The organism is Bradyrhizobium sp. B120 (genome assembly GCF_049075665.1).
Classification (GTDB): domain Bacteria; phylum Pseudomonadota; class Alphaproteobacteria; order Rhizobiales; family Xanthobacteraceae; genus Bradyrhizobium.
The window spans coordinates 6,279,679-6,337,349 of the sequence record NZ_CP185242.1; the positions used below are offsets into that span (position 1 = coordinate 6,279,679).

Sequence of the window (57,671 nt, forward strand, 5' to 3'; positions counted from 1 at the left end):
CCGCTCGTGCAGTGTGGACGGCGACCGAGCCCCGACAGACAACGGTGGCGCGATTTCCGAGGTTGGCCACATACTCCAATCAAAAGTTGGACGACATATGCGGCGACCACGTGGCAGGTTCCTGCCGTCCACGATGCCAAGGATTGCGCGACAACATGTAGAGATAGTTTGTGGCTGCCAATCCCGGGGGCTCTCGCATGTACTGAAAAGCGAGAGTATCGCAATGTCCTTCTGCCAAACGGCGACGTGACACTCTGCTGTATGGATTTCGAGAGGCGCCACGTTCTGGGGAACCTGCTGCACGACGAATACGAGGATCTGATCAAGGGGCCAGGTTTTCGCCAGGTCGCCGACCGCATGAACGGAGCGAGTGGCTCTCTGCTTTGCAGGATGTGTGAACGGGTCACGCCGAAATCGTAGGATCACTGATCATGACAACGGCGAGCGCCTATAGCTCGGCCTCGCGGAAGATATCCCCGTCCGGTTTTGCATGACGGCGGCTTGGTGAAGCAACGACTGACGCTCAGCGTCTAACTAGGAACAGAGCTACAAATCACGAAAGGCTTCGGCACAGCTCGAAATCACGCCGCGAACAGCAGTTGACGAGGGCTGTGGCTGCAAAGTGGTAGTATCCAGAAATCTTTCGTGCATTCGATCAGGCGACAGCTCCGGTTTGTATGATCTGTAGTTGCACGAGGGTTTCATGTTCATGTAGCATTTCGTCGACCACGTCGTTCCGGCGACGTTACGGAGACGAGGCCGCCGCCGTGAACAGAACCTTTCGGGCAAGCGCTCAATAATCCGCCGATACTAATGGGCGGAGCACACATGGCTCTTGTTGCTATTTACCCTCGGGCCCCGCTTATTCTGGGCCGACAGAAGATTGAACGGCATCTGCGTCATCCGAAATTTCCTGCCTCAGCTTGGGCCCATGGCTTAGTCGCCGGCCCAACGCGGCGACGAAATTATCATAACGCGCTCCGGCCTGTGCTCTTGCGGCCTTGGCGACCGGTTCGGGGGGTGGCGGTGTTGTCGTGAGCCAGAAGCGGATGAAGAGCGCGATGGTCTCGATGGAGATCCCGATATCTCGCTCAAGCCGCGCGATCCGGCGATCGACTTGATCAAGTCGCTTCGCAATGGCGGCCTCCCGCCGTTCGTCTGCGTCCGGCGACAGGAAGGAAGCGATCGCGGCTTCGGCGATGAGCGACATCGGCTGCTCGCGTCGAGCGGCATAAGCCGACAGCGTCTTCATGACGTCCGGATCCAGATAGACCGACATCTGGGCTTTCTTCTTCGGCGCGGTCATGCCTGCCTCACAATCCGAGATCGTCGCCGGGATCGAGCGATGCCTGGCGCGCGACGCCCTGCATCATGTCGTTCATGCGCCTGATCCGCGGGGCATCTTCCTCGAGCTCGTCGGCAAAGTCTGGCGCGAACTCGTTGTCCAGGGGTTCCTTTTTCTCCACAGTGTCGCGGTCCAGTTCCGGCTGCTGCCGGCGGTCGGCGGTCTTCGGATCTGCATCGTTCGCGTCGTCGGTCGACGTCGACGGTGCCGTGGGGCGCGGCGGGAGTGGCCGTAAACTCCAATCGTCCGGCCGGTTGTCACTGGGTTTGGTTAGCACTGGCGGAGCCAGGATGCGCTCCTGGAAACGTCTGTCCTCATAATAGCGCGCCTTCTTGGCGCGGATCGGATGGAGCCCGGACATCATGACGATCTCATCTGATGGCGGGAGCTGCATCATTTCGCCGGGGGTGAGCAGTGGGCGGGCGGTCTCCGACCGTGACACCATCAGGTGGCCGAGCCAAGGTGCCAACCGGCTGCCGGCATAGTTCTTCATCGCCTTCATCTCTGTCGCCATGCCCAAGGCGTCGGACACCCGCTTCGCCGTCCTTTCGTCGTTGGTCGCGAAGCTGACCCGGACGTGACAGTTGTCGAGGATCGAGTTGTTTGGCCCATAGGCCTTCTCGATCTGGTTCAGGGACTGGGCGATCAGGAAGCTCTTGATCCCGTAACCCGCCATGAAGGCCAGTGCGGACTCAAAGAAGTCGAGCCGGCCGAGCGCGGGGAATTCGTCGAGCATCAGGAGGAGCCTGCGCCGTCCGGCCTTGGCCTGAAGATCCTCGGTCAAGCGGCGGCCGATCTGGTTGAGGACCAGACGGATCAGCGGCTTGGTGCGGTTGATGTCTGACGGCGGCACCACGAGGTACAGCGTAGTCGGCTCGTCCCAGCCGACGATGTCGGTGATCCGCCAGTCGCAGCGCCGTGTGACCTCCGCAACCACGGGATCTCGGTAGAGGCCCAGGAACGACATGGCGGTACTCAAGACGCCGGAGCGTTCGTTGCCCGATTTGTTCAGCAGCTCACGCGCAGCGGAAGCAACCACGGGATGGACGCCGGCCTCGCCGAGATGCGCCGTGCGCATCATCGCGGCAAGCGTCGACTCGATCGGCCGCTTCGGATCGGACAGGAAGGCTGCGACGCCGGCGAGCGTCTTGTGCTCCTCGGCATAGAGGACGTGAAGGATCGCGCCGACCAGGAGCGCATGACTGGTTTTCTCCCAGTGGTTCCGCTTCTCGAGGCTACCCTCCGGGTCGACCAGGATGTCGGCGATGTTCTGGACGTCGCGCACCTCCCACTCGCCACGGCGGACCTCCAACAGCGGATTGTACGCCGACGACTTCGCGTTGGTCGGATCGAACAGAAGGACGCGGCCGTGCCGACCGCGGAAGCCGGCGGTGAGCTGCCAGTTCTCCCCCTTGATGTCGTGGACGATCGCCGAGCCCGGCCAAGTCAGCAGCGAAGGGATGACGAGGCCGACGCCCTTGCCACTCCGGGTCGGCGCAAAGCACAGGACATGCTCCGGCCCATCATGGCGAAGATAGGCGCGCTCGAACCGGCCGAGCACGACGCCGTCGGGCCCGAGTAATCCGGCCTGCTCGATCTCCCTTGCCTCAGCCCACCGCGCCGAGCCGTAGGTCTCGGCATTCTTTGCTTCGCGGGCGCGCCAGACCGACATGCCAATCGCGACCGCCGCGGCGATGATGCCCCCGGATGCGGCGATGTAGCCGCCCTCAATGAAGATTGAGGGCGCATAGGCGTCGTAGGCATACCACCACCAGAAGAGGGCTGGCGGGGGATAGAACGGAAAATGCAGCAGCTCGAACCAGGGTTGCCCGAGCTGCGGCTGGAAGCCGAGCCGCCAGGCCGTCCATTCCGTCGCGGTCCAGATCGTCAGCAGGACGATCGCGAAGACCGTGATGATCTGCCCCCAGAGAATCTTGGTAGCGGACATGGCCGCCGCCCTTTCCTGACGTCGGTGATTGGAGGGATCGCTCACAGGCCGAGCCCCCGGTTGCGTCCGAAACCCCAATCGATGCTACCGTCTTCGCGGGCGACGCCGGAGACATGCCGGCCGAGCTGCTTTTCCAGTGAGGGCGTCCAGGGCACGAGTTGGAAGCCGAGCCCGTCGTCGATCATGGCGAAGCGGCCGGAGGCGAGCGCGAAGCGCTGCCGATAGGTGCCGGCGACATATTCACCGGCAGCCGAGGGGTTGAACGGCTGGCCGGTCTCGGCGGCGAGCTGGTTGCCATGATCCTCTAACTCCCGGCGGCGCAGCGTGCCGATGAGGTTCTTCGCGAATACCAGCCCACGGCTCTGGCGTTCTGCGAGGCCCTGCTCGATGAGCTGCTCAGTCCGCCGTTCCATGGCGTCGCGGACCTCGGCGCCGAAGCCGGCCTGACCGAGCGCCACAGGGTCGCGTGCGACGGCCTGGCGGTCGAGCCAGGTCGCGCCGCTCGCCATCACCTGCGCTTCGATCGAGAGATCGGAACGGACGGCAAGCGCCACGCGGCGCTGTCCTCTCGCGTCATCGAATTTGCGTAGCTCGACGATCGAGCCCGGTGCGCTGTCGCCGGCAGCGTCGAGGTCCGGCAGCCTGATGTGGTGGGTGCGGCCGTCTACGCCGTCGACCACGGCATAGGCGGTCCCCTTGAGTTCGTCGTCGAGACCGCGATCGGCGAGGCGCCCGATGATGGGGGCGTCGAGGCTTTCGCCTGATAGCACGTAGCTCGCGGTCCCGCGCTCGATACCGCGTTCGGTCAGGCTGCGGTGGATGCGTTTGATGATGTCGCCGCGTTCGCCGAGCTCGCGCAACGTTGTCTCGGCAGCCTCGTCCATGACCCATTGACCTGGCCCGAGTTGATGCGCGAGGCCGAGGCTCTCCAAGTGTCGCAGCCGTCCGACCTTCAACGCATGGAACTGATCAGGCTGCTGTGTCGGATTGGGCGCAAGATCGATGACCCCATGCCGGCCTGCGTCGCGAACAAGCTGCCGGTCAAGCTGTGTCCAGCGTTCGGCTTCGATCTGGCGCTCGAGCGATTGGCGGATGTCGAGATCGGAGCGCAGTCCGAGGCCCTCGGTGACCAGATCCTGGGCGCGAGCGCGCATTCCTTCCTTGATGTAGTCGCGGGAGATAACGAGGTCCTGGCCGTCCTCTGCGACGCCGCGCACGATGATGTGGACGTGCGGGTGCTGGGTGTTCCAGTGATCGACGCCGACCCAGTCGAGCTTGGTGCCAAGATCCTTCTCCATCTGGCCGACCAGTTCGCGAGCGAAACCTTTGAGGTCGGCCATATCGGCTGCGTCTTCGGGCGAGACGATGAAACGGAAATGGTGGCGATCATCCTGACAGCGCTCCGCAAAGGCCTTGGGATCGGCATCCTCGGTATCCGGGCCGAACAGGTGGGCCTTCTCCCCGTCCCGGGTGACGCCCTCGCGCCGCAGATAACCCAGATGCGCGGCGAGCGGGGCCGATCTCGCCGTATGCCGGACAACGCGGGTCTTGATCGTCACCAGACGCGAGCGGCCGGTGAGCAGACGGTTTGCCCGCACGCTGGCGACCCGACCACGGCCGAAGCGCGAATGACGGTGGCTCACGAGGTGGCCGGCTCGCGAAATGCCGCCGCCAGCACGCTGAGCGGCGGCAAGCGCCTGGGCGATGAAGGGCTTTGCCCGCTGGCTTCGCGAGGAGCGTATGCGGCCGGGCCGGGGCTGAAACTCCTTCTCTTCAGCCATGGCCAACCTCGGCAATGTGCGAAACGCCGAATGCCCACAATGAGTTGATGGTGAGGCGCACATTGCACTCCGAAGCCGCACATTGCGGGATCAAGGAAAAATGGAAGCACAAACAACCGACCGACCGAGCCGCACATTGCGGCCTTTTATCTCGCCATCGTTCGGTCGCTGCCTGCTCATATCCCTCACCCACGCTTACTCCTTCGCAGGAATGCGCTAAGCCATGCTTGAGCACGAAACTGCAACTGATGATGATGACCGGCGGCCATCGCTCGACGGATGTCCAGATGTCCGCAGCATGCGTGCTGGCAGGCGTGCGCCGATCAGCATCATCATGTTGTTGACGCCGCGCAGTCATTGCGATCGTCCCGTTGTCGAGAGCGCAACGAACAGCCCTTCCGACTGCGGCGCGATAGCCGAAAGACCGTGCACCGGAGCGGCAACCGGCTTGTCGTGCGCCGGTCGGTCGGGTGTCGCACGCACGGCAGCCGACACCTCGTCAACGTGGCCGAAAAAGAGCGACGCCTGCGTCCAGGCTGAACGAGAGGGGGCCGCGACGAGGAGAGGCCCTGGCGTCCTCTCCGCATCGACAAAAGGGACAACGGCTGCGACATAGGCTGTCGTCTCGGCGGGAAGTGGACGATGTCTATCGCGAAAATCCTCGTAGCGGCCGGGACCTGCATTGTAGGCCGCGAGGAAGCCCGGCGAGCCGTAGCGGTCGTGGAGTTCACGAAGGAAGGCGGCGCCAGCGAGAATGTTGTCATGCGGATCGAAAGGATCGCGTCCGAGACCATAGCGAGCGCGCATGTCCGCCCAGGTCTTGGGCATAAGTTGCATCAGACCGAGTGCGCCTTTAGGTGAGACGGCACGCCGATCGCCGTTGCTCTCGATGCGCATGACGGCGCGAATCCATGCAGTCGGAATGCCAAAGCGCAGCGCGGCTTCTGCCACATAAGTGACATAGCGGTCGCTCGCAGGTTGACCGCGCGCCGGCGCTCTTTCTGCGGACACTGCCGGCATCGTGCCGCCAATCATCAGCAGAACGGCTATCAGGAGCATGGCAAAGCTCGCCGCGTCTCCGCCATGACGCGAGCAAACCGTCATGCTCTCGTCCGTCAGGGGTATGCGCGGCGGGCCGCCCCGCCCTCGACCGCTGGTCTGCGCGGAGGCCGACTGACGTTCGAGCGGGACGAAGGGGTGAGATGGCTTTCCTCCGAACAAAGGGGTGGACCGTTGATGCGCCTGGTTGCCGGCACGCGCGACAGGATCCTGCATGCGATCAGTCCCGTTCGGCGCGCTGGGGCAGACGATTCCAGTTCAGCGTCCAGGCCGATTTGTCGTCACCCGACTGGAAGAGATTGGCGCGGATCGGCCGCGGAAGCGTCGGGTCGTCGATGATGAGCGAAACGTAGTCGCCGGCTTTTTCGCTAGTGCGTTTCCAGCCCGCGCCGATTTCCGGACCGTCGGTATCCCCGAGGCGGATGCGGTAATCCGGCGCATTCTCGGCATCCGAGGATTCGACTGGGGTGAGGGTGAGAATCCGCTCGAAAAAGAGCGTTTGAATGCGGCCGGTGAAGCCGGACTTATCGCGGGTGAACTGACCGATTTGCGTCATGGGAATCCTCCTTGGTTGCTGGGTGAGAAGCGGGTCAATGGGTGGCGGCGCGCCAGACGAAGCGGCCGTCGCCGGCCTCGTCGGTCCAAAGCGGGACCGCGCGCGCGACGATCGAAGTGACGGGGAGCGGGCCGAAATAGCGTCCGTCCAGGCTGTCCGGGACGGTGGGGTTCATGAGGAAGACCTCGCCCGGCTCAAGAGTGTGGCAACCGCTCCAGCGCGGCAGCGGACGGCCGAGACGGTCGCTATCGTGTGCGGCGCCGACATCGACAGCATCCACCGTGATGACGTCGTCGGACCGGCACACGGTCTGCCCGGGCAGCGCCATCACGTGCTTCAGCAGCGGCACACCGTTCGGGAGAAAGCCGCGATCAGCGAGGAAGCTCGCGATCGGCGCCGGTAGCCGCACCACGACCAGCTCCAGGGCGTGCAGCTCTCCAACCGGATGCAGCGCGTAAAACCCTGTCGGCGTGCTCGCGGTGGCGTTCCAGATCAGCCGCGGCGCGGGATGAAAGAACGCCAGGCCGCCGACGGCCAGCATCGCAATGTACGTCACCATGACGTAGCCGAAGGGGGTCATGGCGCGACGCTCCGGCGCTTGAGCCAGGCCGTATGCTGCTCGCGCGTGTAGGCGCGCGGCTCGTGGCCCGCGGTGAGGCGGTTGTGGAGATGTCGCCAGTATTCCGGCGCGACGTCGGCCGGATCGATGTTGAGCGCCTCGATGGCGTCGACCGCCTGTAGCACACGCTCGACTTTCGGCCAGCTGTCGACACGTAGCAGGATCTCGCCGCCGGGCCGCACGAAGGGCAGCGTCTGATATGGCTTGCCGACCTCCATGGCGCGCACGATATCCATACGCGAGATGACAGTGCCGTAGTCGTTCGACGCCCAGCGCACGAAACCGAAGATGCTGCCGGGTGCAAAACTTGATATGCTGCGGCGGCGGTCGAGGATCCTCTCTTCAGTGCGCCGGCCGAAGCGCAGCCAATGCTCGATCCTCTTCTCGATCCAGGTTAGTTCGACTTGAGTGAGCGCAACGCCGCGCCGATGCGAGGGAGGCACAGCACGCGGCGGCAAGGCCTCATTGTCGTTCATGACGGCTCTCCGGCATCAGTGGGGAATTCGCGCGCCAGCAATTCGCGCAGCATGTCGGCGACGGTCATGCGACGCTTGAACGCGACGATCTTGATGCGGCCGCGCAGCGTCGGCGTGACATCGATTGTCAGCCTCGCGGTGAAGGCCGCGGCATCATCCATGCGACGCTGCGGCGTATCGCTGGCCTTGATCCAGCGCTCCACGTCGCCAGGTTGCGACGCAAAACCGCGCTTGGTGGAGCGCTCTCTCATGGTGCGATCCTCGCGACTTCAGCGGCGAACGCGGCGATCTCGCTGGCGGCAGCGCTCCCTTCGGCAAGCTCGAAGACGAGTCGGCCGGACTGCGCGGCATCCGCGAAGACGACGCGTTGGCCAATGGTGCTGACGAGCACCGGCGGATCATGATCGGCAAGCGCCTCGGTTGTTTCGCGGGCAATGACCGTGCGCGCGTCGCAGCGGTTGAGCACAAAGCGCGCGGCAAGCTGTGGGCGATAGATGCGGGCCTCGCGCAGCAGAGACAACATCTCTGCTGAGGCCCAGCCGTCGAGCGGCGACGGCTGCACGGGGATCACCACCAGGTCAGCCGCCAGCAGCGCCGAACGCGTCAAACCGGCAACGCGCGGCGGGCCGTCAATGACGACGTGATCGGCGGTGCGTGCGATCTCCGGCGCCTCGCGGTGGAGCGTATCGCGCGTGAGGCCAACGACGCCGAATAACCGCGCGACGTTTTCCCGCGCCCGCTGCTTCGACCAGTCCAATGCCGAGCTCTGCGGATCGGCATCGATCAGGGTCACCCGCTTGCCGCGCAGCGCCCATTTACCGGCGAGGTGAAGAGCGAGCGTCGTCCTGCCGACACCGCCTTTCTGGTTAAGGAGCGCGACGATCATCTCCTGCCTCCCGCCTTGTCGTCGAGAAGGGGCAGAGATGGTTGACTTGGGAGCTTGCTCGACGGCGGGTCAGCGAACGACGACGCGTCGGCGTTATCCGCAAGACGCACGGGCCCACTACAACAGTTAGAGTCTAGGTTAGACTCTAAGTTAGACTCTGAATAAGAGTCATGCGTGCGAAGTCCCGACAGGCCTGCGTGCGGAATACCGATACCGTTTGCGTGCGGAGTCCCGAGTGCTTCCACAGCACTGTCCACAGGGGATGTGGATAATTTTGATGGCACTATGCGGAGCAGTTCGCGGTGCGCCTCGCGTTCGATGTGCAACTGGTAGCCGGGAAGCGGCTGGCGTACCGCGATGCGCCGGATCTGCAGGGCGAAATCAGAGACACGCACCAGGCTGCCGGATTTCGCGTGGAGGTGTGCGATCTCGAAGATCCAGCCTTTCGGCTGTCGGCCGGCATGCTTGCGAGCGACGCGGTAAAGCCAACGCTCGATCCCGCCAGTCAGGCTGAAGTAAGCGGGATCGATCGTGAGAACGAGTGAGCGATCTACGACGCCGCGATAGAACCAGTCAGGAAGAACAAATTCCATCCCTTGCACGCGGCCATCGCGCCGCGCACATTCTTCCCATTCGTTGATCCAGGAGAATTGGTGACGCCGCCAATGCTCGTCCTGCCGAATGCTGGTGCGGATAACGGTCGCCTGCAGGCGGGCCAGCGCGCCCTTCAGGAGCTTGTAGTCGCGGGCCCCGGTCTGCCGGCCTACTGCGGTCATTAGCTGGTAGGGCGTGAAGCGCAGGAAACGCGAGGTCTTCAGACCAAGGTTCTCGGCCTCGACAATCTGGCTTGCCGCCCAAATCAGCACGTCGGCATCCCAAATGGTCGCCATACCGTGCTCTGGGACTGCATAGACCTCGACGCGCACGTCGCCGGCCTGGTAGACGATCGGCGCCGTCCGCTTGGCCTTGGCAAGCGAGAAGAATGGCCGCTCCATCAGGTCTCGCTGGTCGCGCGGGCTGGCGTCGCCGGTGGCGACAACGAACGGGTCGAGCTTGCTTCGCTCGCTGGGAGTAATGAGGCGACGCGACGACATGGCGAGCCTTGCCTTAGCGATGCGCGTGGCTAGCGGCGCGGGCCTCCACGTAGCGCGGATCCGACGTTGAGCTGCAGGCGGCCCGATCGGCCCAGGCTTCGAGATCGCCGACGGCGTAGACAACGCGACCGCCGAGCTTGCGAAAGGTCGGGCCATTGCCATGGCAACGATATTTCTCCAGCGTGCGTGGCGAGATTCCGAGAAGGCGCGCGGCCTCGGGGGTGCGCACGTAGCGCGTGGAAAGCTGCGCGGGCCTGTCGAGCATGGGAGATCTCCGTCTTGCCTGAAAGCGCCGCAGCCAAGGCGCGGCGTGTCGGGGCCAAAATGGCGGAGAGTTCGGGCGTTGGGGGTGGACGAAAGTTTTGAACATGCGTGTCCCCCGTTCGCGACCAGCCGAACCCGGGCGCTACCAGCGGGGCGCAGGCTAACGTCGTCACGGCGGATAGCTTGGAGGGATCGAAGGGCCGGTCAGAGGCCGCGCAGGAGTTTCAGATAGCCCCGTTCGACCAGGGCGATCGAATCATGAATGAGCCGGTTGGCCTTGCGACGGGCATGCGAGTCCTTCCATTCGACCGAACGACGCTGGGCGTGGTCGGAGGCGAGCACCTTCGCTGCCACGTCTCGCGGACCGCCGCCCAGGTCGTGAACGTCGAAGGCGTGAAGGAGCTGAATCAATCGCCGTCTCTGAAAGGACGTCAGTTGCAGGGCCGCTGGTAGAAGGCCGATACTCTGGCCGCCAAGCCGGCGGACGAAGTGTAACGCGACGTCGAGCCGCAGCTCCGCCATGCTGTCGATAGGCAGAAGCACGGCGGGACGTCGTACGCCCTGCTCGTCACGCATCCGGACGTGAAGCTCACCCGATCCGTCCGCAATCACCAGTTCGCGACCGTCGGGATCCGTCCACTCGAGGAGCGATTGCCCAAAAGCATTGCGGTCGATGGAACGAAGAGCATCGAAGCCCGGCGGCGCGGGCTCCAGGAGCAAAGTTCCAGGTGATGCTTCGGGCAGCCAGATGGTTGGTTCTTGACCAACAGGAGCGGCGGGGTCATGGGCGAAACCGCAACCTCCATCGCCGTGCGAAAGTCGCACGAAGGGTCTCGGCATCACCGCCGTCACGCGCAATCTGGCGCTGCGTGTGGGCGAAGTCGCGGCGGTAGTCAGCATTGCGGCGGAGGAATTCGAGGGCGAAGCCGGGGCGCTCAAGGCGATTCAGGCGTTCGATGGTCTCCGGCGAGCGCCAGTACTGGGTGGGCATGGGTGTTTCCTCTCGTTTCTTGTTTGTCGCCCCGAACGAGGGACGCGCCAAGATCCGGAAAGACCCTCCAGCAAACTAGACCCAAAGGTTGCATCGCGCATGATCGCAATTTGCGTAATACAGAGCACGAGGGCCTGCTCACTGCATTCGCGGTTCCAACAGATACCGATAACCTGCCTCCGTCATCCATCTGGCGCGAGCGAGGTGGCTGTCATGGACAGTTCTTGCACGATCGGGTTCTCGAGCAGGGTCGAGACTGAAGATCACCTGGACGACCTCACGCCAGTCGGCACCCTCTTCTTCAGCAATTAACAACCGAAGATAAATTGCAAGATGTTGCTCGTCATAGGCGTTGACGCGGTCGGTCAACGGCGGCTGATCCTGGAATGCAATCCCGTCCATTGCGATCATCCCCTCTCCGGCCGAAGCAACGTTGCACACAGTTCCATGTACTGCGAAACTTTCGCACAAGGCGAAATAATCAGGAGACGTTTTGTCGCGGCGCGATGCATGGGGCGCATCACGGCGCTCCCCGAAGGCGGTAAACCAGGCTCAACCCCAGAAGAAATGAATAACATGGCGTCGCACGAATCGGAACGATCGTTCCTGGAACGATCGTGCCGGTGTGAGTTCCCATGTCGCCATGGATCTCAAGGAGATCATGGCGATCAATTTGCGTCGGATACGCCATGTGAAGAAGATGACGCAGGAAGAGTTGGCCGATAGCGCCGGACTGAGTGTCCGTTACATCGGAGCGATTGAACGCGCCGATGTATCGGCCAGCGTGACCGTACTCGGCCGAATCGCGGAGGCGCTAGGCATCGAAGCAACCGATCTGATTAAACGAACGGCGGTTCATCCTCACCGGCCTCGATGACAGAGTGTATTTGTGCTGCATCGTCGCACTGAAACGTTGAGAACCAACTCCGCGTTGCGTCACGCACAAGTGGATGGGCGGCTCCGGGCAAATCTGCTCTGCTTGCAAAGGCACCTGCTAGCCAAAGGAACTAGAGGGCATTGGACGGATGGAGAGCCACCATGACCTTATACGAGCACTTTCCAGCCGACATCCGCGACGTCGTGGACGTCTACGTCGTGGACCTCAGGCCCCAACCTTGGCGAATTCGCTTCCTCTTGCTGATTGATCTCCTTCAAGAGAAATTGGAGACCGGGGCCACCGTTGCGCAGTGGCGTCTGCTTCAACAATGGACCGGCATAGTGAGCGCAATCCTGGAACACTTGCCGCCTGACAGTTCGGTCGTCGAATGCCTGGGGCTGATGAGCATCAGCTTCAACGACCAATGGCGCGCTCAAGCGCTCGGCCAGATCGAGCGGGATCCCACGGTGCTGGATCGTTTGGTTGCAGTTTGTCCTGACTGGGAAGACATCGTCGAAACCGTTTTGGAAGCTTATCAAGAACGGCCGATCAAGGCGGGACAGGTCCGCGGTCGCTGATCAGGATTTGCTCCGCCGTCCACACCTGCTCCGTCGCCGCGGGCGGCAGCTCTGCGCGGCCAGCTCTTGAGCTGAGCGATGCCCCGCCCGGGCCAGCCGGGCGAGGCATCGTGCGTCGGGTCAGTCGCTGTTGCGACGGCTGGGGCGGGACCAGATCAGGCTGAAGCCCTCACCGTTCTCGTCGTCGAAGAGGTTGGCGAAGATCGGAGCGGTGAAGCTCGGATCGTCGAGCTTGAGACCCAGATAGTCGCGGCCCTCGTTGGAACGCTTGGACCAGGCGGCGCCGACCTCAACCCGGCCGATATAGACCCGGTGGCTGGGGGCGTTGTCGCCCGAGCGGCTGGTTTCGGGGACGATGCGGACGTTCCTGGCCTGGACTGAGAGAGTGACGATTTCGCCGGTGAACTCGTTGTCGCCGGTCTTCTTGAAGGTGCCGATGGTCGCCATGGTAGTTCTCCTTGATCTCTGTTTTCCGAGCCCGCACCGTGCGGCCTCGATGGTGATCGACAGGCCGGAGGCGATCGACGGCGCACCCCGCAGGGGCTCGACAGCAAAGGAGGAACTTTCTTGTCTTGCGCGAGGAATGACGGCGCAGCCGGCAGGGGAAGAAAGTTGTGACGCCGCTGTTGCGCCATAGGCGGTCGAGGCTTCAGCCGGCCTTCGGCCAGATCCATCCATCGAAGAGGCCGTTCGGTGCGCTCGATCCGAAACAGAGCTGACATCAAGGAGAACGGGGCGATAGCGAGTCCCGCCGAGAAGCCGGCCCAACGAATTCAGTGGTGATCGGCTCTCGGTCCTGACAGGCGCAAATTTCCGCTTCCGCGATCACCGCCTCGGCCACATGCTCCGCTCACGAGGGTCGTCGGCCGTGTCTGTGAGCCGCCGCCGTTTGGTCGATGCCCTCACAATGACCGCCACGAACCTGCCTCTCTGCGATGATCGGTCGAGCCTCGACGCTTAGGCCACCCTCGGTCCAGCTTCAAAGACGAAGACCGCGAGCACTCTGGGTGCCTGATCCAGTCCAGGCCCTTCCGGTGTGACGCTAGCAGCTCCCGGCAAGATCTGCCCTGTTGGCTCGGGTGCGGTCATGCCCGTGAAGCGGATGAACGCCGTGGTGCTGACGGCAATCGTGGGGACGGCAGCAGATATTGTGTACGAGGTCGGCGAAGGCATCGCCATCTGGACGATTCGTACATGACGCCGTACCGGCTTCGGTGGCGGGCCCGACGTACCTCACGAATTCCCTTTGTGACACGGATATCTTATACCGGAGAAGGGTGAACGCGCGGATGGAACAGTGTGTGATCGCGATTGATTGGCGCGACATTCAAAAGCGACGGCCGCGAAGTCATATTTTCTTCAAGAACCAAATGCAATCTGTCGGCTGATCGTCGCGGCCGGATGTACGCCGTGGCATCACGGGGCCCCGGCTTTCAAGCCGGGGTTTTTCGTTTTCAGGGAGTTCGAAAGTCCGCCACTGCAAGACATTTTGGGTTGGCCGTTGAGATCGAACTCGCCGATGCCAAGCGCGCGCTACAAAAGAGCCTCGCTAATTATGACGAGCTCGCTCCGGCCATCACCAAGAAGAATGCAGCCAATCGCGGTCTTGACGTGGCTGCGATGCGCGCTCCTCTATGCTGAGAGCGCCGAGGCTGCGCGCAGCCGATTGCAACCGACATCCCCCGAGGAACGCCACACCATGACCACTGCCGCTGAAATCGCCGACGAGATCGCCAAGGCGTACAATCTGCCAAAGGCGCAAGCCAAGGCCATCGTGGACGGTGTCTTTAAGTCTATCGCCGATGCAGCAGCGGGCGACGGTGAAACCAATGTGCCGGGCTTCGGCACCGACGTCATAGGCTGGTGGCACAGGCCCTGCAATCCAAGCTGTACTGGGAATTTCAGTGTCCCGGTTCGGGAAGAAAACGCCGCCGGGCGTGTATTTTTGAGACCGGCGGCGTATTTTCTTGGATCAGCCCTTTCCGATCAGATCCATGCGGTTGCTCGCCCAGTCGGGCAATTCCGGAAGCGGCTTATCGAGCAAGCCGGCGACCAGAACGCCGAGGGCCACACCTTCAACGCAGCCTTCGGTGAACTCAACGTTGGTGCCGTCCCATTCGAAGTGGAGCACCGCCGAGGCTACCGCCCGCATTCCTTCGATAGTCGTGGGAGGCATCGTGATCAGGCGCGCGAAGATCGCTCGCAGTGGTCCATGGCATCCTCAAACGCGTCTTCCGCCTCGGCGTTGTCAGCACCGATCTCGTAAAGCCGGAGAGTCTCCTCGCTGGCCGCATCGCGGAGCCGCGATATTTCGACAAACTGGCGCCCTAGCCCAATCAGTTCGGCATCGGGATTAGCCAACGCGGGAGTTGTGGCCGAAGCGGGAGCCGCTGCAGCAGCACCGGCGATGATCTGCAGGCCATGCCTTCGGGTGACGTATTTCATGCCATACCCCCGCCAATCCAACCGCCAACCTGCTCGAGCAAGCCATCCTGGTCCCCTATGCCGTTGTCGTCGTCCTGCTCGCGGTCGTCGGACCCGGACCACGCCCAGCCCTCCTGGCTCCCATCGTGGTCTCGGTATTGACGGCCGCCCATGAGGTCGAGGCCCGGGTATGGCAAGGTGACGTGGGTCTCGGTAGCCGCCAAGCTCGGCTCGCGATCGGCGTGGTCGAGTTCGGCATCGACTTCAACCGTCTCCTCATCGAGGCGGAATTGTCGGTTAGCCGTTCCTGGTTCGTCATCCTGTCGAAGCTACCCAGATCGGGCTCGCGATCGTCGCCTCCGCCACCTCGGCCCATGCCGGGGAATGCTTCTTGGCAGCCGAAGCTAGGCTCATCTTCGCCGTCGTCCTCGAGCTCGCGGCTGACGTAGTCGTCGGTCTTGTCGAGAAACCGGACAAGCTTGTCGATTTCGTCCCGTGCTTCTTTGCGGAGGCGCCCTATGGTCACGAACAGATCTTCAGGGGAAACGTCGGACTTGAAGTAGAGCGCGCCAGCGGACGCCGCAGCGCCAGGCACCGCTGTGCTATTGTAGAATCAACCTGAGCCATGACTTACCTCATAGTTTGGGCCAGGCCTGTCGACGTGCTTCGAACCGCGTCGGCGGGCCGCTTGGTTTTCAAGCTTGAAAAGTGTATTGTGAAATCATGGAAAAGACAATACAGAAATCAAAGGGCGGAAGGCGTCCGGGCGCTGGACGTCCCGCAACCGGCACTGATCCCGTGAGGACGATCCGTCTTTCGGACGACGTGATGAAGAGAATTGAGGCTTGGGCCGCACATCAGGTTGATGTACCGGGCCGCTCAGAGGCCATCCGCCGGCTGGTCGAGCTCGGATTGACCGTGCCGACCAAGCCACTGCTCGGTGAGCGCGAAGACCAGCAAGGCCGCGAAGACCCAAAGCAGCGCGCCCGCGAACTGGCGAGTAAAGCAATCGACAAAGTGACCGACCCTACGGCCAGCCCAGACGATCAAGCGAGCCGCAAGCGCAAGCTCATCAAAGGGCCTGAGGAATTTCAGAAGGTGCGTCGCGACCGAAACCGAAAATGAAGTGGGCGGATATGATCCGGACCGCGATGGGATGGCTGGAATTACCGCACTGGCTCATCATCGCAGGAGCCGTGCTGGTAGTGTCCGGCCTGATTGGCCTCGTGATCGGCCGCAGCCATCCGGCTAAAGTCCAAGACGAACCAGCCACTGAGCCAAGTCCCGAGCCGCGTCCCCAAGTGTCACCGCTCCCGGATCTTCTTGGCTCCCGGCCACGAGAGAGCAGGCGCAAAATGCCAGCTGAGCCGCCGGCGGATTGAGATCGGGCAGTCGATCCGCCAACAAAAACAATTCTGCCCAATAACGATGTTCACCAAGAACTAATCCAAATAGTAGCGTGGTTGGTCCCTCAGTACGCGTTCAGGGAAATTTGCCCATGACTCCATTGCTGGCCAAGCTGGAACGATTTGAGAGTCTCGCCACGGAGTGCGACTTGATCGCTAGCCGGGAGGCGGACGGAAGCAAGCGAGCACTATACCTGCGCCTCGGAGCGCACTATCGCCAACTAGCCTGCGACATGCGCGATGTCATTGCGACCGTCGACGCCGCCGCGTGACGGCCCTTAATTCCGCGCCTTGACCAATCTCTGGGTGAGCAAGCCGTCATCACCGCGATTGCTAGCGGCTTCTCTCCGCACGCGATCGGCGCGATTATCGGCGCATGCCTTGGCGCCGCAAACCCGCTCACTTCCTCCGCTATTGGTCCGGTCCCGTCGATCGCAACGCTGGCTTCAAAACCGTATTGGTGTTTTGCGTCGCCTGCGACCACCACAATGGCAGGCTGAAGCTTGCCGACCTACCCGAGCGGGATTGGTACGACATCTCGGCTCAACTCAAGTGCACCGCGTGCGGCAAGGTCGGCTGGGTCGACACGCGGCTCGACTGGGGCGAGGTGATCAACTTCGCCAAGGGCGTCTCTGGCTGACCGATGCCGCCGGGGACAACTTCGACTGTCCGCGCAGAAAGGCTGTCGATCGCCTCGTGGATTTCCTGTCACCGCCCAGCAACACGCGTGATGTTCCGTCTACTGGAACAGCAGTTTAGACTCCACTCCTCAAAATCCGTGAGGCAGCTTCGATCTCAACCGGGGCTGGAAGTATTATCATTGCACTGACAGGCAATTTTCCCGGACAGGCCGCAGTGCACCTGCGCACTGCGGCCTTTTTCATTAGGGGTAAAAATTCTTGCGCCAAATACCAGTGCTTTTGATCATCGATGCAATAGCAGTCGCTGCTGTCGTGATCGGGGTAGTTTGGGTTCTCGTCGACCATCTAGGCCGCCGATCTAAGAAGCCACTCCGACGTTGAGCGATTCTTTGAACTGGTGAGTAAGCGCGATTTTCCCCGCACGTTGACGCCGGCGGTTTGATGGATTGCCCTAGTATCGGGCGATACCGGGCCGTTCAGGCAGTGGCGGCTTTGTGGAAGTTGAAGGGCAGCAGGTCGGCAATATCGGCGTCGCCGGCGCGCCGAGGCAATTCGGTGAGGACGTGGCGCAACCACGCTAACGGCTCGACACGTGAGGCGCGGCAGGTCAGCATCAGGCTGTAGACGACGGCACTGGCCTTGGCTCCGTCCACGGTATCGCTGAACAACCAACTCTTCCTGCCAGTTGCAAAAACCCTGATGTCGCGCTCCAGAAGATTGTTGTCGATCGGCATGCTGCCGTCCCCGGTGTAGCGCGTCAGATATTCCCATTGGTTTCGGGTGTAGGATACGGCGTCGCCGAGTTTGCTGTCAGGCAAGACCTTCGGGGCCATGTCATCGAGCCATACCTTGAGAGCATTGAGGATGGGGACACTATGTTGCTGGCGGAAGCGGCGAATGCAGTCGGCCTGTGTTTCACCCTTCTCCGGTATTCCGTCCCGCGCCTGCCTTTCAACCCGGTAGAGCTGGTCGAAGAACCGCAGCGCCTGCTCGGGCGGACCGCCGCCCTTCTTCCTCGCCCTGAGGGCATCGACAAAGCGCCGCCGGGAGTGGGCCATGCAGCCGATGTGGGTGGCCCGTTCCAGCGTGCGCCATGCGGTATAGCCGTCACTCATCACGATGCCGCGGTAATCGCCGAGGAAGGCCTGCGGGTGGATTTGGCCGCGGCCCGGCTGATAATCCAGAAGAACGATGGGCTCGTGACTGCCCTTGCCGCTGCGATAAGCCCACATATACGATGTGCTGGTGGCCTTTTTGTCCTTCTCCTTGAGGACCTGAACCGTCGTCTCGTCGCCATGGATGAGAGGCTGCGATCTGAGCCGCAGCTTCAGGGCGTCATAGATGCGGGAGAGATGTTTCTCGCTCGAGCCGATCACCCAGCGACCCAAAGCGCCGCGGCTGACCGGAACGCCGGCGCGTTCGAAGGCCTGCGCCAGGCGGTAGAGCGGCGTGCCATCGACATATTTATGAACAAGCGCGAACGCCAGCGTTGAGGCCGTGGCAACGCTGCCCGGCAGCGGCTGCGTCGGCATCGGCGCGGTCACGACAGGGGCGTTGATCCCGGTGCGATCGCAATGGCGGCACCCATATTTGAAGCGTACGTTCTGTAAAACCTTCGCCTTCACCTCGATATGAAGTTGCTCGGTGACAGCCTCGCCCATGCGATGCATCTGGCCACGGCAGCAAGGACACGCCTTCTGATCGTCGGGCAGGTCATACTCGACGCGCTCACGCGGCAGGTTCGCCGGCAGCGGCCTGCGGCCGCGCTTCTTTCCCGTTGTGTTTTCGACGGGTGGCAAGCCCGTGTCCGGAAGTTCGGCGATATTGTTCGTTTCACTGCCGGCGTCATCCTCATCGGCGGCCTGCTCGGCTTCATTGAAGAGACGATCGACGTGCTTTTCGCTGCGTGGCGCAAAACGATGCAGGCGTGCCAGCGCCAGTTCTTCCTCGAGTTTGACGACGCGGTCGGCGAGCTGAAGGTTCTCCGCCTGCAGCGCGGCAATGCGCGCCAACAGCACTTCAACACTCGGATCGCCGGTTCGATTCATCGGATTCTTGAATCTGAACCGTGCCGACGCGTCAACCGCTCAACTCGAGAGCTCAGCCGGCAACCTGATATTGCCGCACCGGATGGCGGACCATCGCGTCGATATCGATGCCGTCAAGGATCCAGTGCAATTGCTCGGTCGTAAGCCGGACGACCGCCTCCTGGCGGCGCGGCCATCGGAACTTGTCTTCGGTCAGCCGCTTCAGGACCAGCACAAAGCCGGACCGGTCGAAGAACAGCAACTTCATCCGGTCGCAACGGCGATTGCAGAACGCAAAAACCGCCGGAGTGAATGGATCGAGCGCCATCGTCTCCTGGACCAGGACCGCAAGGCTGTTGATGCCAGCCCGGAAGTCGATCGGCTCACGGTGCAGATAGACCTGCAGGTCACCGCCCAGTCTGAACATGGCCCAGTGCTCCGATGATCGCCGTCAATGCATCCACATCGCCGCATTCCAGCGCGAGCTTCACGCCGTTCGGCAGCGACACGCTCACTTTGGCCGGAGAACAAAAAGCTGGAGTCCCTTTGGGTTCCGAACCACGCACCTCATCGCAAGTCGCCGGCAAATCCACCGTCGCCACGCTGTCTTGCCGCGACTGGGCTCGATCGGCGGACCCCTCAAGCTGAACCGGGATGAACGCCGGGCGTGAGGACGGCGGCAGCGACCTGGTCGCGGTGTGCTTCTTGATCCACTTCCGAAGGAGGTTCGCGTTGACCCCATGTTCGAGTGCAAGCCTCGATACCGAAACCCCAGGCTCAAGGCAGGCCGTGACAAGACGCTCTTTCGATGCCGCCTCGTAGCGCCGGCGACCGTTCCGGCCAACAAGCCTGACCCGCAGTTTCTGATCATCCGCTGCCATCACAAGGTGTCCACCTATTTTGGTGGACACCTCATGCATCAGAGCATTCAAAAGCAAAAGGTGCCGAGAAATTCGCGCTTACACTGGTGATGCCTATACTTGACGCTGCTAGACAGGGCTCACTCCAAAAAGAAGCGGCCCCAGCGAGGGGATACAAGCTAGGGCCGAGTTAGACTTTGAATGTCGACGCGCGTGACAGCGCCTCAGCGGCACGAATGGACCGCATCTGCATGATACCGGGCATAGTTGCTGCGACAACCCAGATGACGCGCATGGCCCTATTCCATCTTCTCGGTGACGGCCCCGTGAATAAAAAGGCGCCAGTCTCAGATCATGGCTCCGTACCAAATCACGAGCGCGAAGATCACGAGCAAGACAATGGTGATGATCTGTTCACCGATGGGTATCGGTTGTTTGTCCATGACCCGCGTTGAATCGAAACGGCCCCGGCAGGGCTTGGGGAGCGCACCGGGGCCGCTTCGTGGGGCGCCCCTTTCCGGAGAAGCGCCCATTCACGATATCGGGAAAAAGTGGCAATCGGTACCGCGCTAGCGGATTACTCCAAAAGGTGTCCTAGCTCACCGCAGGCCGCCCCAATGAAAAAGGCCGCCAACCTGAGGCGGGCCTTACTCTGCTGCTTTAAGGTTTGCGGCTCGCTCGACTTCATCAGCCAGACAGGTGAAGTGCTTGTACAGCTTGTCGTACAGTTCGCGCTTGGCTCCATGCGTCGCAAGATCGCGGATCAGGGCAGCCTCAGCCGCGTCCCGGCGAAGTTTTTCAAGTGAAGCGAGATAGTCTTTCACAGCGCCAACTCCAGTCCGTCTAGTTCGGCGGTTGAAGCTCTGAGCACCGCAAGCGAACCTGTATCGGCCTGTCGGGCCTTCTTCAGGGTAGCTTGCGATCAGTGCCAGGTTGGAGAACGGTGGCCTTGTAGCGGGAGGCATCGCGCCTCCCCAGCTAGTGAGCAACGAGCCTATTGGCCGATCTTTTTAGGCTCCGAGTTTTCGATATGGCCGCAGTTAAAGCACTCAAACAGGCACCATTCGCGTCCATCGCCATCGGCGTTGTGCTTCATGGTCGCCATTCCCTTCCCGCAAGCCGGACAGGGCGGCCACTTTGGCGCCCCTCTGATCTTGAAGGCTCCTCTATGCATCCGTGGCGATCCGCTTCCTGATGATCGTCAGCCGCGCACTTAGCGCAGCCTCAGTGCGGCCGATCTTCTGCGCGATCTCGCGCTGCGTCAGTCGCCCCTCTCGGATCAACTGCAATAACCGCTGCTCTTCCTCAGCTGACCAGGCTGGCATTGCGCCCTCCGGAATTGTTCCGTACTGAAATGCCGGCGATAATTGCAGATTCGGATTTGGACGTCTGTCCGAGATTTTCCGGTTTGTCCTAATTTGTTCCCTCGAGTCTTAAAGAGTGAACAGCTAGCTGCGCTTCAGGCGAGCGATCCGCTTGTAGTCGATCCACAACTCAATGATGTCATGCGAGTCCAGATAGCGTTCAGCTTGGCGCTTCGCCTCTTCATCATCGCTGCAAAAGAATTCGTAGGTTGCACGCGCGACGCCTGCTGGATCAACGCCGAATGCTACATAGGGCTTGAGTCCTTCAATCATTTTTTGTCCCCACAACCAATTGCCAAAATCAGTTATGATTTCAATGAGGCCCACGAGAGACCCCTGGCGCTGGACAGTGGTCTCTCCCGGCTCCGGATTGAAGATTTCTTGGAGGCAAAATCCTTCCCGGGCCGCGTCTTATCAAGCGCTGGCTCGGCGACGTTGTGGAGTCGAAAAGCTGGTTGCACTCAGGGAACAATTGTGATGTTGCGAGTGCGACACACAAAACGTCGGCTCGCCGATGAAATACGAATGTACTGCAAGCCCCTGTTGCGGTCTCCGTAGTTGCACGGAGACCCCCGAAACCTCGTTCCGTTTCGGCCAAATTCACGCCCAATTGATAGGCGTGAGAGCCTTGGCGACGACGTTGCCGGACGACACCGCCAAGGCTCTGAGTGAGACGGGATGGTTCTCGCCAGGCCGTGACAGATCGGGCAATTGCGATTGATTATACGACGAGCTGGGGCCTGCGGCGAAAACTGTCGATAGCGCGGTTTGACAGCACAAGAGCGCGGCTCTCACCCCGCAGCATCTGAGACTTGATACTCAGAAGGAGAGTAACCGGAATGAGCTCCCACGTTTGCGGTGATCAGCGGGCGTAGCGGATCGGCATCCAGTATTGGCGCAAGGCCTCGACAGCCGCTGGAATATCGGCGTAGGCGCGCCGGGTCTCGCGGCCGTTTCGAGGCGGTCCGAGCAGCGGACGACCCTGATCGTCGCGACAGTGCAGCAGGATCGGCAGAAGCAGGCCGTGTTTGACGTTGCTGGCGTCCAGCATTGGCGCCCACGCCAACAGCCTGAGCCGCATCGCGGCGTAGAATCCCTGACACCAGGGTCGCGGATCGACGCCACCATTGGCTTTGCGCCGGTGCATCGGCTCGAACTGGCGAGGCGTAGTCGAAAGGATCTGGCTGATCTCGTTATAGCGCAGCGCGACGGCGGAGATCGCGGCGAACTCCGGGGTGCCGCCGTGGTTGAAAGCATCGGCATCGATGGCGAGCAGCGGGCAGATCCAGTCGAGTGGGTTTATCGACACCGGTCCGGCCACGATCGCGGCAACGTAGCCGTCGAGCATGGGGAGACTGGTGGCGGCAGGATGCTGATCGACGCGAGCCTGGAGCCATTGCTCGAGCTCCGCAAGCGGCATCGCGGCGGCAGCCATCGACGATGAAGCTTTAGGGCGACGTGGGCTCATGCTGCAGCCTGTGCGATGTGCTGGCGCGCCGCCTTCCAGTTCCAGGCCAGCAGCTCGTGGAGCTGATGGCTCTTGGTTCGCCCGGACACGATGCGTTCCAGCACGTCAGTTAGATAGGCCTGCGGATCGAGCTCATGGAGTTTTGCCGTGTTCACGATCGACGCCAGGATCGCCCAGCTCTCGGCACCGCCTTCGCTGCCGCTGAACAATGAGTTGCGCCTTCCCATGGCAATCGGGCGCATGGAACGCTCGACCGTATTGCTGTCGACCTCGACGCGGCCGTCGCGAAGAAACAGCGTCAACCCATCCCAGTGATTGAGTGCATAGTTGATCGCCTCCGCCAACTTCGACTGCGAGAAGAGCTGGTCGACCATCTCGGTCAGTCGCGCCTTGAGCGCCGCCATCAGCGGTGCGCTCCTGGTGCGCCGGACGGCAAGCCGCTGCTCGGCACTAATGCCGCGGATCTCCGCCTCGATAGCATAGACCGCCTGCAGGCGTTCGATCACCTCACGCGCGAATGGCGACTGGGTCGTCTTGTAGACCTCGACGAATTTGCGGCGGGCATGGGCGAGACAAAAAGCAAGCTGGATCGCGCCGCCATGACCGCGGGCAAGCGCCTTGTAGGCAGCATAACCATCCACCTGTAGAATGCCGGAGAAGCCCTTCAGTTGTTCGGCGATCTCCTCCGTGCCGCGGCCGTCAGCGAACACGTAGGCAACCGCCGGCGGCGCGGGGCCGCCCCATGGCCGGTCATCCATGGCATGTGCCCAGAACTGGCAGATGCGGGTGCGATGTCGTCCGGGATCGAGCACCGGCATTGGCGTCTCATCGCAGAACACGCGCGGCGAGGCCTGGATCGTGCGCAGCTGGAGCTCATAGAGGCTCTTGAGCCACCAGGCTGCACGCTTCACCCAGCCGGCCAGCGTCGCCCGGTCGAGATGGATGCCCTGACCAGCCAGGATTTGCACCTGTCGGTACAGCGGCAGATACCAGGCGAACTTCGAGACCACCACGTGGCTCACGAGTGCGGTCGAGGCCATGCCGCTCTCGATCAGGCGCGGCAACGCCTTCTCCTGGACCACACCATCGGTGCAGCTGCGGCAGCCATATTTGGGACGGATCGTGCGTAGCACCCGCAGGATCGCCGGGATGATGTCCAGCACCTCGCTGACGTCCTCGCCGATCTTGTGGAGCTGACCCTGGCAGCACGGGCAGGCCGTCGCCTCCGGCTCCAGCACCTGCTCGCAGCGCGGCAGGTGCTTTGGGAGTGCGCCGATGTTGCGGCGCACCTTCTTGCGCAGCTTGCCGGGCGGCTTCGCCGCAGGCGCATCGTCGTTGGCCTGCACAGGCAACGTGGCGTCGGTCTCGAGATCGCCCAGCTTAAGAGCGAGTTGCTCGTCCACGAGCACCGCAAGTCGCTCCGAGCGCTTCCCAAAGATCATCTCCTTGAGCGTCCGCATCGCCACACGCAGCTTCTCGTTCTCGGCGTCAAGCGCCAGCACCATCTCGGTCAGAGCTGACGGATCGGTCGGGAGAGCCTCGGGGCGAATCGCCATGAGCAGACGATACATCCGCGCGCCACAGGCTCCAGCGAAATCCTCTCAGCCGACAACGGCCGGCTGCTTCACAGGCTTGGGTGAGACACGCGTCCACTCAAGCCCGTCGAGCGAGGGCACATCGAAATATCCCCTCTGGGGAGTCTGACGAATCACCTGCCATCGAAGTTACAGTGTTCGAACCGACGCATCCGCTGTTCGGCCGCACGTTCCGCGTCATTCGCCGCTCGGTTCATCGTGGCGGGGGCTTCCCGCTTTCGTACGAGGTCGAATATCGAGACGGTGCCAGCCTTTTGATTCCGGTCGCGGCGACCGAACCACGGATGTCGATGGAGAATCGAACGAAGCTGAGCGTCGAGGCACTACACGATCTGACCTCTCTGGTTGAGCAGCTCGAACACGATGCCGATCGATCCAAAAGACCTTTGGGCCACGCTGTCAACGACACTGCAGCGCCAAATCGTCAGCGAGGTCGCCGCGGTGCTGGCGGAGGCAAGTCATGAAATCCGAGCTGATCAAACCGATACACCTGGCGCGACGGGCGGTCGTGTACATCCGGCAATCGACGACCCATCAGGTGGTGACCAACCAAGAGAGTCTGCGATTGCAATACGCGCTTCGCCAACGCGCCATCGAGCTCGGCTGGCCCGAAGCTGGCATCGACGTCATCGACGCTGATCTCGGCATCAGTGGAGCGTCGGCGGCTCAGCGCAGCGGCTTCAAGGAGTTGGTCGGACGTGTTGGGCTCAAAGAGGTTGGTCTGATCCTGTCGATCGACGTGACGCGCCTCGCCCGCAATTGCTCGGATTGGTATCCGCTGCTCGATATCTGCGGGCTGCACGGCTGCCTCATCGCCGACCGTGACGGCGTCTATGACCCTGGCAGCGCGAATGGTCGACTGCTGCTTGGCCTAAAGGGAACGATATCGGAGCTCGAGCTCCATACGATACGTAGTCGATTGACGGCTGGTCTTCTTGCCAAGGCGGAGCGCGGTGAGCTTGCGCTCACCTTACCGATCGGCCTTGTCCGCGATCCGTCTGGCGTCGTCGTCAAGGACCCGAATCTGGAGGTGCAGGAACGGCTCGAGCTGTTGTTCGAGACCTTCCTAAAAGTGCGCACCATTGCCAAGGTCATGCGTGAGTTCAACGACCGTGGTCTGGAGCTGCCGCGCCGCGATCGTCACGGCGATCTGCATTGGGCGCGGGCGACGACATCCGCGGTCGCAGCGATTCTGAAGAATCCTGCCTATGCGGGCGCCTTCGTCTACGGACGGACACGACTGCGCCGACCGTCGGACGGAAGATTGCCGACGAAGGTGCCAAAGCCGATCGAGCAATGGCGGATCATCGTCAAGGACCGCTATCCTCCCTATATCGCCTGGCAAAGCTACGAGAAGATCAGGGGCATCGTCAGCGACAACCGAGCAGAATACATGCGCAACAAGACCAGGGGTGCTCCACGTGAGGGCGAACTACTGCTGCAAGGCATCGCATGGTGCGGAAGATGCGGTCACAAGATGTACGCTCGCTACAAGGGGGGAGCCGAGTACGTCTGCAATCACTTGCATTCGCATCAAGGGCTGCCGGCATGTCAATACATCCGTGCTCGCCGCGTCGACGCCGCCGTGGCGCAAGCGTTCCTCACAGCGCTGGCGCCGGCCGAGATCGACGCATTGTCGTGCGCTCGTCGCGCTCAGCAACAGGCGTACAAAGCAATGCAGAGCGGTGCCGAGCAGCAGCTCGAACGCCGGCGCTATGAAGCAGCGCTCGCCGAACGTCAGTTCAACCGCGTCGATCCTGACAACCGGCTTGTCGCCGCCGAACTCGAGTGCCGTTGGGAGGTGGCTCTGAAGGAGGTCCCAGTGGCAGAGGAGGCCCTGGCCCGTTTGAAGTCTCCCCAGGCTATCGCTCAGATCACCGTCGGCAACAAGGTGCTGAACGACAAAGTCGTCCGCCTCTCCGGCCGTCTGCCTGAGATCTGGACGGACCCGGGCACGACCGACGCGAAACGCAAGGCGCTGCTGCGCTGTCTTATTGACAAGGTGATCCTCGACCGCGGCGAGCACGACGTCGTCAGAATGAGGATCGTCTGGCGCGGCGGAGCCGTCACCGACATCGAGGTAAAGATGCGCGTCAACTCAGTAGCCGATCTTACCCAAGGCGCGGAGATGCGAGAACGCGTGCTTGAGCTCGCCCGCGCCAAGATGCACGACGACGAGATCGCTGCCAAGTTGACGAGCGAAGGACACCGGTCACCAAATTGCCCCGACAAGGTGCTGCCGATCACCGTTCAGCGCATTCGCTTGCACGCCGGCCTCAAGGGGCTTACCGAGCAACGTACACGATGGCGGCATTCAACCGACTTGCTCAGCGCACAGCAACTTGCAGGCGTATTGAACATTCCCGTGAACTGGCTCTACGTCCAGATCAGGCAAGGGCGCCTTTTGATCGATCGTCATCCTTCCGGCGCACATCTGTTCTCCAACACGTCGCGCGTGATTGAGGCTGTTCGAAAACTACGCAATCATGAACTCGATCAGCTCGATCTCAGAATCACTGAGCCTCACGAGGAGGGGCATCAACATGCGTAATCGAGCAGCATCGCGAGCTGCGTCGCACTGAGATGCACAACGCCGTCGCGGATCGGCGGCCAGGTGAAGCGTCCTTCGTGCAACCACTTCGTCACCAGCACCATACCGCTGCCGTCCCACGCCAGAAGCTTCACTCTGTCCATGCGCTTGCTGCGGAACACGAAGACGTCGCCGCAATACGGGTTTGCGCGCAGTGCTTCGCTCACCAGCGCCGACAGCGTGTGCACCGACTTGCGGAAATCGACCGGCTGGGCCGCCAGCACCACCTTGAGGTCGGACCGTAACGCAATCACCGTATGCCCCGAAGCGCCGCCAGCACCGTCGCAAGCGTCGCCAGCTCCACGCCTGGCTCGACGCGGATGCGCGCCCCATTCAACTCGATCTCGACCGCCCCGCAGGGCTTGGCCGGCGGCGCGACGATCTCCAAAGACGCCATCTGTGCCGGCGAAACACGCTCAGACTCGCCAGCTGTCCCGCCACTGCTCTCGGCATCAATTTGGATCGGCACGAAGTTCGGCGCCTTGCCGGCAACCGCCGCCGTAACCTGGCGTCGCCACACCGTGAGCAGCCCGCGGGAAACGCCATTGCGCCGCGCCACCTCGGAGATGTTTGCCTCCGCCTCAAAGCTCTCCGCCACGATCCGGGCCTTCTCCTCGCCCGTCCATCGTCGCCGCCGGCGCTCCCCGGTGATCAACTCGACGCGACGATAAGCGATGGCGAGGTGGGTGCCTCATGCCGGTTACGAAGGAGAAATTCTGCGGTTTTCTCAGGGTCGTCGATCTCGCCCACTCCCTCAAGGAAGTCCCAAGCGATTTGGAGCGAGTTTTCGACTAGTTGGGGTAATGGTTCGGTCATTTGAGTCGAACGCCGCGCAGACCTTGCCGTTCCACTGCTGCTTTATGCGCTCGACCAGACGATCATTATTTGACCGGGCCGGTGTTGTGCCGAAGCCGTGATCGGCATGGCGCGTTTACATCCGCGCCGTGGGCTGTGGACGCGCTACCCGCGCCTTTGAAAGGCGAGGACGGTGACAACGCCCAATAGCGCAGCCCAGACCCAAAGTGCTCAGCGATCATAATATCCGCCCCTCTCTTTACCATTTGGGAAGGCACAAAACGTGCCAAGGACGGTTAGCCGGCATCCAGGTTTTCATGACGGTCCAGCCGATGACGGTGCTAGCCTGTTTTATCCCCCGCCTCAGTAAAGGTCGGTGATCTTACCCTTGCCATCGCAGGCACTGCATTTGACCGGATAGATTTTGCGGCCTTGCTGTGCCGGCTTCTCGACCGGCGGGAAACCCGTTCCCTTGCAGACTGGGCAGATATGCTCTTTGATTTTTGGCTGCATCGTTAGACCTGCGGCCGGCCTCTCAAACAGAATAAAACCAGCGCCCCAGCGCTGGACGACAGGTCACAGCGCCGGGGATCGCTACTCCCAGGGCTGAAGGAAGCGACCGGGAGCTGGAAAGCCGACTCCCGCTGGATCCATTCGTTCCTACGAACAACGATCAGCGAGCTACCCCCTCAGAGGTAAGAAACGATTGCGCGCCTCCGCAGTATTCTACTCGTCAGGATTTTGCACTTTACATCCTGGGGCTAGAGCCAACGCTGCCGGTGTGTATTTTAAGCCGGCAGCGTTGAGCCCTAATCCCCTGAGCTGTTGTGTATGAGCATCCCGATAGATACCCGTGACTATGAGAAGATGTACGGGGTACAACCCATGGGAGACGCCGCTATTGGGCGTTCCGGATTGTGTGCAACACCAGCGTCCACGCGTTCCGTACAGCTACCCCGATGACATATACGGCTGCCTGCGAGGCCGTCAAGAGGCGGGCTGAGGCGCTTGGAGCGGCCAGCATTATCGTAGACGATAACTGACTCGCTTTCTGGGCCAGCGTGCGATTTGAGTTTTGCCTGCCGACGGTCAAGAAGACCGTCCCGGACGGGTCCCCGTGGTACTACGAGCTGAAATAGCAGGCACCACCATGACAGGACCAGGACCAGCCTATTCCGTCTCGTTGAAGACGAGACGATGATCAGGATGATGCTTGCAGAAATGCTCGAGGTGCTTGGTCACACCGTCGCCGCCGAGGCGGGCTATCTCGAACAGGCAATTGAACTGGCGAACCGCACCGAGTTCGATTTTGCCGTCTTGGACATAAATCTTGACGGAAGATTAAGTGCACCGGTGGCCGAGATCCTCAGATCGCGTAAGCTCCCCTTCATCGGTTCAACGTGCGGCTCCAGTCTCTCCGATTGGACTTGGTGCTGCTTGACGCCCGATTCCGGGCGGATCGACCGATCATTCTGAATTTGGGGGAGGGGTGGCTCAGCCACTTATCGCGGATTCTCCAGGTCGGCCAGTTGCGCGGCGGCTTCCTCCGAGAAGGCCTCTGAGACTTTTACCACATCGCCCACTCCTTGGTGTTCAAAGCCGTGGGCCTGCTCCACATCCCAGATCATGTCCGCCGCTCCCAATCGATGCCCGAACAAGGTTAGCTCGGCGGCGCCTGCGATTGCCGCCGACGGTCTGGTGAATTGGTCAAGGCCATCGAAAGGCACCGTGCCAGGACTTTGCGGTTTTCTGGAGTGTTCATCATCGTCGCGTGATTGCCTGGAATCGGTCTGGTATCAATGGCCGCTGCACTCAAAACCCTGTCCCAGCCTCTCATCGGCGAGCTCATCTCTGGAGCTATTGAGCTCTTGTCTAGTCGTGCGCGACAACTTACGGAAGAATCCGTCGCGTAAAACTGATGTACCTCAATTGGCAGCGACGGAGCCCGATATAGCTGCAGCGCCCTTTGAAACTGCTCAATTCTCTCGTACATCAAAGCATCATTGTGATCCGGAGGTATAGCTCCTATTTGATGAGCCTTCTCAAGTAGTTGAGTAATTGAACTGTGCCGTGCAAAGCGCTTTAATAGTTTAAAGTGCTCGTCCTCTAGGGGTTCAAGAGTTTCCAGCACCACTTCGCATACCATCTGGGTGCGCGTCATGCCGGCTGGCTTTGCGGGTAGCGCAACATCAATGAACGCCATAAATGAGACAGTTTCATTGAGGCTCAGTAAGTGCTCGGCTATGGCGTAAGCCAATATTCCGCCTGATGAGTATCCAGCAAATCGATATGGACCCCGGGACCGTATCTCCCTGATCGCCGGAATGACTTGCGAGGCTATCGCTTCAAGAGTTGGTGAACAAACTTCACTGAAAGAAGGCCACGGTAGACCATAGATTGGACAGTCCGCGTCCATTTCCTCCACCAAGTTGAGGATATAGGAACAATCTCCTAAGCCTGTGGGAACAAAGAACAGTGGCGGCTGCGATCCGGTTGCGCGAACACAAATCACTCCCGGACTACTGGGCTGTGGCTCCAAATGAACCTTCAATGCAAGTTCCTTCAGAACAGGAGCTTGGAAGAGATCGGCGGCGGTAAACTTGAACCCGGCATCGAGCGCTCGACTGAGAAGCCGCACCGCTAGCAGTGAGTGCCCGCCCAGTTCGAAGAAGTCGTCGTGGCGCCCGACCCGCTCAACACCCAGAAGCTCGGCCCAGATCTGTGCCAGCGTGATCTCGATCTCGCCTTGCGGCGGCTCATAGGCGCGATGCGCATACGCCTCATCGTCCGGCGCAGCCAGCGCCTTGCGGTCGAGCTTGCCGTTCACCGTCAGCGGCAGCGCCGCCAGCCGCACGAACGCCGATGGCACCATGTACTCCGGCAGGTGTGCACTTATGTGGGCGCGCAAGGCGCCGGCAAGCTCGCTTCCCTCCAGCCCGTTCGAAGCTGCTTCCGGCGCGCACACCACATAGGCGACAAGGCGCTGCTCGCCGCCGGGGCCCTCGTGCGCCACCACCACCGCCTCGCGCACGAACGGGTGCTCGCAAAGCCGCGCCGCGATCTCGCCCGGCTCGATCCGGAAGCCGCGGATCTTCACCTGGTCGTCGTTGCGGCCCAAAAACTCCAGATTGCCGTCCGGCAGATAGCGCGCCAGATCGCCGGTGCGGTACAGCCGGTCGCCGTCCACAAAGGGACTGGCGATGAACCGCTCCGCCGTCAGCTCGGGCCGGTTCAGATAACCGCGCGCCACCCCCGCCCCGCCAATGCAGAGCTCCCCCACCGCACCGAACGGCACCAGCCCGCCATGATCATCCAGCAGATACACGCGCGTGTTCGCAATCGGGCGGCCAATCCGGACAATGGCCCCATCAAACCCATCGGGGCAACTCCAGGTCGCCGCACAAACTGTTGCTTCGGTAGGTCCATAAGCATTGATAATGGATGCTGGAGCCAGACTCCGGATGAGTTCTGCCTTCGGCAGCTCTCCAGCAAGAATGAGAACTTGCGATCCCAAGCCTTCCAGCTTCTGGCTTCCCTGAAGCAAGGCTGGAGGCAGCGTCGCGTGCGTGATGGCTTCGCTTCGCAGATAATCCGATAGCTTGTTACTCGCTTGACGGAGCTCATCCGCAGGCAAATGCAATGCGGCTCCCGAACCAAACGCCATAACAAGCTCCGAGGCGCTTGCATCAAAACCGAAGGAGGCGAACTGCACCACGCGGCTGTTGCAACAAACGCCAAAAAGCCCGATCTGAGCCAAGCTGAGATTGACCAAGCCGCGATGCTCGACCATGACCCCCTTGGGGGTGCCTGTTGATCCGGAGGTGTAGATCACATAGGCGAGATGGCGCGAGGTCAGGCCAAGCGCACGCGGGTCCGGATCCGACGCCGGCAGATTTGCCCATTCCGGCATCGTCGCCAGATCCACCACCGTCAGATCGCGTAGCGCATCGTCGCCCAGCGCCGATCGCCCCGCTGCATCGGCCAGCAGCACTCGCGGCGCCGCATCCTCAAGCACCTGGTGCAGCCGCGCCGACGGATAGGCCGGATCCAGCGGCAGATAGGCGCCCCCCGCCTTGAGGATCGCCAAAAGCCCGACCACCATCGCCACGCTGCGCGCAACGCAGATCGCCACCGGCTGGTCCGGCCTGACCCCGAGGGCGATCAGATGATGCGCCAGCTGGTTGGCGTGCGCATTGAGCTCGCCATAGCTCAGGCGCTCGTCCCCGCAGACCACCGCCACCGCGTCCGGCGCCTGGCGCACCTGCGCCTCAAACAGCTCATGGATGCACTGCTGCTCAGGATACGTCACCGCCGTCCGGTTCAGCTCCTCCAGCAGATAGGCGCGCTCGTCAGGCGGCAGCAGCTCAATCCGCCCGACCGCTTGCTGCGCATCGGCAACCATCGCCCGCAGCAGCGCCAGCAGATAGTCCCGCTGCCGCTCGATGGTCGCGCGATCAAACAGCGCCGTGGCATAGCCCAGCGTCCCGGCGATCACCTCACCCTGCTCACCAAGGCTCAGCTCCAGATCGAACTTGACCTGATCGAAGCCGTCTGCCGCCGCCTCCACACGCAGCCCAGGAAGGTCGAACGTCCCAGCGGCGTTGTTCTGCCAGGCCAGCATCACCTGGAACAACGGCGTGTGATCAAGAGCCCGGGGCGGCTGCACGATCTCCACCACCTGCTCGAACGGCAGGTCCTGATGCTCCTGCGCAGCCAGTACCGTGCGCCGCGTCCGCTCCAACAGCTCCGACACGCTCGGCTCGCCCGACAGGTCCAGCCGCAGCGCCAGCGTGTTGACGAAGAAGCCGATCAGCTCTTCGATCTCGCGGTGCCCGCGATTGGCGCTCGGCACGCCAATCACAAGATCGTCCTGTCCCGACAGACGCGACAGCACCGCAGCCCACCCCGCCAGCACCGTCATGAACAACGTCGCGCCTTGCTGCAGGCCCAGCCGCTTCAGCTCCCGCGTCAGCTCCGCATCAATGACGATCGGGACCGTCGCCCCCGCAAACGACTGCTGCGCCGGCCGCGGCCGGTCCGTCGGCAGCGCCAGACGGGCCGGCGCGCCGGACAGATTGCTGCGCCAATACTGCGCCTGGCTCTGCAGCCGCGCGCCCGACAGCCACTGTCGTTGCCAGGCGGCATAGTCCGGATACTGGATTGCAAGCGGCGGCAGCGGATCGCCTTCTCCGGCCACGAACGCCCGGTACAGCTGACTGAGTTCACGCGCCAAAACGCCCAGCGACCAGCCATCCGAGACAATGTGATGCTGCGTCAGCAGCAAGACGTGCTCCTCATCCGAGATCCGGATCAGCCGGCCGCGGATCAACGGGCCGCGCGCCAGGTCGAACGGCGTGCGCGCTTCCTCCTGGCACAGCTCCGACAGCGCGGCATCCGCATCCAGCCTCCCCCGCAGATCGTGCTCCACAACCGGCAGCCCCGCCTCCTCCGGCAGCAGCTCCACCCAGGGCTTGCCCTCCGGCGCGACAAACACGCTGCGCAGCGCCTCATGGCGCGCCAACACACGGTCCAGGCTAAGCTGCCAGGCGCTGCGGTCGAGCCCACCCTTGAGCCGCCACCCGAGTGGAATGTGATAGTTCGTGCTGCTCTGATCCAGCTGCGCCAAAAACCACAGCCGCTGCTGCGCAAACGACAGCACAAGCGGCGCTTCACGCGACACCGGCGCAATGGCTGGCAGGTCTTGCGCGCCGGAGCGGCTCAACTCATCCATGATACTCGCGGCCAGATCGGCCAGCACCGGTTTGGCAAACAGCGTGGTCAGCGGCAGTGTGAAGCCAATGGCCTGCGAGACCCGGCTCAACAGCTGCACCGCCAGCAGCGAGTGCCCGCCGAGCGCAAAGAAGTGGTCGTGGCGTCCGACCCGCTCAACACCCAGAAGCTCGGCCCAGATCTGTGCCAGCGTGATCTCGATCTCGCCTTGCGGCGGCTCATAGGCGCGATGCGCATACGCCTCATCGTCCGGCGCAGCCAGCGCCTTGCGGTCCAGCTTGCCGTTCACCGTCAGCGGCAGCGCCGCCAGCCGCACGAACGCCGATGGCACCATGTACTCCGGCAGGTGTGCACTTATGTGGGCGCGCAAGGCGCCGGCAAGCTCGCTTCCCTCCAGCCCGTTCGAAGCTGCTTCCGGCGCGCACACCACATAGGCGACAAGACGCTGCTCGCCGCCGGGGCCCTCGTGCGCCACCACCACCGCCTCGCGCACGAACGGGTGCTCGCAAAGCCGCGCCGCGATCTCGCCCGGCTCGATCCGGAAGCCGCGGATCTTCACCTGGTCGTCGTTGCGGCCCAAAAACTCCAGATTGCCGTCCGGCAGATAGCGCGCCAGATCGCCGGTGCGGTACAGCCGGTCGCCGTCCACAAAGGGACTGGCGATGAACCGCTCCGCCGTCAGCTCGGGCCGGTTCAGGTAGCCCCGCGCCACCCCCGCCCCGCCGATGCAGAGCTCCCCCACCGCACCGAACGGAACCGGCGCACCATGATCATCCAGCAGATACACGCGCGTGTTCGCAATCGGATGGCCGATCGGGACAATAGCGCCATCAAACTCATCCGGACAACTCCACGCTGTCACGTCGATCGCAGCTTCCGTCGGACCGTAGAGATTGTGCAGGCCCGTCCAAGGCAAGAGGCGCCGAACCCTATGCACACTGGCGGCAGGGAGCACCTCGCCGCTGCATAAAACTCGTCGCAGCGACGTGCAGCGGTCAACACTCTTCGCATCCATAAAACTGACCAGCATGGATGGCACGAAGTGAACCGTCGTGATGCGCTGGCTGATGATCAAGTCGACCAATGCAGCGGGATCTCCTTGCGTACCCGGAGGCGCCAGCACCAGGGTCGCCCCTTCAAACAAGGTCCAGAAGAACTCCCAGGCCGAGACATCGAAGCCAAATGGCGTCTTCTGCAACACGACATCAGTTGCCTTGAGACCATAGGCGTTTTGCATCCAAATCAAGCGATTGACGATAGCCCGATGCTCATTCTGTGCCCCCTTGGGCGTGCCTGTGGATCCGGAGGTGTAGATCACATAGGCGAGATGGCGCGAGGTCAGGCCAAGCGCACGCGGGTCCGGATCCGACGCCGGCAGATTTGCCCATTCCGGCATCGTCGCCAGATCCACCACCGTCAGATCGCGTAGCGCATCGTCGCCCAGCGCCGATCGCCCCGCTGCATCGGCCAGCAGCACTCGCGGCGCCGCATCGTCGAGAACCTGGTGCAGCCGCGCCGGCGGATAGGCCGGGTCCAGCGGCAGATAGGCGCCCCCCGCCTTGAGGATCGCCAAAAGCCCGACCACCATCGCCACGCTGCGCGCAACGCAGATCGCCACCGGCTGGTCCGGCCTGACCCCGAGCCCGATCAGATGATGCGCCAGGCGGTTGGCCCGCGCATTGAGCTCGCGATAGCTTAGCCGCTCCTCCTCATGGACCACCGCCACCGCGTCCGGCGCACGGCGAACCTGTGCCTCGAACAGCTCGTGGATGCACACGTCCGACGGATAGGCCGCCGCCGTCCGGTTCAGCTCCTCCAGCAGATAGGCGCGCTCGGCGGCTGGCAGGATGTCCAGCTCGCGCACCGGCGTGCTCGGCGCCCGCTCCAGCGCCTCCGACAGCTGCTCGAGCGCCCGCTGCATGTAGCCGCAGATCCGATCCGCAGAGATAGGCTCCGCCACCTGCACCGTCAGACCGAGCGCCTCGCCAAAATCCTCCACCGACAAGGTCAGCGGATAATTGGTGCGCTCCTCCTCGCCCAGCCATTCCACGCCCACCAGACTGTCATCGGTTGCGGTGGCGACCGCCGCGGTGTTGTGGCGGTAGTTCAACAGCGAACTGAACAGCGGCGCCGGCGCCGCAACGCCGCTGCAGCGCTGCGCCAGCGCCAGCGAGGCATGCTCGTGCGCCAAAAGCTCGACCAGCCGGGCATGCGTGGTTCGCACGCTCGCCTCGACCGCGGTCCCATCAAGATCAAGCCGCAGCGGCAGGGTATTGATGAACAGCCCCATCGCGCGGTCGCCACCCGCACCCCCATGCATGCGGCCGAACAGCACCGTGCCGAACACCACCTGCTCGCGCCCGCTGCTGCGCGCCACCACCTGACCCCAGGCCAGATGGCACAGGCTCGCCAGGCTCACCCCCAGCCGTCGCGCCTGGCTGCGCAGCCGCGCGTTCAGCTGCTGCGGCAGCATCCGCTGCGCCTCTCGAACCCCGCTGCCGTCGCCGCGCACCTCGCGCAAGCCGAACGGCGTGCTCGGCTCGTCGATGTCTGCCAGCCCCCCCCGGAAGAACGCTTCATGCGCCTTTGCATCAACGCCCAGGCGCGCCTGCGCCACCAGATTTAGATTGCGGAACGGCTGTGGCGCGCTCAGCTCATGCGCCCGGCCCTCCAGCACAGCCTGGACCTCGGCACGCATCACCTCCAGTGTCGTGTGATCCCCGATCAGATGATGCTGCAGCTCCAACAGCAGCCAGCGCGCGCTGCCGGGCTCGCGCGCGATCACAAACCGCAACAACGGCGCTCGGCCAAGATCGATGCGGTGCTGGCGCGGATCAAACCGATCCTTAAGCTGCGCGGCGCCAGGACCAGCAGACCCGTCCAGCTCGACCTCGCTCACCTCCAGCGGCGCGTTCCGCCACACCACCTGGGCCGGGCGCGACAGCCCCTCCCAGACGAACGAGGTGCGCAGAATGTCGTGCCGGTCCACCACCCGCTGGACCGCAGCAAGATAACGGTCCAACACGCCACGGTCGGCAAACGCCATCTGCGATACCAGCAGGTACGGATCGCCCTTTGTCGCCAACAGATGATGGAACAGGATGCCGTCCTGCAGCGGCGACAAGCCATAAATGTCCTGGATGTTGCCGACCCCGCCGGGCACTGTGGCGATGATCCGGTCGATCTCGCCCTGCGCCAGCTCAATGAGCGGCAACATCTCTGGCGTGATCGCCGTACTCTGTTCGGTGATCCGATTGGCCGGGACCGCCACCTCCTGATGACTGCCCAGGCTTGCGGCCTGATCGGCCAGCACCGGCCTGGCGAACAGCGTGCGCACCTCAACCCCCAGCGACCGCCGCCGCAAACGCTCGATCAGTTGCACCGCCAGCAGCGAGTGCCCGCCGAGCGCAAAGAAGTGGTCGTGGCGTCCGACCCGCTCAACACCCAGAAGCTCGGCCCAGATCTGTGCCAGCGTGATCTCGATCTCGCCTTGCGGCGGCTCATAGGCGCGATGCGCATACGCCTCATCGTCCGGCGCAGCCAGCGCCTTGCGGTCGAGCTTGCCGTTCACCGTCAGCGGCAGCGCCGCCAGCCGCACGAACGCCGATGGCACCATGTACTCCGGCAGGTGTGCACTTATGTGGGCGCGCAAGGCGCCGGCAAGCTCGCTTCCCTCCAGCCCGTTCGAAGCTGCTTCCGGTGCGCACACCACATAGGCGACAAGACGCTGCTCGCCGCCGGGGCCCTCGTGCGCCACCACCACCGCCTCGCGCACGAACGGGTGCTCGCAAAGCCGCGCCGCGATCTCGCCCGGCTCGATCCGGAAGCCGCGGATCTTCACCTGGTCGTCGTTGCGGCCCAAAAACTCCAGATTGCCGTCCGGCAGATAGCGCGCCAGATCGCCGGTGCGGTACAGCCGGTCGCCGTCCACAAAGGGACTGGCGATGAACCGCTCCGCCGTCAGCTCGGGCCGGTTCAGGTAGCCGCGCGCCACCCCCGCCCCGCCAATGCAGAACTCCCCCACCGCACCGAACGGAACCGGCCCGCCGTGATCATCCAGCAGATACGCGCGCGTGTTCGCAATCGGACGGCCAATCGTCTCAACGACAACGTCCCCCCTTCGCACGCAGATCCAGGTTGAGTACGTGGTGGTTTCAGAAGGCGCGTACAGATTACAAATCTTCTGGACCCGGCTGCTCGCGAAGATCTTCTCGATCAGTTCCGCCGTCAGCCACTCGCCCGCCAAATTGACGACGCTGGCCGAAGCCGGCACTGCTTTCCTGTCGACCAGAGCGGCAATCGCCGAGGGCACTGTGTTGATCAAAGAGATATCCAAAGACCTCTCGGCCAGCGCCAGCGCATTCTCGACAAGGTAAAGCGTGCTTCCTTGCGAAAGCGGAACGAAGCACTCATAGACGGACAGATCAAAACTGATCGAGGTGGCAAACAGCGTGCGGCTGATCTCTGATGCCGTAAACACGTCGCTGCTCCAATGCAGCAGGTTCACCGTGCTCGCATGCTCAATCATGACGCCCTTGGGCGCTCCGGTGGATCCGGAGGTGTAGATCACATAGGCGAGATGGCGCGAGGTCAGCCCAAGCGCACGCGGGTCCGGATCCGACGCCGGCAGATTTGCCCATTCCGGCATCGTCGCCAGATCCACCACCGTCAGATCGCGTAGCGCATCGTCGCCCAGCGCCGATCGCCCGGCCGCATCGGCCAGCAACAGGTGGGGCGCCGCATCCTCAAGCACCTGGTGCAGCCGCGCCGACGGATAGGCCGGATCCAGCGGCAGATAGGCGCCCCCCGCCTTGAGGATCGCCAAAAGCCCGACCACCATCGCCACGCTGCGCGCAACGCAGATCGCCACCGGCTGGTCCGGCCTGACCCCGAGCCCGATCAGATGATGCGCCAGGCGGTTGGCCCGCGCATTGAGCTCGCGATAGCTTAGCCGCTCCTCCTCATGGACCACCGCCACCGCGTCCGGCGCTTTTTGCACCTGCGCCTCAAACAGCTCATGGATGCACTGCTGCTCAGGATACGTCACCGCCGTCCGGTTCAGTTCCGCCAGCAGATAGGCGCGCTCGGCGGCTGGCAAGATGTCCAGCTCGCGCACCGGCGTGCTCGGCGCCCGCTCCAGCGCCTCCGACAGCTGCTCGAGCGCCCGCTGCATGTAGCCGCAGACCCGATCCGCCGAGATAGGCTCCGCCACCTGCGCCGTCAGCCCCAGCGCCTCGCCAAAATCCTCCACCGACAAGGTCAGCGGATAATTGGTGCGCTCCTCCTCGCCCAGCCATTCCACGCCCACCAGACTGTGATCGGTTGCGGTGGCGACCGCCGCGGTGTTGTGGCGGTAGTTCAACAGCGAACTGAACAGCGGCGCCGGCGCCGCAACGCCGCTGCAGCGCTGCGCCAGCGCCAGCGAGGCATGCTCGTGCGCCAAAAGCTCGACCAGCCGGGCATGCGTGGTTCGCACGCTCGCCTCGACCGCGGTCCCATCAAGATCAAGCCGCAGCGGCAGGGTATTGATGAACAGCCCCATCGCGCGGTCGCCACCCGCACCCCCATGCATGCGGCCGAACAGCACCGTGCCGAACACCACCTGCTCGCGCCCGCTGCTGCGCGCCACCACCTGACCCCAGGCCAGATGGCACAGGCTCGCCAGGCTCACCCCCAGCCGTCGCGCCTGGCTGCGCAGCCGCGCGTTCAGCTGCTGCGGCAGCATCCGCTGCGCCTCTCGAACCCCGCTGCCGTCGCCGCGCACCTCGCGCAAGCCGAACGGCGTGCTCGGCTCGTCGATATCGGCGAGCAGCTCCCGGAAGAACGCTTCATCCGCCTTGGCATCACCGCCGAGATGCGCCTGTGCCACCAGATTGCGGAACGGCTGCGGCGCCGTCAGCTCATGCGCCCGGCCCTCCAGCACAGCCTGGACCTCGGCACGCATCACCTCCAGTGTCGTGTGATCCCCGATCAGATGATGCTGCAGCTCCAACAGCAGCCAGCGCGCGCTGCCGGGCTCGCGCGCGATCACAAACCGCAACAACGGCGCTCGGCCAAGATCGATGCGGTGCTGGCGCGGATCAAACCGATCCTTAAGCTGCGCGGCGCCAGGACCAGCAGACCCGTCCAGCTCGACCTCGCTCACCTCCAGCGGCGCGTTCCGCCACACCACCTGGGCCGGGCGCGACAGGCCCTCCCAGACGAACGAGGTGCGCAGAATGTCGTGCCGGTCCACCACCCGCTGGACCGCAGCAAGATAACGGTCCAACACGCCACGGTCGGCAAACGCCATCTGCGATACCAGCAGGTACGGATCGCCCTTTGTCGCCAACAGATGATGGAACAGGATGCCGTCCTGCAGCGGCGACAAGCCATAAATGTCCTGGATGTTGCCGACCCCGCCGGGCACTGTGGCGATGATCCGGTCGATCTCGCCCTGCGCCAGCTCAATGAGCGGCAACATCTCTGGCGTGATCGCCGTACTCTGTTCGGTGATCCGATTGGCCGGGACCGCCACCTCCTGATAACTGCCCAGGCTTGCGGCCTGATCGGCCAGCACCGGCCTGGCGAACAGCGTGCGCACCTCAACCCCCAGCGACCGCCGCCGCAAACGCTCGATCAGTTGCACCGCCAGCAGCGAGTGCCCGCCGAGCGCAAAGAAGTGGTCGTGGCGTCCGACCCGCTCAACACCCAGAAGCTCGGCCCAGATCTGTGCCAGCGTGATCTCGATCTCGCCTTGCGGCGGCTCATAGGCGCGATGCGCATACGCCTCATCGTCCGGCGCAGCCAGCGCCTTGCGGTCGAGCTTGCCGTTCACCGTCAGCGGCAGCGCCGCCAGCCGCACGAACGCCGATGGCACCATGTACTCCGGCAGGTGTGCACTTATGTGGGCGCGCAAGGCGCCGGCAAGCTCGCTTCCCTCCAGCCCGTTCGAAGCTGCTTCCGGTGCGCACACCACATAGGCGACAAGACGCTGCTCGCCGCCGGGGCCCTCGTGCGCCACCACCACCGCCTCGCGCACGAACGGGTGCTCGCAAAGCCGCGCCGCGATCTCGCCCGGCTCGATCCGGAAGCCGCGGATCTTCACCTGGTCGTCGTTGCGGCCCAAAAACTCCAGATTGCCGTCCGGCAGATAGCGCGCCAGATCGCCGGTGCGGTACAGCCGGTCGCCGTCCACAAAGGGACTGGCGATGAACCGCTCCGCCGTCAGCTCGGGCCGGTTCAGGTAGCCGCGCGCCACCCCCGCCCCGCCAATGCAGAGCTCCCCCACCGCACCGAACGGAACCGGCGCACCATGACCGTCAAGCAGATAGACCACCGAATTCCGGATTGGTCGTCCCAGTGGCACCCGTTGCTGGCCATCGAAGCCAGCAGGCACCGGGTAGCAGAGACTGAAGGTGGTGTTCTCGGTCGGGCCGTAGCCATTTGAGATTCGCAGCGTCGGATGTCGCTTCTGACATGCTCTGATGGAACTGGCTGAGACCTCTTCGCCCCCGACCAGCAGTTGCTGCAGCCCACTGGTGCTCCGCCCCTCCCCGACATAGACGTCGAACAACCGCGCAGTCATCCAAGCGATAGTGATGCCTTGGTCTTGGATGATCCGGGCCAGCGTTGCCGTCGAGAGATAGCGTTCAGGATAGAGCACAACACTGGCGCCGTTCGCCAAGGCTCCCCAGACTTCGAACGTGGTCGCATCGAATGTCGGCGAGGAAGCGTTGAGAAAAACGTCCTGCGGCGAGATCTCGACGAAATCGTTCTCCGCCACCAGACGCACCACTCCGCGATGCTCGACCATGACCCCCTTGGGGGTGCCTGTTGATCCCGAGGTGTAGATCACATAGGCGAGATGGCGTGAGGTGAGGCCAAGCGCACGCGGGTCCGGATCCGACGCCGGCAGATTTGCCCATTCCGGCATCGTCGCCAGATCCACCACCGTCAGATCGCGTAGCGCATCGTCGCCCAGCGCCGATCGCCCCGCTGCATCGGCCAGCAGCACTCGCGGCGCCGCATCGTCGAGAACCTGCCGCAGCCGCGCCGGCGGATAGGCCGGGTCCAGCGGCAGGTACGCCCCGCCCGCCTTGAGGATCGCCAAAAGCCCGACCACCATCGCCACGCTGCGCGCAACGCAGATCGCCACCGGCTGGTCCGGCCTGACCCCGAGCCCGATCAGATGATGCGCCAGGCGGTTGGCCCGCGCATTGAGCTCGCGATAGCTTAGCCGCTCCTCCTCATGGACCACCGCCACCGCGTCCGGCGCACGGCGAACCTGTGCCTCGAACAGCTCGTGGATGCACACGTCCGACGGATAGGCCGCCGCCGTCCGGTTCAGCTCCTCCAGCAGATAGGCGCGCTCGGCGGATGACAAGAGTTCAATCTGCCCCACCGGCTGCCGCGGATCTGCCTTCACAGCACATAGCAAATTTTGCAAATGCTGGGTCATACGGTCGATATGCTTGGGCTCCAAGCGACTTGCATCAAAGTGCCATCGAAAGCTCCCATCTAGAGCGCAAACCTCAAATGTTAACGCCTCCCCGGGCAGGGCTGCCTCAGAAGTCGGGCTCAAAGCTAGGTCACCAGTGGCAGACTCGCCACTTACAGTAAGCATAACGCCAACCGGCCAGGGGCGGCGCAATCGTAACGCCTCCATACCGAGCAACGTTGGGCAGCGCGCGATAAGATCTCGCGCGAAGCTATCCTGCTCCTTCAGCTGAGCGAATTCGGCCGCCACCACCGTGCGCGCCTCTGCAAAATCATTGTCGAGATCGATGGTAATTGCCATCGGCACAACAGAAGCGACAAGCACCTCGAGCGCTTTCAAGCCCGCTCGCGATCCACTCGGCGCGGGAGTCCATCCCAATTGAAGCTCTAATTCTCCCGTGATGCGGGCTAGGTAGATCAGCCAAGCCGTTAGCAAGAATTCCGTGCGATTACTGGGAGACAGCTCAGCCAAAGCACCTGGAATTCGCCATGAACTCAACTGCCATTGAGGTGCAGCCAAAGCTACTGAAGACGACAAAAAGAAAAGCTGGGATGTTTTGAACTGTTCAAGCCGCCGTCGCCAAAAACTCTCACGAGGCGCCAACATTTCATGCGCAACCGTTATGCTCCGCGCCTCGTCATCGCTCAGAATCGGGAGGCGGTCGCCTACATGGGAATCAGAACGCCTCGCGAGTGCCCGCGCATCCAGAGCCCTACCATCCAAGCTGCTAAGCCAAACATCAACATCCTCTGTCCCTGTCGCCACACGCCAGTGGCTGGGGTGGATCTCAACTAGAGACCCCGCAGCAAAGTCCGAGCGCTGAGCCGTCACCTCCAAGCGCCTGACGACGACAACGTCATCGCCTACGAGAGCCTTGGACAACCCCAATGGATTGGTATGATACGGGCCAAAGTTTAAGGCGCGCATCATCGCTTCCAGATCTTGTGCGGATCGATCCCATCGCAGACAGCCCGCAGCATCTGGGCGTCGACCTTTCGGGAAAAAGCTTCGGTCCGCTAGCGCTTGCGGACGAGCACTAAGCTCTCCATTTGTTAAGCCAGTTAGAAGCTCGCGGAAGCCATCGATAGCAGCCTCATAACATTTGAGATTCAGCGTCAGCGCAGTATCGCTCGTCGCAATCAACACTTGGCGTTGGACGACCAGCTCACCAGTATCAACACCGTGATCGTTACGATGCCACGTGATGCCATGTTCGGTCTCTCGGGCAAGAAGCGCCCAAGACGTCGCATGAGTTCCGGCATATCGCGGCAAAGGACCGTCGTGGTAATTGAAAGCGCCTCTACGTGCTTTCCCAAACACATCTGCTGGCAATATGAACGGATTGGCAACGGAAAATATCCACTCGACTGGCTCGGCGTTGAGCAGCGCAGATAGCTCTTCAATGCTCGTCACACACAAGATATCGGCGAGAGCGGCCCAATCGCGGAATATGGCGTCGGCACACAGCGCCGCCCGGATCACGTGGCCCATCTCCATCACTAGCTGAGCACATCTAATAGCTAGCGTACCACCACCAACAAGGATGCAAGAGCCAACCGGTGTAGCAAGTTTCATCTGAACTCTTAGACAGGGACTACGATGAAGGCCGTAACGGATCACCCCGCATTTCAAGCAATCGACATGCCAATGACGTACTGCGAGCGTTTCCTGAAGAGACAACGCGCGCCTCGCTCGGAATGCCGCCGTCGGACTTGGGACATCGACGTCCTAAACCAGACACAGCTCAGCGCAACAATACGGACGTCATTGGCGACGATCACCGCATGGGCGTCCGCAAAGTCGTCGGAAGCTCTACAACAGACGCCGTCATCACCGCGCGTACAGCAGAATCTCCTTGGCGCTCACGTTAAGTAACGGACGCGCCAATGACCTTCTGCGAGCTCATTCTGAAGAAAACAATTCGCTTCTCGCCGGGCTGCCAGAATTTTGCCGTCATGCCGTCGGGCTTGGGACATTAACGCCTTGAACCGAACAGACCTCAACACAACAGCACGCGCCGTCAACAGCGACGACCACTCAAGATCGGGCGCCCGCGCCTTGCCCGAATTGCCTTTGCGAGCCAAAATGCTCGCCGCTGCTTTCTCCAGTTGGTCTGCTCGTCGAGTGAGAGAGGGTCCTGCGACAGGGATTCCGCTCGATGTTGCAAAGTTCGCCACGCATCGCGTTTTCGCAGACTGGCCGGGGCTCGGCACTAAGTAGCGTTTTCGCTTAATGCCCGCTGACGTCTGTGGCACGGCCCTTGCTCGTGAGGCGACGAAAGCGACGAAGAACGGGTCCACGGCGAATGTCGCAACCACAACTGACTCCTGATCTCTCACATCGGCGCATGCTGTTGACCCTTGGGTGCAGCGGCTTGGATGTGACTTGCGTGATCGAGGCACTCAGTCAAGACTGTGTCATTTTGATTCGTGATGTCTCACCGAGCGAGGCGGACGGCCTTGTACATCAAATTGCCGGTGAACTGGGATTGCAAAAAAAGCTAGAGCTGGAGGCCGGCTTTTCCGATTTTCTTGGTCACCGACGGCGGATCAACAAATACTTCATGAGCGTTAATTCCCGGGATGATTATCAGTTTGTCACCCCGCATTCCGAAGGAGATAGAATATCTAATATGCAGTTGTCGTGCTTTTATTGTTTCGAGAATAGTAAAGACGGAGGAGAAACAATCCTATTGAACATCGACGACACAAGTGAGGCATGGGGACTTTTACGAGAAAAAACGACAAAAATATTACCTGGATCAAAACCATTGTCTCGGGGCATGATCACTCGTGCAAAAGCACTTTATCGTCTGAGCTCGCCGGATGACTATTTGGTACCAGATGACCAAATAGTAGCCGAGGTGAAATCCGAGATCCCGGGCCTTTTGCTGGCGATTGTTATGGCAAGGCCGAAAAGAAGCTTTTCCCTTCTCCTAGGGCGCGATGTGAATGTCCTTTGGGATAACATTGGTAGTGTTGACCAAAGCTGTCTTCACTTTTTCGTTCGGATGTTGCGGGAGCGCGAACTTCTCAAGTTCCCACCGGACGGTTTTGAGTTGCACCAACTGGACCCCGTTAATGCAGGACGGAGCTGGTGTTCAGGCGCCGATTACGAGAAACTTTTTTGTGACGAGATTATTCTCAAGCTAAAACCAGGGGACCTTGTTATTCTGAACAACCTAACTTGGGCGCATGCGGTGAACAATTGGACATCGGCACCGGGCACTCGAAGGATAGCCGTGGCATTGGCCTAGCGCAGTCCCCACTTTTCCTGAAAGTTGAGTCATGCTTTGTTCGCCGTCAGGGCCTGTGAGACAAACTGAGGGATTTTGCGGAGGGAGGATTTCTGGTTCACGTAGCCACCAGGAGCGAAGATGAAGCGGAAATCCGGACCGGGCTAAGGCACCGGCAGAACAAGTTGTAAAGGACATTAGGCGACAAACCCGCCGGCATTATTCGGCGGAAGAGAAGATCCGCATTGTGCTGGAAGGATTGCGCGGCGAGGAAAATATCTCCGAGCTCTGTCGCCGCGAGGGCATTGCCGCCTCGATGTATTACGGCTGGCCCAAGGAGTTCCTCGAGGCCGGCAAGCGCCGCCTGGCGGGCGACACGGCACGAGCTGCGACCTCCGGCGAGGTGAAGGATCTCCGCCGGGAGACTGCTGCCCTGAAGGAGGCCGTAGCCGATCTGACCCTGGAGAACCGTCTGCTCATAAAGAGCATGAACGGAGATGGGGAGGACGAGGCATGAGGTATCCCGCCCCTGAGAAGGCCGAGATCATCCAGCTGGTCGAGCAATCGCATCTTCCGGCCAAGCGCACGCTGGACAAGCTCGGTATCCCGCGCGCCACATTCTATCGCTGGTATGATCGCTACCGCGAGGGAGGCGTTGAAGCGCTGGCCAATCACCGGTCTCGACCAGACCGGGTCTGGAATCGCATCCCCGACGATGTGCGGGGTCAGATCATCGACCTGGCGTTGGAGTTGCCTGAGCTGTCGCCACGCGAGCTGGCCGTGCGGTTCACCGACGAACGAAAGTACTTTGTATCCGAGGCGTCGGTCTACCGGCTGCTGAAGGCGCATGACCTCATCACCAGCCCGGCCTATGTGGCGATCAAGGCCGCGAACGAGTTCAAGGACAAGAAGACGGCCGTCAATCAGCTCTGGCAGACCGACTTCACCTACCTCAAGATCACCGGATGGGGGTGGTACTATCTCTCGACCGTGCATGACGACTTCTCGCGCTACATCGTGGCCTGGAGGCTTGGTCCCACCATGTGCGCTTCCGACGTCACAGCCACCCTCGACCAGGCACTCGCTGTATCCGGCCTTGACCACATCGCCGTCGCGCACCGGCCAAGGCTTCTCAGCGACAATGGCTCGAGTTACGTGGCGGACGATCTGGCCAAGTGGCTCGACCAGAAGGGCATGCAGCATGTACGCGGCGCTCCGTACCATCCCCAGACCCAGGGAAAGATCGAGCGCTGGCATCAGACGCTGAAGAACCGCATCCTGCTCGACAACTACTACCTGCCCGGTGATCTCGAACGTCAGGTACGGGCCTTCGTCGAACACTACAATCACGTCCGTTATCATGAGAGCATCGACAACCTCACACCAGCCGATGTCTACTTCGGCAGGGCCGAGGCGATCCTCGCAGAACGAAAACGCATCAAGCGCGACACCATCGCAAACCGCCGCTTGCAGCATCAACTGCAGGCTGCTTAAACTCTAGCCTGATGAGCCAGAGCCTCTCTTCTCAGAACGCCTGCGACCTGCTCCAGGGCCCGGTGCTCGCCGAGCATCTGGAGTTCTGGAAGCGCTATCTGAAGGATGCGCCGAGAACACTGGAGCTGCCCACCGACCGTCCACGTCTGCCGATCGCCAACCATCGCGGCGGATGCGTGAGCTTCGAACTGGGCGCCCAGCTCAGCATGCGCCTCCGGCAGTTCAGCCAACACGCGCAGGTGACTCTGTTGATGACCAGGGCTGCGGCCTTCAACGTGCTGCTCCATCGCTACAGCGGGCAGGATGATGTCTGTGTCGGATATTTCGTGGGTAATCGCAATCGCGTCGAGACCGAAGGACTGATCGGCGCCTTCGTCAACACTTTGGTGCTACGCGCCCCTCTGCTCCGTGACCAAACCTTCGCAACGCATCTAGCGCGGGTCCGTGATTCACTGCTTGAAGCGGATGCGCATCAGGACTTGCCGTTCGAAAAGCTGGTCGAGGAGTTGAGCCCCGAGCGCGATCCGTCCCGACACCCGCTCCAGGTCACTTTCAGCTACAGCACAACCCACGACTCGCGATCGAAGACGGCAACGATGCTCCCGGGCCTGGGTGAGAAGAAAATCGCATTCCCCGGGCTTGCGATCAGCCTGGTCGAACCGGAGTACAATACTGCCAAATTTGATCTCTCTCTCTTCATCTCGGAGACCGAGGCAATGCTGGCGGGAGACCTCGAATATGCGAGCGATTCATTTTGACCGGGAGACGATCACGCGTTTTGTGGGTCACTTCCGGACGCTGCTGGAAGGAATTGTCGCGGATCCGCAAGCGCGGGTGGGTGAGCTTCCGCTGCTGACCGAAGCGGAGCGGCACCGGCAACTGGTGGCGTGGAACGCAACCTCGGCGGCAGTGCCGGATGAGCTATGTCTTCACGAACTGTTCGAGCGGCAGGCAGGCCGGACGCCCGAGGCCGCGGCGGTGGTTCACGGCAACGGCCGGCTGACATATCGCGAGCTGGATACGCGCGCCAATCAGCTTGCGCACCACCTGCGGGGCCTCGGAGTCGGGCCGGACGTGCTGGTGGGAATCTGCATCGAGCGCTCGCTCGAGATGGTGGTGGGATTGCTGGCGGTGCTCAAGGCCGGCGGCGCCTATTTGCCGCTCGACCCGGACTATCCGCCCGCGCGTCTGTCATACATGCCGTCCGACAGTCACGCCCCCGTGCTGCTGACACAGGCAAAACTGGCGCACGGCCGCCCTGAACGACAGGCGAGCGTCGTGTGCGTGGACACCGACTGGCCGGTGATCGCCCGGCATCCGCTCACGCCGCTGATCAACCGCGCTCGACCACAGAACCTCGCCTATTGCATCTACACCTCCGGGTCCACCGGTGCACCCAAGGGCGTCGGCGTACCTCACCGCGGTGTGTTGAACCTCGTGACCTGGCATCGGGACGCCTACCGCTTGGGACCCGGTGATCGCGTCAGCCAGGTGGCAGGCCTCGCATTCGATGCATGCGCCTGGGAGGTGTGGGGGTGCCTCACCGCAGGCGCCACGCTCTGCCTTCCTGATGAAGAGACCCGTGGCTCTCCGACCAAAATCATCGAATGGCTCGCACGCGAGTCGATTTCGCTCGCTTTTCTTGCGACGCCGATGGCGGAGGCCGCGCTCGCGGAGGGATGGCCAACCGGCATCGTCCTGAGAACGCTCTTGACTGGAGGCGAAGCATTGCATTGCCACGCGCGCGCAGGTGACGGCTTCAAGTTGGTCAATCATTATGGACCTACAGAGGCCTCTGTCGTCGCGACGGCGGGAGTTGTCGAGAGTTTCAGCAAGATCATGCCGCCTTCGATCGGGCGCCCCATCAGCAACTGCCGTATCTACATCCTGGATCGGAATTGCGAACCAGTGCCAATCGGTGTGATTGGAGAGATGCACATCGGCGGAATAGGGCTCGCGCGAGGCTATCTGAACCGACCTGAGCTGACCGCAGAACGATTTCACCCCGACCCATTCGCCGACAATCCCGGGAACGTAATGTATTCCACGGGCGACTTGGCGCGCTACCGCGCCAATGGAGAGATTGATATCCTGGGGCGGAGGGACATTCAGCTAAAAGTGAGGGGCTACCGTATCGAACTGAGAGAAATTGAAGAAGCATTGATCTCGCATCCGGCCATCCGTGAATGCGTGGTGGTTGCCGTGCCCGGACCCGCCATGGATCGGCGACTGGTTGCGCACGTCGTAACGAAGGAAGGCGCAATCAGCGACCCAACCGGGTGGAGGCAGCATCTAAGAGAGCAACTGCCGGAATACATGCTGCCCTCGATTTTCATGAAGCTAGACCTCTTGCCTACGACACCAAACGGGAAAATCGACCGCGCTGCGCTTCCCGCCCCGGTGCACTCGGATACGGGAGTCGAATTCGTAGCGCCGCGAAATTCCGTTGAACGATCCATCGCGGAGATATGGTGCGATCTGCTGGGATTGGACAGCGTCGGCATCCACGACAATTTCTTCACTCTGGGGGACCAATCATTGCTGGCAGTCCGACTCATAGCACGGATCCGCGCAGCTCTTGGGGTTGAACTTTCACTGCGAGCCTTCTTCGACCAACCGACAATCGGAGAAACTGCTGCGAGGGCCGAGACACTGCGCTGGTTGAGCGAGGGATTCCGCGATCCCGGTGGCGGCGCCGAGTTACGCACGGTTGGTGAAATATGACCCGTGCGCAAATGCTGCACACCGCTCGAAACCCGGCACTCTTCCCGGCCTTTGTGGCACAGCACAGCGTTGCCTTCGATTCCTGCGACCACTCGGATTACGCCGTACAGTTCCCGGGGGTCGCAGTTCCAAAATCGCTCACGCACGCCGCTCCGAAGCGGCGTATGGAGTATTGCGCTGGTCGTTTCTGCGCGAGGCAGGCCCTGCGCGTATGTGCTCCGGAGCAGGCTGACGCCATTATCCCTTCCGGTCCGCAGGGCGAGCCATTGTGGCCGACGGGGATCGTTGGCGCGATCACCCACACGAACCGGTTTGCTTCCGTCGCAGTTGCCCGGACGCGTCACGTTCGCGCGATCGGCATAGACACGGAGCGGATGATGGTCGCCGTAGAGGCGAGAGATGTGCTCGACTATGTGGCCACACCCGACGAGATTTCCGCCCTTGTCAGTGCGACGCAATGGGAACCTGCGTCGATCGTCAGCGTGGTCTTTTCGGCCAAGGAAGCCATCTTTAAGTGTCTCTTCCCGGAGGTGCGACGCTACTTTGACTTTCATGACGCGACGATCGACTCGCTCGATACGGATCAAGGCCGGTTCTCGGCGCGGTTGCTCGTTTCGGTGACGTCCCGGCTGGTCGCCGGTACCAGGCTGGGCGGACGTTTCGAGTGCAGCGGAGACTGGGTCCACACAGCGATGATGCTTGAGCCGTAGTTCGGCGTCACCTGCAACGCGGCTTCCGAAACCTCACCGACGCAATTCGGGGACCCGACGCGTCGACGGAGACATTGCATGACAGGCACGTTCGCGGGACAGCAACCCAGGCTCGGCATACTCGGTGCGGGCCGCCTCGGCGCGGCCATTGCTTTGCGCTGGCAATCCATCGGGAATCAAAAAGCCAAGGTCTGGAGCCGCCGCTTCGATCACCACGACGCGGACAAACCCGACGACTTGCCTTTTGGTGTCGCCTCGATCGCGTCTGTCATGTCCGCAGATGCGGTGATTGCAGCAATACCCAGCTCGGGCCTCGCCGAACTGGCATCACACCATCGAGCGATCACGGAATTTTCCGGGACACTGCTTGTTACGGGCATCGACCTTCCGCTGACGGACATTCAGCGCCTGGTCCCGGGGGGCCCTCGTCGCGCGTGTAATACCCGCTCTGCTGTCTGCTCCGCACTCCATACCCTGCCTCGTCCTCAATGGCGGTCATGCCGGAGAACGCTGGGATCGCGCGGAGACGGTTATCAAGATGCTTGGTCCGGTCCATTGCGTAAGTGATGAATGGACATTGGAAACACTCATGTATCTCACATCGCCTTTCCCCGTGGTGTTACGAAGCGCTCTCGCTGATATGGTGGCCAGCACCCTGGCCAAAGCCGGGTTGATCCCGAATGGCAGCCGCTGGCGGAACAGGTCTTGTGGCAAGCGCTTTCATCAATCGCCTCGACGCTGGCGCAATCCGACTCGATCGAAGCTGAGGTGGCGACGCCCGGCGTCACGGCCGCCGGACTCCGTGAAGTGCCAACGATCTCCCGTTCGCTTCAGGATGCCTTGCAGATCATGATGCGTCACTCGGTGCTTACGCGCCTTGATTTCATCGCCTGCGCCGTGCAATCTCGTCAGCGACTGCGCTGGCGGCGCGCACCAGCCGCTCATGCAGGGTCTCGAACATGCCGAGGATCTCATCATTGGGTTCATTCCTGCCGTCTTCGATAGCCTCGGCAACCAGTTCGTCGAGAGGCGTTTCCACCAATTGACCTTTCTCGAGAAGGTGTTCAAATAGCCCGTCGCTGCCGGGCTGCGGTTGGATGCGGCCGTCGGAGTTGCACCAAACCCCGAATGTCTGATGGCCCATAACGGCTTGCTCGACCATCTCCGCCTCCAGTGGGATCAGCGTACCCCACGCCTCGTCCTCCTCATCGAGGAATCCCGCCACATATATCTGTTGCTCCTCAGCGTCTTCATCGCGCGGGCGGAAGAACGGCGTAAGGACGATTCGAGGGGAATTTGCCATAGTAATCTCTCCACGGGGCTCAAGCACAAGTTGCATCAATTCATGGCAGCATCAGGACCTGCGCCGAACACGCTGGATCATGCGAAAAATGTAAACTGTAGGAGCGGCCGTGGGCGCCCCCTCGAATTAACAGTTCGTTCTTTTATTCATCGCTCTGGCAGATAGATTTTTCTGATGCGACACCCGATCGTATCGGCCAACCCTGTCCATCTCCTCGCCTGCCCGCAATCGACAACGACTTTGGCTGCCTGAGTGAATCAACCGGTATTGCCATCCGGATCGAACACGAATGAAGTTCCGAAAGGCAACTAGGATGAAGCCGAAAATAACTGAAAGTCATCTCGACACGGTCATTGTGACCACACTCGAAGCAAATGAGCTTGCCGTGCGAGCGGTACTCGCGGCAGCCTCACCTGCATATGCAAAGCTCGATTTCGAGCGCGCCACGGTCCGCCAGCAGGTACGGCATAGAAACACTCACGGCACCGCCGATCTCGTTCTGCAGCAGTGGCGTGGGAAGACGCTCGAAGCCCGGGTGCTGATCGAAAACAAAATTGACGCCGGATTCACACCGGATCAGCCGCAACGGTATCGGATTTCTCGAGATGCCCACATCGTCGATGGGGCCGCGCCGTTGGTCGCCACCCTTCTGATTTCGCCTTCGATTTACATCGGCGGTTCTCGTCTCAAAAATGATTTCGATGGCGCTTTGCCATACGGAGCATCCTGCCGTTCGTCCACCCATAACGAGACCGTCTCCCTCCGAAGGCGAGGGCGCTCCTCAAAGATCAGAGAACGTAAAGGCGAGAACGATGACCAGCGTCTACGGTATGACTGGCCCGACCCTGGTCGACCTCATCGCCGGAAATGCACCCGTCCGAATCGAGATGTTCCGCTCCGTGTGTCGCCAGGGTCAATTCACGAAGAAGTCCTTTCAGTACCCAGATGTCCGCAATGGCTACTGGGCGCGCGAGGAGGAGAAAGGCCCGATCGTGGTAGCGGCACCCTCTCCGCCGAACGCACAGCCGACAAGCGACGGCGGGAATGTCTGAAAGCGGCGATGTGTCGATCAGAGGCCGTATCCTCAACGGCGGTTTGAGAGACGTGCCGGCTTACGGCCTTTCGACAATATCTTGGGAGCCTTCGCACGTTTGGCAGGCCGAACAAAGAATTCCGACAAATGAACGTCCAGCGAATGGCCCCGGCTCTGACGGCTGCGGACGAACCTGGGCGACCATCGCAACGTTGCGGGCTTGGCAACTTTGCGGCGCAGGAGAAGCCGGATGAGTACTCATTCATTCCACCGTGATTGCAATAATTCAGGTGATCCAGCGCCTAAGGCAACGTACGGTGTTTGCCTGTGGGGGGTGGCGTGTACTGCTACGACACGATGAAAGAACTCGCTTGCTGACCGCGCGCCCTCGTTCGTTCCGTACAGAGTGACGAACATATGAACGCTATTGGTATTGAAGGCGCCACCATTTAGTCTGGCGCCTACACTTCTTGTAGGCAGGCAGATGCTGATCTGTGACGTGTCGATGCGGTGCGGCATACGAACGCGCGGAATCGGAGCGGTACAAGTGCGTGTCGCGAGCCGATGACTACCGATGCGACCGCTGTGGGTCGAAGCTGGAAAGTCACGATCCGGAGTTTCTCATCGCATATCGACGGAGCTTTACTCCATCCACGCCGTTCGCCGTCCGCCAGTGCGACACCAGCTCCGCCTGACCAGTTTCAGAGGACAAACGCGAAGGGCCAACTATGAAAGAGCTTGGTTACAGACCCGAACCAAGACGGCGCGAGGCGCAACTGTGCACTGAGAGCTCCATGCGGCGCAACAATCGGGGCCTGATCCGGCGATTGCTCTCCCCTCTGCTATCGAGGAGCCATGCACGGTCACTGAACATACCTATGTTTTGGTAACACGACGCAAAAGCCTCCGCTCGGTCAGGTGCAACCTCGGCGGCATCGACCTCGAACGAATGCTCCGCGTCCGGACGGGCGTGGCTTCCGCGCTCGCCTAAACTGCCGCCGATAACGATTCGCCGGGTGGCATCATGAAGTTTGAGGTTTTCGACGAACTGGATGCGGGGGCCGCTATCGGAACAATGTTGTCTGCAGGAGCTTGGCAATCTGGAGGTTCGCAAATGCCCCGTTACTTTTTTGATGTTAAGGACGGTCACAGACTTTTTGATCCATCGGGCTTTGTTTGCGACGACGATACGGCCGCAATCATTAGGGCGACGGTGCTCGCCATCGGCGTTTCACTCGATAAGCCCGAAGACGATCCTGAGCGCCGCATCGCCATAATCAACGATGCGGGGCGCGAGATCGGCACCGTGCCCGTGTACTCCAGGCCTTCATATGAAAATCCGGCCTAATTAGGCGCAGCCCCTACGTCGGCGCTTGGAGTTGTCCCCGAAGCCATGCATTCGTTCTGAGGGAGTTCAGCGGGTCGATTTGTTCGACCGCAGTCTGATGGACGTGCTCGCAAGCAGAGGATTCGCACGTCTGGATGTCGAGGCCCAAAGGGCCGGATGAAACCCGCGCCCACATGGATCTTGTTTGGCACACGGCGCAAAGTGGTCGCCGGCTAATCATGATGCTCAACCTTCGTTCAGGCGGGAGCGTTACAGAACTCTCAGTCACCGGTAGATACCGAGGGGGCGGTGATGAAGCGCAGCATGGAACCTTCACGATACCGCCCGCTGTTCCGCTTTGCTCACATTCGGAAATAGTTCACGCACCGTTAGCGAATTACGACGCTCCCGGATTCAAATTGAGACAAATGCCTTGAAGCAAGAACCGCCGAGTGTGGCAGAAACAACGATCAGCCACGGATATCACTTCACCCAGATCGAACACACCAGCGACAACTTGCGCTCTGGTCCTTCCGAATCTCGGGAGGGGCTAGTGCGATACCCGGCGCGTTCGTGCAATTGGCTCTGAAGAGTTTAGTCGCCCCCAACGACGCGGCGGTTGGCGTTGATCCGTGACGCTTGAGGCGCAATTTTATCGTTTTACAATTCGCGCTTGATCTCGGGCTTGTCGTACAAGACCGCGTTCAGCAATGAACTGTTGACTTCGATTTTTCCGTTGTAGCTGATGAAGCCGAGCTTGCGGAATCTGTTCATGAAGAAGCTGACGCGGGATCGCGTCGTTCCAATCATTTCGGCCAATGTCTCCTGGCTGATATTTGGACTGATCGGTTGAGGGCTGCCCTCCTTGCCGAAATTCGCCAGCAGGAGCAGCAGGCGCGCCAACCGTTTTTCACTGGAGTTGAAGAGCTGATCGATCAGGTCCTCTTCAATCCGGCTGTTGCGGGTCAGCAGATAGGCCATGAACAGCTCGGAAAATTTGGGTTCATCGTGCAGTGCCGCGACCATGGCGGTCTTCGTTATCGCGGTCACCAGGCATTCCTCCATCGCTGTCGTCGTCGCGATACGCAGCGAATGGCCGTTCATGCAGCCTTCGCCAAAGAACTGGCCGGGCTCCAAAATGCCGACCACGGCTTCCTTGCCTTGCTCGGATATGACAACAACCTTGACCCGGCCTTTCTGGATATAGAAAACCGTATCTGCCACGTCGCCCTGCGCAAAGACGATCTCATCCTTGCGAAACACAAGGATGGTCTTCCCTTCGCCTACCTTGGCGAGAAACTCCTTGGGATCAAATATTGTGTGATTGGTATTTTCTGACATGTCTCGTTTCGTCCCCGCGCGGTGGGACTTCCAGCTTACCATTCAGCCGCCGACGTTCGAAGTAAAAGTGCCGCACAATGGAGGCGTTTCGCAACCCGGATGAGCGACGGAGTACCCGACTGCCGATAAGCAATTCGCGCGGTTTGAAGCCCGAGCCGGACCCAACAGGTGCAAATACCGACTAGAGTGGCGGCTAGCTCGCAACTGCAAAACTTCCAGTCGTATTGCATTCCAAGCACTGGAAGGTACGGACTTCATGACCGGGTTGAGCAGGCTCAATGCAAGCCAACCGCATAGGCTTGCCACACCTGGAGCACGGAAGAATTCCGATCTCCGCGCAGCTGTATAGTGGATTTGGCTGAATAGATGACACCATGCTTCCCCTGTATTGGGCGGGAGCATTGCCGATCTCTCTGTCGCCGATAATTGCCTATTCCGGACGGCGATGAGCCAGTCTTGCCGAGCAACAATCCGGGGCTGGTCAATATTGACCACTATTGAAAATTTCGTTGAGCAAGACGGCCCAAATGTGGGGACACTGAGGCCGTCTAAGCAGGATGCCTTGGGCAGAAAGGCGATCCATGCAGCGTTAAGCCTCCCGAACAACACTTGTTCTGGGTCATTTCCCGCCTCAAACTAGAGCGGCCAGCGCGCTTGGACCTTACGTTTTGTTCAGAGCGGCTGGTGAACGACGTCTCGGGATGCATAACGCGGCCTCTATGCATAACGGCATCATCCGGACAAAGCGTGCAAGAAGACGCCCACGCCAACCGAGGTCGATACATGCGAGATATCTCCCACGATCCCGATGTCGCGGACACGGCACCGTCGGATCCGGCCCTCACCCCATACGAGGTGCTTGGCCCCTTTCGACCCGAGCGCTTCAATTTTCCGATAGATCAAAACAAAATGCCAAGAATCCAGTAGTTCCTGCTCACAGTCGTTGGAGGCATCTCAATGGGATCTTGAGCGTTGTGCGATCGCGGCGCCAGCTCACGGGCGGAATGATACTCCTTCTCTAGCCCTGCAGGCGGCAGGCGGGCCTACTGTTGAAGTTGCTTCAACCGGGTCTGGGGACAAAAGCCGAGTCGTTCCCAGCCTCACCGGTTTTCTCCCGGCCATGACGCGGCGGCCTTATTCAGGGACCGGCGCGTCTCAGCCCGCCGTCGAACATGTATCGCTACGGTGCTAGTGTTCAGTCCCGGAAATTCGCTGACAAAGTCGCGCGAGTTTCTTGAGAAGGGGGCAGCAGTAGCGGTCCAGACGAAGGGCTGTGAATTTGCATAGTCGGTGCGGATGAAGCGATCGATTTTTTGACGAGGTCGCGGCGGAGTCGAGTGAGCCACGACGGATGGCCGCGTTGGGTGATGAGGGCGAAGAAGCGTGCGACCTGATTGAACCAGGAGGATTGAGTGCCCCGTTGCGTCGGCGCAATCGAACGCGCCGACGTGTCGGCCAGCGTGACGGTACTGGCCGGATTGCAGAAGCGCTGAACGTCGACACAACCGATCTAATTAAACGGTCACGTTGGAGCACTTGCGGCCCGATAGTTCGGTCGTCGAATGCCTGGGGCTGATGAGCAGCTTCAACGAGCAGTGGCGCGCTCAGGCGCTCGGCCAGATCGAACGGGATCCCACGGTACTGGACCGACTTGTCGCAATTTGTCCCGCATGGGATGACATTGTCGACAGCGTGCTGGAGGCCATGAAAGACGTCCAATCAGAACGGGACGGGCCCCCGCAATTGATCCGGTTCTGCTCCACCGCGCACACCTGCTCCGTCGCCCCTGACCGAAGGTCGTCTACGGCCAGCTCTTGAGCTGAGCGATGCCCCGCCCGGGCCAGCCGGGCGAGGCATCTTGGGTCGGGTCAGTCGCCGTTGCGACGGCTGGGGCGGGACCAGATCAGGCTGAAGCCCTCACCGTCCTCGTCGTCGAAGAGGTTGGCGAAGATCGGAGCGGTGAAGCTCGGATCGTCGAGCTTGAGACCCAGATAGTCGCGGCCCTCGCTGGAGCGCTTGGACCAGGCGGCCCCGATCTCCACACGGCCGACATAGATCCGGTGGCTGGGGGCGTTGTCGCCCGAGCGGCTGGTTTCGGGGACGATGCGGACGTTCCTGGCCTGGACCGAGAGAGTGACGATTTCGCCGGTGAACTCGTTGTCGCCGGTCTTCTTGAAGGTGCCGATGGTCGCCATGGTAGTTCTCCTTGATCTCTGTTTTCCGAGCCCGCACCTTGCGGCCTCGATGGTGATCGACAGGCCGGAGGCGATCGACGGCGCACCCCGCAGGGGCTCGACAGCAAAGGAGGAACTTTCTTGGCTTGCGCGAGGAATGACGGCGCAGCCGGCAGGGGAAGAAAGTTGTGACGCCGCTGTTGCGCCATAGGCGGTCGAGGCTTCAGCCGGCCTTCGGCCAGATCCATCCATCGAAGAGGCCGTTCGGTGCGCTCGATCCGAACAGACCTGAAATCAAGGAGAACATGGCGAGTTTCGAGTCCACCGAGAGTCTGGCAAGTGAGTTTGCGAGTGGCAGGCGCCGTCTCTCCGTTCAGCGACGGACGGATCTGGCTTTCGTGATAGAGCCTCGCCCGCATGCCTCTCACGTTTTTCGTCGGCCGTGTCGTTGAGACGCCATCGTTTGGTCCACGCCCT

50 protein-coding genes and 1 pseudogene (1 of these 51 running past the window's edge) are annotated in these 57,671 nt (G+C 61.7%); 19 read left to right on the forward strand and 32 right to left on the reverse strand.

Annotated features, from left to right (window positions below):
- On the forward strand, positions 1-420 hold the 3' portion of the coding sequence (locus ACOIX3_RS29185) for a phosphonate C-P lyase system protein PhnG (RefSeq protein ID WP_420971819.1). It extends 498 nt beyond the left edge of the window; the window shows 420 of its 918 coding nt (coding positions 499-918); its start codon lies off the left edge, out of view; the stop codon is at positions 418-420.
- A 442-nt stretch (positions 421-862) separates the two neighbouring features.
- Here the strand turns inward: ACOIX3_RS29185 and ACOIX3_RS29190 are convergent, their stop codons facing one another.
- The 15 genes from ACOIX3_RS29190 to ACOIX3_RS29260 all read right to left on the reverse strand — a co-directional run bounded on the left by ACOIX3_RS29190 (position 863) and on the right by ACOIX3_RS29260 (position 11,421).
- Complete coding sequence (locus ACOIX3_RS29190) at positions 863-1,306, reverse strand: CopG family transcriptional regulator (protein WP_420965423.1); 444 nt, start codon at positions 1,304-1,306, stop codon at positions 863-865.
- Positions 1,307-1,313: 7 nt separating this feature from the next.
- Entirely contained in the window at positions 1,314-3,293 is a 1,980-nt protein-coding gene (locus ACOIX3_RS29195; protein ID WP_420965424.1) for a conjugal transfer protein TraG, read from the reverse strand.
- Between the two features lie 41 nt (positions 3,294-3,334).
- Positions 3,335-5,074, reverse strand: a complete 1,740-nt coding sequence (locus ACOIX3_RS29200; RefSeq protein ID WP_420965425.1) for a relaxase/mobilization nuclease domain-containing protein — start codon at positions 5,072-5,074, stop codon at positions 3,335-3,337.
- Positions 5,067-5,432 (reverse strand): hypothetical protein, encoded by a 366-nt coding sequence (locus ACOIX3_RS29205; RefSeq protein WP_420965426.1) that lies wholly within the window; start codon positions 5,430-5,432, stop codon positions 5,067-5,069. Before ACOIX3_RS29205 ends, ACOIX3_RS29200 begins: the two co-directional genes overlap by 8 nt.
- On the reverse strand, positions 5,429-6,349 hold the full coding sequence (locus tag ACOIX3_RS29210; protein ID WP_420965427.1) for a lytic transglycosylase domain-containing protein: 921 nt from the start codon (positions 6,347-6,349) through the stop codon (positions 5,429-5,431). Before ACOIX3_RS29210 ends, ACOIX3_RS29205 begins: the two co-directional genes overlap by 4 nt.
- Before the next feature lie 4 nt (positions 6,350-6,353).
- The gene (locus ACOIX3_RS29215) at positions 6,354-6,689 is read right to left on the reverse strand and encodes a DUF736 domain-containing protein (RefSeq protein ID WP_420965428.1); all 336 of its coding nucleotides are present in this window, start codon (positions 6,687-6,689) and stop codon (positions 6,354-6,356) included.
- A 34-nt stretch (positions 6,690-6,723) separates the two neighbouring features.
- Positions 6,724-7,269, reverse strand: a complete 546-nt coding sequence (locus tag ACOIX3_RS29220) for a S26 family signal peptidase (protein WP_420965429.1) — start codon at positions 7,267-7,269, stop codon at positions 6,724-6,726.
- On the reverse strand, positions 7,266-7,784 hold the full coding sequence (locus tag ACOIX3_RS29225; RefSeq protein ID WP_420965430.1) for a DUF2840 domain-containing protein: 519 nt from the start codon (positions 7,782-7,784) through the stop codon (positions 7,266-7,268). Before ACOIX3_RS29225 ends, ACOIX3_RS29220 begins: the two co-directional genes overlap by 4 nt.
- Positions 7,781-8,035, reverse strand: a complete 255-nt coding sequence (locus ACOIX3_RS29230) for a hypothetical protein (RefSeq protein ID WP_420965431.1) — start codon at positions 8,033-8,035, stop codon at positions 7,781-7,783. Before ACOIX3_RS29230 ends, ACOIX3_RS29225 begins: the two co-directional genes overlap by 4 nt.
- Positions 8,032-8,670 (reverse strand): ParA family partition ATPase, encoded by a 639-nt coding sequence (parA, locus tag ACOIX3_RS29235; RefSeq protein WP_420965432.1) that lies wholly within the window; start codon positions 8,668-8,670, stop codon positions 8,032-8,034. Before parA ends, ACOIX3_RS29230 begins: the two co-directional genes overlap by 4 nt.
- Positions 8,667-9,764: a replication initiator protein A gene (locus ACOIX3_RS29240; protein WP_420965433.1), complete on the reverse strand. Its 1,098-nt coding sequence runs from the start codon at positions 9,762-9,764 to the stop codon at positions 8,667-8,669. The genes parA and ACOIX3_RS29240 overlap by 4 nt, the downstream gene beginning before the upstream one ends.
- A 13-nt stretch (positions 9,765-9,777) precedes the next feature.
- Positions 9,778-10,029: a helix-turn-helix transcriptional regulator gene (locus ACOIX3_RS29245; RefSeq protein ID WP_420965434.1), complete on the reverse strand. Its 252-nt coding sequence runs from the start codon at positions 10,027-10,029 to the stop codon at positions 9,778-9,780.
- A gap of 203 nt (positions 10,030-10,232) precedes the next feature.
- Entirely contained in the window at positions 10,233-10,853 is a 621-nt protein-coding gene (locus tag ACOIX3_RS29250) for a DUF2285 domain-containing protein (RefSeq protein ID WP_420965435.1), read from the reverse strand.
- Positions 10,810-11,019, reverse strand: a complete 210-nt coding sequence (locus ACOIX3_RS29255; RefSeq protein WP_172645929.1) for a transcriptional regulator domain-containing protein — start codon at positions 11,017-11,019, stop codon at positions 10,810-10,812. The genes ACOIX3_RS29250 and ACOIX3_RS29255 overlap by 44 nt, the downstream gene beginning before the upstream one ends.
- Positions 11,020-11,157: 138 nt before the next feature.
- A complete protein-coding gene (locus ACOIX3_RS29260) occupies positions 11,158-11,421 on the reverse strand; it encodes a DNA -binding domain-containing protein (protein ID WP_172648957.1) in 264 nt (87 codons plus the stop codon).
- A 241-nt stretch (positions 11,422-11,662) separates the two neighbouring features.
- On the opposite strand from ACOIX3_RS29260, the gene ACOIX3_RS29265 reads away from it, so the two are divergent.
- Complete coding sequence (locus ACOIX3_RS29265) at positions 11,663-11,896, forward strand: helix-turn-helix domain-containing protein (RefSeq protein WP_420965436.1); 234 nt, start codon at positions 11,663-11,665, stop codon at positions 11,894-11,896.
- A 161-nt stretch (positions 11,897-12,057) separates the two neighbouring features.
- Positions 12,058-12,474: a hypothetical protein gene (locus tag ACOIX3_RS29270; RefSeq protein WP_420965437.1), complete on the forward strand. Its 417-nt coding sequence runs from the start codon at positions 12,058-12,060 to the stop codon at positions 12,472-12,474.
- Positions 12,475-12,594: 120 nt separating this feature from the next.
- Here ACOIX3_RS29270 and ACOIX3_RS29275 read toward each other — a convergent pair whose 3' ends face one another.
- Positions 12,595-12,921: a DUF736 domain-containing protein gene (locus tag ACOIX3_RS29275; RefSeq protein ID WP_420965438.1), complete on the reverse strand. Its 327-nt coding sequence runs from the start codon at positions 12,919-12,921 to the stop codon at positions 12,595-12,597.
- An 864-nt stretch (positions 12,922-13,785) separates the two neighbouring features.
- On the opposite strand from ACOIX3_RS29275, the gene ACOIX3_RS29280 reads away from it, so the two are divergent.
- The 5 genes from ACOIX3_RS29280 to ACOIX3_RS29300 all read left to right on the forward strand — a co-directional run bounded on the left by ACOIX3_RS29280 (position 13,786) and on the right by ACOIX3_RS29300 (position 16,944).
- Positions 13,786-14,115 (forward strand): hypothetical protein, encoded by a 330-nt coding sequence (locus ACOIX3_RS29280; protein ID WP_420965439.1) that lies wholly within the window; start codon positions 13,786-13,788, stop codon positions 14,113-14,115.
- Between the two features lie 58 nt (positions 14,116-14,173).
- Complete coding sequence (locus ACOIX3_RS29285; RefSeq protein ID WP_420965440.1) at positions 14,174-14,740, forward strand: HU family DNA-binding protein; 567 nt, start codon at positions 14,174-14,176, stop codon at positions 14,738-14,740.
- A 549-nt stretch (positions 14,741-15,289) separates the two neighbouring features.
- Positions 15,290-15,520 carry a hypothetical protein gene (locus tag ACOIX3_RS29290; protein ID WP_420965441.1) on the forward strand — a complete coding sequence of 77 codons (231 nt, stop codon included), beginning with the start codon at positions 15,290-15,292 and terminating at the stop codon, positions 15,518-15,520.
- 206 nt (positions 15,521-15,726) lie between these two features.
- Positions 15,727-16,023: a hypothetical protein gene (locus ACOIX3_RS29295; protein WP_420965442.1), complete on the forward strand. Its 297-nt coding sequence runs from the start codon at positions 15,727-15,729 to the stop codon at positions 16,021-16,023.
- Between the two features lie 657 nt (positions 16,024-16,680).
- Entirely contained in the window at positions 16,681-16,944 is a 264-nt protein-coding gene (locus ACOIX3_RS29300; RefSeq protein WP_420965444.1) for a hypothetical protein, read from the forward strand.
- Between the two features lie 477 nt (positions 16,945-17,421).
- Here ACOIX3_RS29300 and tnpC (ACOIX3_RS29305) read toward each other — a convergent pair whose 3' ends face one another.
- The 8 genes from tnpC (ACOIX3_RS29305) to tnpC (ACOIX3_RS29340) all read right to left on the reverse strand — a co-directional run bounded on the left by tnpC (ACOIX3_RS29305) (position 17,422) and on the right by tnpC (ACOIX3_RS29340) (position 24,220).
- Positions 17,422-18,993, reverse strand: coding sequence for an IS66 family transposase (gene tnpC, locus ACOIX3_RS29305; protein ID WP_420965445.1), 1,572 nt, complete (start codon positions 18,991-18,993; stop codon positions 17,422-17,424).
- A 52-nt stretch (positions 18,994-19,045) separates the two neighbouring features.
- Positions 19,046-19,399 (reverse strand): IS66 family insertion sequence element accessory protein TnpB, encoded by a 354-nt coding sequence (tnpB, locus tag ACOIX3_RS29310; protein WP_229179435.1) that lies wholly within the window; start codon positions 19,397-19,399, stop codon positions 19,046-19,048.
- Positions 19,380-19,853 (reverse strand): IS66-like element accessory protein TnpA, encoded by a 474-nt coding sequence (gene tnpA, locus ACOIX3_RS29315; protein WP_253576817.1) that lies wholly within the window; start codon positions 19,851-19,853, stop codon positions 19,380-19,382. The genes tnpB (ACOIX3_RS29310) and tnpA overlap by 20 nt, the downstream gene beginning before the upstream one ends.
- A 626-nt stretch (positions 19,854-20,479) precedes the next feature.
- Complete coding sequence (locus tag ACOIX3_RS29320) at positions 20,480-20,656, reverse strand: hypothetical protein (protein ID WP_420965446.1); 177 nt, start codon at positions 20,654-20,656, stop codon at positions 20,480-20,482.
- A gap of 342 nt (positions 20,657-20,998) precedes the next feature.
- Complete coding sequence (locus ACOIX3_RS29325) at positions 20,999-21,157, reverse strand: winged helix-turn-helix transcriptional regulator (RefSeq protein WP_420965448.1); 159 nt, start codon at positions 21,155-21,157, stop codon at positions 20,999-21,001.
- A 123-nt stretch (positions 21,158-21,280) separates the two neighbouring features.
- A complete protein-coding gene (locus ACOIX3_RS29330; RefSeq protein ID WP_420965449.1) occupies positions 21,281-21,523 on the reverse strand; it encodes a hypothetical protein in 243 nt (80 codons plus the stop codon).
- Between the two features lie 535 nt (positions 21,524-22,058).
- The gene (locus ACOIX3_RS29335) at positions 22,059-22,631 is read right to left on the reverse strand and encodes a YecA family protein (RefSeq protein ID WP_420965450.1); all 573 of its coding nucleotides are present in this window, start codon (positions 22,629-22,631) and stop codon (positions 22,059-22,061) included.
- Positions 22,632-22,660: 29 nt separating this feature from the next.
- A complete protein-coding gene (gene tnpC, locus ACOIX3_RS29340) occupies positions 22,661-24,220 on the reverse strand; it encodes an IS66 family transposase (RefSeq protein ID WP_420971820.1) in 1,560 nt (519 codons plus the stop codon).
- Between the two features lie 173 nt (positions 24,221-24,393).
- Here tnpC (ACOIX3_RS29340) and ACOIX3_RS29345 point away from each other — a divergent pair, with 173 nt between their 5' ends.
- A complete protein-coding gene (locus tag ACOIX3_RS29345; protein WP_035696893.1) occupies positions 24,394-24,723 on the forward strand; it encodes a hypothetical protein in 330 nt (109 codons plus the stop codon).
- Positions 24,720-26,810 (forward strand): recombinase family protein, encoded by a 2,091-nt coding sequence (locus ACOIX3_RS29350; protein WP_420965451.1) that lies wholly within the window; start codon positions 24,720-24,722, stop codon positions 26,808-26,810. Before ACOIX3_RS29345 ends, ACOIX3_RS29350 begins: the two co-directional genes overlap by 4 nt.
- On the opposite strand, the gene tnpB (ACOIX3_RS29355) is transcribed toward ACOIX3_RS29350, so the two are convergent.
- Positions 26,798-27,103, reverse strand: a complete 306-nt coding sequence (gene tnpB / locus ACOIX3_RS29355; RefSeq protein ID WP_420965453.1) for an IS66 family insertion sequence element accessory protein TnpB — start codon at positions 27,101-27,103, stop codon at positions 26,798-26,800. The genes ACOIX3_RS29350 and tnpB (ACOIX3_RS29355) overlap by 13 nt on opposite strands.
- Positions 27,100-27,447, reverse strand: a complete 348-nt coding sequence (locus ACOIX3_RS29360; RefSeq protein WP_420965454.1) for a transposase — start codon at positions 27,445-27,447, stop codon at positions 27,100-27,102. The genes tnpB (ACOIX3_RS29355) and ACOIX3_RS29360 overlap by 4 nt, the downstream gene beginning before the upstream one ends.
- A gap of 1,394 nt (positions 27,448-28,841) precedes the next feature.
- Between ACOIX3_RS29360 and ACOIX3_RS29365 the strand changes: the two genes are divergently transcribed.
- A complete protein-coding gene (locus ACOIX3_RS29365) occupies positions 28,842-29,120 on the forward strand; it encodes a hypothetical protein (RefSeq protein WP_420965455.1) in 279 nt (92 codons plus the stop codon).
- A gap of 26 nt (positions 29,121-29,146) precedes the next feature.
- On the opposite strand, the gene ACOIX3_RS29370 is transcribed toward ACOIX3_RS29365, so the two are convergent.
- Complete coding sequence (locus tag ACOIX3_RS29370; RefSeq protein WP_420965457.1) at positions 29,147-29,272, reverse strand: hypothetical protein; 126 nt, start codon at positions 29,270-29,272, stop codon at positions 29,147-29,149.
- A gap of 32 nt (positions 29,273-29,304) precedes the next feature.
- Positions 29,305-43,344 carry an amino acid adenylation domain-containing protein gene (locus tag ACOIX3_RS29375; RefSeq protein WP_420965458.1) on the reverse strand — a complete coding sequence of 4,680 codons (14,040 nt, stop codon included), beginning with the start codon at positions 43,342-43,344 and terminating at the stop codon, positions 29,305-29,307.
- Between the two features lie 898 nt (positions 43,345-44,242).
- Between ACOIX3_RS29375 and ACOIX3_RS29380 the strand changes: the two genes are divergently transcribed.
- The 6 genes and pseudogenes from ACOIX3_RS29380 to ACOIX3_RS29405 all read left to right on the forward strand — a co-directional run bounded on the left by ACOIX3_RS29380 (position 44,243) and on the right by ACOIX3_RS29405 (position 50,583).
- Positions 44,243-45,109: a hypothetical protein gene (locus tag ACOIX3_RS29380; RefSeq protein WP_420965459.1), complete on the forward strand. Its 867-nt coding sequence runs from the start codon at positions 44,243-44,245 to the stop codon at positions 45,107-45,109.
- 120 nt (positions 45,110-45,229) lie between these two features.
- Positions 45,230-46,582: pseudogene (locus ACOIX3_RS29385) on the forward strand (IS3 family transposase).
- Between the two features lie 11 nt (positions 46,583-46,593).
- Positions 46,594-47,340: a condensation domain-containing protein gene (locus ACOIX3_RS29390; protein ID WP_420965460.1), complete on the forward strand. Its 747-nt coding sequence runs from the start codon at positions 46,594-46,596 to the stop codon at positions 47,338-47,340.
- Positions 47,321-49,306, forward strand: a complete 1,986-nt coding sequence (locus ACOIX3_RS29395; RefSeq protein WP_420965461.1) for a non-ribosomal peptide synthetase — start codon at positions 47,321-47,323, stop codon at positions 49,304-49,306. Before ACOIX3_RS29390 ends, ACOIX3_RS29395 begins: the two co-directional genes overlap by 20 nt.
- Positions 49,303-50,016 (forward strand): 4'-phosphopantetheinyl transferase family protein, encoded by a 714-nt coding sequence (locus tag ACOIX3_RS29400; RefSeq protein ID WP_420965462.1) that lies wholly within the window; start codon positions 49,303-49,305, stop codon positions 50,014-50,016. Before ACOIX3_RS29395 ends, ACOIX3_RS29400 begins: the two co-directional genes overlap by 4 nt.
- Positions 50,017-50,094: 78 nt before the next feature.
- Positions 50,095-50,583 (forward strand): NAD(P)-binding domain-containing protein, encoded by a 489-nt coding sequence (locus ACOIX3_RS29405; RefSeq protein WP_420965463.1) that lies wholly within the window; start codon positions 50,095-50,097, stop codon positions 50,581-50,583.
- A 316-nt stretch (positions 50,584-50,899) separates the two neighbouring features.
- Here ACOIX3_RS29405 and ACOIX3_RS29410 read toward each other — a convergent pair whose 3' ends face one another.
- Positions 50,900-51,319 (reverse strand): hypothetical protein, encoded by a 420-nt coding sequence (locus tag ACOIX3_RS29410; protein ID WP_420965464.1) that lies wholly within the window; start codon positions 51,317-51,319, stop codon positions 50,900-50,902.
- Between the two features lie 409 nt (positions 51,320-51,728).
- On the reverse strand, positions 51,729-52,064 hold the full coding sequence (locus ACOIX3_RS29415; protein WP_420965465.1) for a hypothetical protein: 336 nt from the start codon (positions 52,062-52,064) through the stop codon (positions 51,729-51,731).
- Between the two features lie 67 nt (positions 52,065-52,131).
- On the opposite strand from ACOIX3_RS29415, the gene ACOIX3_RS29420 reads away from it, so the two are divergent.
- Both ACOIX3_RS29420 and ACOIX3_RS29425 read left to right on the forward strand, forming a co-directional pair.
- Complete coding sequence (locus ACOIX3_RS29420; RefSeq protein ID WP_420965466.1) at positions 52,132-52,371, forward strand: hypothetical protein; 240 nt, start codon at positions 52,132-52,134, stop codon at positions 52,369-52,371.
- Between the two features lie 1,005 nt (positions 52,372-53,376).
- Positions 53,377-53,700 (forward strand): DUF6894 family protein, encoded by a 324-nt coding sequence (locus tag ACOIX3_RS29425; RefSeq protein ID WP_420965467.1) that lies wholly within the window; start codon positions 53,377-53,379, stop codon positions 53,698-53,700.
- Between the two features lie 639 nt (positions 53,701-54,339).
- On the opposite strand, the gene ACOIX3_RS29430 is transcribed toward ACOIX3_RS29425, so the two are convergent.
- A complete protein-coding gene (locus ACOIX3_RS29430; RefSeq protein ID WP_420965468.1) occupies positions 54,340-55,020 on the reverse strand; it encodes a Crp/Fnr family transcriptional regulator in 681 nt (226 codons plus the stop codon).
- Between the two features lie 1,868 nt (positions 55,021-56,888).
- Complete coding sequence (locus ACOIX3_RS29435) at positions 56,889-57,215, reverse strand: DUF736 domain-containing protein (protein WP_420965470.1); 327 nt, start codon at positions 57,213-57,215, stop codon at positions 56,889-56,891.
- Positions 57,216-57,671: the final 456 nt, after the last annotated feature.

Excerpts from the sequence above, each read along its gene's own strand:
- ACOIX3_RS29415 (WP_420965465.1), bottom strand. The coding sequence starts at position 52,064 with ATGGGTGGACGAACGGCAGGATGCTCCGTATGGCAAAGCGCCATCGAA.
- ACOIX3_RS29270 (WP_420965437.1), top strand. The coding sequence starts at position 12,058 with ATGACCTTATACGAGCACTTTCCAGCCGACATCCGCGACGTCGTGGAC.
- ACOIX3_RS29255 (WP_172645929.1), bottom strand. The coding sequence starts at position 11,019 with ATGCCCACCCAGTACTGGCGCTCGCCGGAGACCATCGAACGCCTGAAT.
- ACOIX3_RS29335 (WP_420965450.1), bottom strand. The coding sequence starts at position 22,631 with ATGGCTGCCGCCGCGATGCCGCTTGCGGAGCTCGAGCAATGGCTCCAG.
- ACOIX3_RS29205 (WP_420965426.1), bottom strand. The coding sequence starts at position 5,432 with ATGACTGCGCGGCGTCAACAACATGATGATGCTGATCGGCGCACGCCT.
- ACOIX3_RS29215 (WP_420965428.1), bottom strand. The coding sequence starts at position 6,689 with ATGACGCAAATCGGTCAGTTCACCCGCGATAAGTCCGGCTTCACCGGC.
- ACOIX3_RS29200 (WP_420965425.1), bottom strand. The coding sequence starts at position 5,074 with ATGGCTGAAGAGAAGGAGTTTCAGCCCCGGCCCGGCCGCATACGCTCC.
- ACOIX3_RS29370 (WP_420965457.1), bottom strand. The coding sequence starts at position 29,272 with ATGATCTGGGATGTGGAGCAGGCCCACGGCTTTGAACACCAAGGAGTG.
- ACOIX3_RS29240 (WP_420965433.1), bottom strand. The coding sequence starts at position 9,764 with ATGTCGTCGCGTCGCCTCATTACTCCCAGCGAGCGAAGCAAGCTCGAC.
- ACOIX3_RS29210 (WP_420965427.1), bottom strand. The coding sequence starts at position 6,349 with ATGCAGGATCCTGTCGCGCGTGCCGGCAACCAGGCGCATCAACGGTCC.
- ACOIX3_RS29400 (WP_420965462.1), top strand. The coding sequence starts at position 49,303 with ATGACCCGTGCGCAAATGCTGCACACCGCTCGAAACCCGGCACTCTTC.
- ACOIX3_RS29285 (WP_420965440.1), top strand. The coding sequence starts at position 14,174 with ATGACCACTGCCGCTGAAATCGCCGACGAGATCGCCAAGGCGTACAAT.
- ACOIX3_RS29435 (WP_420965470.1), bottom strand. The coding sequence starts at position 57,215 with ATGGCGACCATCGGCACCTTCAAGAAGACCGGCGACAACGAGTTCACC.
- ACOIX3_RS29225 (WP_420965430.1), bottom strand. The coding sequence starts at position 7,784 with ATGAACGACAATGAGGCCTTGCCGCCGCGTGCTGTGCCTCCCTCGCAT.
- tnpC (WP_420971820.1), bottom strand. The coding sequence starts at position 24,220 with ATGGCGATTCGCCCCGAGGCTCTCCCGACCGATCCGTCAGCTCTGACC.
- ACOIX3_RS29245 (WP_420965434.1), bottom strand. The coding sequence starts at position 10,029 with ATGCTCGACAGGCCCGCGCAGCTTTCCACGCGCTACGTGCGCACCCCC.
- ACOIX3_RS29230 (WP_420965431.1), bottom strand. The coding sequence starts at position 8,035 with ATGAGAGAGCGCTCCACCAAGCGCGGTTTTGCGTCGCAACCTGGCGAC.
- ACOIX3_RS29405 (WP_420965463.1), top strand. The coding sequence starts at position 50,095 with ATGACAGGCACGTTCGCGGGACAGCAACCCAGGCTCGGCATACTCGGT.
- ACOIX3_RS29395 (WP_420965461.1), top strand. The coding sequence starts at position 47,321 with ATGCGAGCGATTCATTTTGACCGGGAGACGATCACGCGTTTTGTGGGT.
- ACOIX3_RS29295 (WP_420965442.1), top strand. The coding sequence starts at position 15,727 with ATGAAGAGAATTGAGGCTTGGGCCGCACATCAGGTTGATGTACCGGGC.
- ACOIX3_RS29220 (WP_420965429.1), bottom strand. The coding sequence starts at position 7,269 with ATGACCCCCTTCGGCTACGTCATGGTGACGTACATTGCGATGCTGGCC.
- ACOIX3_RS29265 (WP_420965436.1), top strand. The coding sequence starts at position 11,663 with ATGGATCTCAAGGAGATCATGGCGATCAATTTGCGTCGGATACGCCAT.
- ACOIX3_RS29350 (WP_420965451.1), top strand. The coding sequence starts at position 24,720 with ATGAAATCCGAGCTGATCAAACCGATACACCTGGCGCGACGGGCGGTC.
- ACOIX3_RS29195 (WP_420965424.1), bottom strand. The coding sequence starts at position 3,293 with ATGTCCGCTACCAAGATTCTCTGGGGGCAGATCATCACGGTCTTCGCG.
- ACOIX3_RS29325 (WP_420965448.1), bottom strand. The coding sequence starts at position 21,157 with ATGCCAGCCTGGTCAGCTGAGGAAGAGCAGCGGTTATTGCAGTTGATC.
- ACOIX3_RS29365 (WP_420965455.1), top strand. The coding sequence starts at position 28,842 with ATGATCAGGATGATGCTTGCAGAAATGCTCGAGGTGCTTGGTCACACC.
- tnpC (WP_420965445.1), bottom strand. The coding sequence starts at position 18,993 with ATGAATCGAACCGGCGATCCGAGTGTTGAAGTGCTGTTGGCGCGCATT.
- ACOIX3_RS29420 (WP_420965466.1), top strand. The coding sequence starts at position 52,132 with ATGACCAGCGTCTACGGTATGACTGGCCCGACCCTGGTCGACCTCATC.
- ACOIX3_RS29425 (WP_420965467.1), top strand. The coding sequence starts at position 53,377 with ATGAAGTTTGAGGTTTTCGACGAACTGGATGCGGGGGCCGCTATCGGA.
- ACOIX3_RS29375 (WP_420965458.1), bottom strand. The coding sequence starts at position 43,344 with ATGGGCCACGTGATCCGGGCGGCGCTGTGTGCCGACGCCATATTCCGC.
- ACOIX3_RS29390 (WP_420965460.1), top strand. The coding sequence starts at position 46,594 with ATGAGCCAGAGCCTCTCTTCTCAGAACGCCTGCGACCTGCTCCAGGGC.
- parA (WP_420965432.1), bottom strand. The coding sequence starts at position 8,670 with ATGATCGTCGCGCTCCTTAACCAGAAAGGCGGTGTCGGCAGGACGACG.
- ACOIX3_RS29275 (WP_420965438.1), bottom strand. The coding sequence starts at position 12,921 with ATGGCGACCATCGGCACCTTCAAGAAGACCGGCGACAACGAGTTCACC.
- ACOIX3_RS29300 (WP_420965444.1), top strand. The coding sequence starts at position 16,681 with ATGCCTTGGCGCCGCAAACCCGCTCACTTCCTCCGCTATTGGTCCGGT.
- tnpB (WP_229179435.1), bottom strand. The coding sequence starts at position 19,399 with ATGTTCAGACTGGGCGGTGACCTGCAGGTCTATCTGCACCGTGAGCCG.
- ACOIX3_RS29190 (WP_420965423.1), bottom strand. The coding sequence starts at position 1,306 with ATGACCGCGCCGAAGAAGAAAGCCCAGATGTCGGTCTATCTGGATCCG.
- ACOIX3_RS29410 (WP_420965464.1), bottom strand. The coding sequence starts at position 51,319 with ATGGCAAATTCCCCTCGAATCGTCCTTACGCCGTTCTTCCGCCCGCGC.
- ACOIX3_RS29430 (WP_420965468.1), bottom strand. The coding sequence starts at position 55,020 with ATGTCAGAAAATACCAATCACACAATATTTGATCCCAAGGAGTTTCTC.
- tnpA (WP_253576817.1), bottom strand. The coding sequence starts at position 19,853 with ATGGCAGCGGATGATCAGAAACTGCGGGTCAGGCTTGTTGGCCGGAAC.
- ACOIX3_RS29260 (WP_172648957.1), bottom strand. The coding sequence starts at position 11,421 with ATGGACGGGATTGCATTCCAGGATCAGCCGCCGTTGACCGACCGCGTC.